54 protein-coding genes (2 of these 54 cut by a window edge) are annotated in these 56,260 nt (G+C 63.9%); 25 read left to right on the top strand and 29 right to left on the bottom strand.

The features are described 5' to 3' along the window. The 10 genes from EYV96_RS00860 to EYV96_RS00815 form a co-directional block, all read right to left on the bottom strand. A protein-coding gene (locus tag EYV96_RS00860; protein WP_131149645.1) for an adenylosuccinate synthase crosses the window boundary here: on the bottom strand, positions 1-608 show its 5' end (the start). The gene continues 685 nt to the left of window position 1, outside the view; the window shows 608 of its 1,293 coding nt (coding positions 1-608); the start codon lies at positions 606-608; its stop codon lies beyond the left edge, outside the window. A gap of 73 nt (positions 609-681) precedes the next feature. Further along, entirely contained in the window at positions 682-867 is a 186-nt protein-coding gene (locus EYV96_RS00855; RefSeq protein ID WP_131149644.1) for a DUF2065 domain-containing protein, read from the bottom strand. A 19-nt stretch (positions 868-886) separates the two neighbouring features. Continuing rightward, the gene (hflC, locus tag EYV96_RS00850; RefSeq protein WP_131149643.1) at positions 887-1,753 is read right to left on the bottom strand and encodes a protease modulator HflC; all 867 of its coding nucleotides are present in this window, start codon (positions 1,751-1,753) and stop codon (positions 887-889) included. Beyond that, positions 1,750-2,913 (bottom strand): FtsH protease activity modulator HflK, encoded by a 1,164-nt coding sequence (hflK, locus tag EYV96_RS00845; RefSeq protein WP_131149642.1) that lies wholly within the window; start codon positions 2,911-2,913, stop codon positions 1,750-1,752. Before hflK ends, hflC begins: the two co-directional genes overlap by 4 nt. Before the next feature lie 249 nt (positions 2,914-3,162). Beyond that, entirely contained in the window at positions 3,163-4,479 is a 1,317-nt protein-coding gene (gene hflX, locus EYV96_RS00840; protein ID WP_131149641.1) for a ribosome rescue GTPase HflX, read from the bottom strand. A gap of 169 nt (positions 4,480-4,648) precedes the next feature. Further along, positions 4,649-4,915, bottom strand: a complete 267-nt coding sequence (gene hfq / locus EYV96_RS00835; RefSeq protein WP_131149640.1) for an RNA chaperone Hfq — start codon at positions 4,913-4,915, stop codon at positions 4,649-4,651. Positions 4,916-5,080: 165 nt separating this feature from the next. Continuing rightward, positions 5,081-6,034, bottom strand: coding sequence for a tRNA (adenosine(37)-N6)-dimethylallyltransferase MiaA (miaA, locus tag EYV96_RS00830; RefSeq protein WP_131149639.1), 954 nt, complete (start codon positions 6,032-6,034; stop codon positions 5,081-5,083). Between the two features lie 50 nt (positions 6,035-6,084). Continuing rightward, positions 6,085-6,852, bottom strand: coding sequence for a carbonic anhydrase family protein (locus EYV96_RS00825; RefSeq protein ID WP_131149638.1), 768 nt, complete (start codon positions 6,850-6,852; stop codon positions 6,085-6,087). Between the two features lie 135 nt (positions 6,853-6,987). Beyond that, positions 6,988-9,150 carry a S46 family peptidase gene (locus EYV96_RS00820; protein WP_131149637.1) on the bottom strand — a complete coding sequence of 721 codons (2,163 nt, stop codon included), beginning with the start codon at positions 9,148-9,150 and terminating at the stop codon, positions 6,988-6,990. A 90-nt stretch (positions 9,151-9,240) separates the two neighbouring features. Beyond that, positions 9,241-11,397 carry a S46 family peptidase gene (locus tag EYV96_RS00815; RefSeq protein WP_131149636.1) on the bottom strand — a complete coding sequence of 719 codons (2,157 nt, stop codon included), beginning with the start codon at positions 11,395-11,397 and terminating at the stop codon, positions 9,241-9,243. A gap of 365 nt (positions 11,398-11,762) precedes the next feature. On the opposite strand from EYV96_RS00815, the gene tdh reads away from it, so the two are divergent. The 3 genes from tdh to kbl all read left to right on the top strand — a co-directional run bounded on the left by tdh (position 11,763) and on the right by kbl (position 17,953). Then, on the top strand, positions 11,763-12,797 hold the full coding sequence (tdh, locus tag EYV96_RS00810; protein WP_205746059.1) for an L-threonine 3-dehydrogenase: 1,035 nt from the start codon (positions 11,763-11,765) through the stop codon (positions 12,795-12,797). A gap of 131 nt (positions 12,798-12,928) precedes the next feature. Next, positions 12,929-16,642: a DUF748 domain-containing protein gene (locus EYV96_RS00805; RefSeq protein WP_240732301.1), complete on the top strand. Its 3,714-nt coding sequence runs from the start codon at positions 12,929-12,931 to the stop codon at positions 16,640-16,642. A gap of 114 nt (positions 16,643-16,756) precedes the next feature. Beyond that, positions 16,757-17,953, top strand: a complete 1,197-nt coding sequence (gene kbl, locus EYV96_RS00800; RefSeq protein WP_131149635.1) for a glycine C-acetyltransferase — start codon at positions 16,757-16,759, stop codon at positions 17,951-17,953. A gap of 27 nt (positions 17,954-17,980) precedes the next feature. On the opposite strand, the gene EYV96_RS18685 is transcribed toward kbl, so the two are convergent. Then, positions 17,981-18,715, bottom strand: a complete 735-nt coding sequence (locus tag EYV96_RS18685; RefSeq protein WP_165488547.1) for a hypothetical protein — start codon at positions 18,713-18,715, stop codon at positions 17,981-17,983. A gap of 114 nt (positions 18,716-18,829) precedes the next feature. Here EYV96_RS18685 and EYV96_RS18680 point away from each other — a divergent pair, with 114 nt between their 5' ends. The 3 genes from EYV96_RS18680 to EYV96_RS00785 all read left to right on the top strand — a co-directional run bounded on the left by EYV96_RS18680 (position 18,830) and on the right by EYV96_RS00785 (position 21,255). Continuing rightward, entirely contained in the window at positions 18,830-19,705 is an 876-nt protein-coding gene (locus tag EYV96_RS18680) for a LysR family transcriptional regulator (RefSeq protein ID WP_165488546.1), read from the top strand. A 77-nt stretch (positions 19,706-19,782) separates the two neighbouring features. After that, complete coding sequence (locus EYV96_RS00790) at positions 19,783-20,295, top strand: Slp family lipoprotein (RefSeq protein ID WP_131149633.1); 513 nt, start codon at positions 19,783-19,785, stop codon at positions 20,293-20,295. 51 nt (positions 20,296-20,346) lie between these two features. After that, positions 20,347-21,255 carry a cation diffusion facilitator family transporter gene (locus EYV96_RS00785; RefSeq protein WP_131149632.1) on the top strand — a complete coding sequence of 303 codons (909 nt, stop codon included), beginning with the start codon at positions 20,347-20,349 and terminating at the stop codon, positions 21,253-21,255. 6 nt (positions 21,256-21,261) lie between these two features. Here the strand turns inward: EYV96_RS00785 and EYV96_RS00780 are convergent, their stop codons facing one another. Together EYV96_RS00780 and EYV96_RS00775 are read right to left on the bottom strand one after the other, a co-directional pair. Continuing rightward, positions 21,262-21,651, bottom strand: coding sequence for a VOC family protein (locus EYV96_RS00780; RefSeq protein WP_131149631.1), 390 nt, complete (start codon positions 21,649-21,651; stop codon positions 21,262-21,264). Positions 21,652-21,662: 11 nt separating this feature from the next. After that, entirely contained in the window at positions 21,663-22,049 is a 387-nt protein-coding gene (locus EYV96_RS00775) for an MmcQ/YjbR family DNA-binding protein (RefSeq protein WP_131149630.1), read from the bottom strand. Between the two features lie 206 nt (positions 22,050-22,255). On the opposite strand from EYV96_RS00775, the gene EYV96_RS00770 reads away from it, so the two are divergent. Together EYV96_RS00770 and mfd are read left to right on the top strand one after the other, a co-directional pair. Further along, positions 22,256-22,861, top strand: a complete 606-nt coding sequence (locus tag EYV96_RS00770; protein ID WP_205746058.1) for a GNAT family N-acetyltransferase — start codon at positions 22,256-22,258, stop codon at positions 22,859-22,861. A gap of 149 nt (positions 22,862-23,010) precedes the next feature. Then, positions 23,011-26,460 carry a transcription-repair coupling factor gene (gene mfd / locus EYV96_RS00765; RefSeq protein ID WP_131149628.1) on the top strand — a complete coding sequence of 1,150 codons (3,450 nt, stop codon included), beginning with the start codon at positions 23,011-23,013 and terminating at the stop codon, positions 26,458-26,460. A 24-nt stretch (positions 26,461-26,484) separates the two neighbouring features. Here mfd and egtD read toward each other — a convergent pair whose 3' ends face one another. Together egtD and egtB are read right to left on the bottom strand one after the other, a co-directional pair. Continuing rightward, a complete protein-coding gene (egtD, locus tag EYV96_RS00760; protein WP_131149627.1) occupies positions 26,485-27,456 on the bottom strand; it encodes an L-histidine N(alpha)-methyltransferase in 972 nt (323 codons plus the stop codon). Positions 27,457-27,465: 9 nt separating this feature from the next. Further along, on the bottom strand, positions 27,466-28,710 hold the full coding sequence (gene egtB / locus EYV96_RS00755) for an ergothioneine biosynthesis protein EgtB (RefSeq protein WP_131149626.1): 1,245 nt from the start codon (positions 28,708-28,710) through the stop codon (positions 27,466-27,468). A 233-nt stretch (positions 28,711-28,943) separates the two neighbouring features. Here egtB and EYV96_RS00750 point away from each other — a divergent pair, with 233 nt between their 5' ends. Then, positions 28,944-29,384 (top strand): DUF6491 family protein, encoded by a 441-nt coding sequence (locus EYV96_RS00750; protein ID WP_131149625.1) that lies wholly within the window; start codon positions 28,944-28,946, stop codon positions 29,382-29,384. 51 nt (positions 29,385-29,435) lie between these two features. On the opposite strand, the gene EYV96_RS00745 is transcribed toward EYV96_RS00750, so the two are convergent. The 3 genes from EYV96_RS00745 to EYV96_RS00735 form a co-directional block, all read right to left on the bottom strand. Beyond that, the gene (locus EYV96_RS00745; protein WP_205746057.1) at positions 29,436-29,777 is read right to left on the bottom strand and encodes a hypothetical protein; all 342 of its coding nucleotides are present in this window, start codon (positions 29,775-29,777) and stop codon (positions 29,436-29,438) included. Positions 29,778-30,129: 352 nt separating this feature from the next. Continuing rightward, positions 30,130-32,322, bottom strand: a complete 2,193-nt coding sequence (rlmKL, locus tag EYV96_RS00740; protein ID WP_131149624.1) for a bifunctional 23S rRNA (guanine(2069)-N(7))-methyltransferase RlmK/23S rRNA (guanine(2445)-N(2))-methyltransferase RlmL — start codon at positions 32,320-32,322, stop codon at positions 30,130-30,132. Next, positions 32,319-32,846 (bottom strand): alpha/beta hydrolase, encoded by a 528-nt coding sequence (locus EYV96_RS00735; protein ID WP_131149623.1) that lies wholly within the window; start codon positions 32,844-32,846, stop codon positions 32,319-32,321. Before EYV96_RS00735 ends, rlmKL begins: the two co-directional genes overlap by 4 nt. Positions 32,847-32,909: 63 nt before the next feature. Between EYV96_RS00735 and EYV96_RS00730 the strand changes: the two genes are divergently transcribed. The 4 genes from EYV96_RS00730 to EYV96_RS00715 all read left to right on the top strand — a co-directional run bounded on the left by EYV96_RS00730 (position 32,910) and on the right by EYV96_RS00715 (position 35,772). Continuing rightward, a complete protein-coding gene (locus EYV96_RS00730) occupies positions 32,910-33,467 on the top strand; it encodes an N-acetylmuramoyl-L-alanine amidase (RefSeq protein ID WP_131149622.1) in 558 nt (185 codons plus the stop codon). 72 nt (positions 33,468-33,539) lie between these two features. Next, positions 33,540-34,403 (top strand): acyl-CoA thioesterase II, encoded by an 864-nt coding sequence (gene tesB / locus EYV96_RS00725; protein WP_131149621.1) that lies wholly within the window; start codon positions 33,540-33,542, stop codon positions 34,401-34,403. Positions 34,404-34,461: 58 nt separating this feature from the next. Further along, on the top strand, positions 34,462-34,854 hold the full coding sequence (locus tag EYV96_RS00720) for a hypothetical protein (RefSeq protein ID WP_131149620.1): 393 nt from the start codon (positions 34,462-34,464) through the stop codon (positions 34,852-34,854). A gap of 201 nt (positions 34,855-35,055) precedes the next feature. After that, on the top strand, positions 35,056-35,772 hold the full coding sequence (locus EYV96_RS00715; RefSeq protein ID WP_131149619.1) for an arginyltransferase: 717 nt from the start codon (positions 35,056-35,058) through the stop codon (positions 35,770-35,772). 4 nt (positions 35,773-35,776) lie between these two features. Here EYV96_RS00715 and EYV96_RS00710 read toward each other — a convergent pair whose 3' ends face one another. After that, entirely contained in the window at positions 35,777-37,294 is a 1,518-nt protein-coding gene (locus tag EYV96_RS00710) for an FMN-binding glutamate synthase family protein (RefSeq protein ID WP_131149618.1), read from the bottom strand. Positions 37,295-37,385: 91 nt separating this feature from the next. Continuing rightward, complete coding sequence (purT, locus tag EYV96_RS00705) at positions 37,386-38,567, bottom strand: formate-dependent phosphoribosylglycinamide formyltransferase (protein WP_131149617.1); 1,182 nt, start codon at positions 38,565-38,567, stop codon at positions 37,386-37,388. A gap of 160 nt (positions 38,568-38,727) precedes the next feature. Here purT and EYV96_RS00700 point away from each other — a divergent pair, with 160 nt between their 5' ends. The 5 genes from EYV96_RS00700 to EYV96_RS00680 all read left to right on the top strand — a co-directional run bounded on the left by EYV96_RS00700 (position 38,728) and on the right by EYV96_RS00680 (position 42,638). Continuing rightward, positions 38,728-40,263: a transglutaminase-like domain-containing protein gene (locus EYV96_RS00700; RefSeq protein WP_165488545.1), complete on the top strand. Its 1,536-nt coding sequence runs from the start codon at positions 38,728-38,730 to the stop codon at positions 40,261-40,263. 62 nt (positions 40,264-40,325) lie between these two features. Then, complete coding sequence (locus EYV96_RS00695; RefSeq protein WP_131149615.1) at positions 40,326-41,198, top strand: SPFH domain-containing protein; 873 nt, start codon at positions 40,326-40,328, stop codon at positions 41,196-41,198. 73 nt (positions 41,199-41,271) lie between these two features. Then, entirely contained in the window at positions 41,272-41,463 is a 192-nt protein-coding gene (locus EYV96_RS00690) for a type II toxin-antitoxin system antitoxin (RefSeq protein ID WP_131149614.1), read from the top strand. 28 nt (positions 41,464-41,491) lie between these two features. Further along, the gene (locus EYV96_RS00685; RefSeq protein WP_131149613.1) at positions 41,492-41,866 is read left to right on the top strand and encodes a DUF3887 domain-containing protein; all 375 of its coding nucleotides are present in this window, start codon (positions 41,492-41,494) and stop codon (positions 41,864-41,866) included. 7 nt (positions 41,867-41,873) lie between these two features. Continuing rightward, positions 41,874-42,638 carry a CPBP family glutamic-type intramembrane protease gene (locus EYV96_RS00680; protein WP_240732300.1) on the top strand — a complete coding sequence of 255 codons (765 nt, stop codon included), beginning with the start codon at positions 41,874-41,876 and terminating at the stop codon, positions 42,636-42,638. Between the two features lies 1 nt (position 42,639). Here the strand turns inward: EYV96_RS00680 and EYV96_RS00675 are convergent, their stop codons facing one another. Next, positions 42,640-43,023, bottom strand: a complete 384-nt coding sequence (locus EYV96_RS00675; protein WP_131149612.1) for a DUF423 domain-containing protein — start codon at positions 43,021-43,023, stop codon at positions 42,640-42,642. Between the two features lie 52 nt (positions 43,024-43,075). Here EYV96_RS00675 and EYV96_RS00670 point away from each other — a divergent pair, with 52 nt between their 5' ends. Together EYV96_RS00670 and EYV96_RS00665 are read left to right on the top strand one after the other, a co-directional pair. Beyond that, a complete protein-coding gene (locus EYV96_RS00670; protein WP_205746056.1) occupies positions 43,076-43,705 on the top strand; it encodes an SCO family protein in 630 nt (209 codons plus the stop codon). 4 nt (positions 43,706-43,709) lie between these two features. Further along, the gene (locus EYV96_RS00665; RefSeq protein ID WP_131149611.1) at positions 43,710-44,192 is read left to right on the top strand and encodes a copper chaperone PCu(A)C; all 483 of its coding nucleotides are present in this window, start codon (positions 43,710-43,712) and stop codon (positions 44,190-44,192) included. A gap of 22 nt (positions 44,193-44,214) precedes the next feature. On the opposite strand, the gene EYV96_RS00660 is transcribed toward EYV96_RS00665, so the two are convergent. The 7 genes from EYV96_RS00660 to EYV96_RS00630 form a co-directional block, all read right to left on the bottom strand. Further along, positions 44,215-45,090, bottom strand: a complete 876-nt coding sequence (locus tag EYV96_RS00660; protein ID WP_131149610.1) for a cytochrome c oxidase assembly protein — start codon at positions 45,088-45,090, stop codon at positions 44,215-44,217. A 97-nt stretch (positions 45,091-45,187) separates the two neighbouring features. Beyond that, complete coding sequence (locus tag EYV96_RS00655) at positions 45,188-47,083, bottom strand: GldG family protein (RefSeq protein WP_131149609.1); 1,896 nt, start codon at positions 47,081-47,083, stop codon at positions 45,188-45,190. Between the two features lie 3 nt (positions 47,084-47,086). Then, complete coding sequence (locus tag EYV96_RS00650) at positions 47,087-47,821, bottom strand: ABC transporter permease subunit (protein ID WP_131149608.1); 735 nt, start codon at positions 47,819-47,821, stop codon at positions 47,087-47,089. Continuing rightward, the gene (locus EYV96_RS00645; RefSeq protein WP_131149607.1) at positions 47,818-48,750 is read right to left on the bottom strand and encodes an ABC transporter ATP-binding protein; all 933 of its coding nucleotides are present in this window, start codon (positions 48,748-48,750) and stop codon (positions 47,818-47,820) included. The genes EYV96_RS00650 and EYV96_RS00645 overlap by 4 nt, the downstream gene beginning before the upstream one ends. Positions 48,751-48,960: 210 nt before the next feature. Further along, complete coding sequence (locus EYV96_RS00640) at positions 48,961-50,307, bottom strand: SRPBCC family protein (protein ID WP_131149606.1); 1,347 nt, start codon at positions 50,305-50,307, stop codon at positions 48,961-48,963. A gap of 573 nt (positions 50,308-50,880) precedes the next feature. Then, positions 50,881-51,522, bottom strand: coding sequence for a response regulator (locus EYV96_RS00635; protein WP_019464490.1), 642 nt, complete (start codon positions 51,520-51,522; stop codon positions 50,881-50,883). Between the two features lie 115 nt (positions 51,523-51,637). Then, on the bottom strand, positions 51,638-52,867 hold the full coding sequence (locus EYV96_RS00630) for a sensor histidine kinase (protein WP_131149605.1): 1,230 nt from the start codon (positions 52,865-52,867) through the stop codon (positions 51,638-51,640). Positions 52,868-53,076: 209 nt separating this feature from the next. Between EYV96_RS00630 and EYV96_RS00625 the strand changes: the two genes are divergently transcribed. The 5 genes from EYV96_RS00625 (at position 53,077) to EYV96_RS00605 (ending at position 56,218) form a co-directional block, all read left to right on the top strand. Next, on the top strand, positions 53,077-53,697 hold the full coding sequence (locus EYV96_RS00625; RefSeq protein WP_131149604.1) for a GNAT family N-acetyltransferase: 621 nt from the start codon (positions 53,077-53,079) through the stop codon (positions 53,695-53,697). A gap of 8 nt (positions 53,698-53,705) precedes the next feature. Beyond that, a complete protein-coding gene (minC, locus tag EYV96_RS00620) occupies positions 53,706-54,473 on the top strand; it encodes a septum site-determining protein MinC (RefSeq protein WP_425478687.1) in 768 nt (255 codons plus the stop codon). A 54-nt stretch (positions 54,474-54,527) separates the two neighbouring features. Next, positions 54,528-55,343 (top strand): septum site-determining protein MinD, encoded by an 816-nt coding sequence (gene minD, locus EYV96_RS00615; RefSeq protein WP_131149602.1) that lies wholly within the window; start codon positions 54,528-54,530, stop codon positions 55,341-55,343. Between the two features lie 5 nt (positions 55,344-55,348). Continuing rightward, positions 55,349-55,630, top strand: coding sequence for a cell division topological specificity factor MinE (gene minE / locus EYV96_RS00610; protein WP_131149601.1), 282 nt, complete (start codon positions 55,349-55,351; stop codon positions 55,628-55,630). 78 nt (positions 55,631-55,708) lie between these two features. After that, the gene (locus EYV96_RS00605; RefSeq protein ID WP_165488544.1) at positions 55,709-56,218 is read left to right on the top strand and encodes a hypothetical protein; all 510 of its coding nucleotides are present in this window, start codon (positions 55,709-55,711) and stop codon (positions 56,216-56,218) included. 9 nt (positions 56,219-56,227) lie between these two features. Here EYV96_RS00605 and EYV96_RS00600 read toward each other — a convergent pair whose 3' ends face one another. Beyond that, on the bottom strand, positions 56,228-56,260 hold the 3' portion of the coding sequence (locus tag EYV96_RS00600) for a multidrug effflux MFS transporter (RefSeq protein ID WP_131149600.1). The gene runs 1,236 nt beyond the window's last position; the window shows 33 of its 1,269 coding nt (coding positions 1,237-1,269); the start codon falls outside the window, past its right edge — the gene reads right to left on this strand; it ends in the stop codon at positions 56,228-56,230.

Genomic DNA, 56,260 nt, shown 5'->3' with positions numbered 1-56,260 from the left:
TCGACCATCGGGCGGATGAATTCGCCATAGGCCAGCGCATCGTCGAGCACCTGCTGGAAGTCGACCGGTTCGGCCTTCAACCACTGCGTGAGGATGAAGTTGTGGTACTCGACGGCGGCCTTGACCTTCTCCGGCAGCTCGTGCGGATACATCAGGTCAGCGACGCGCACGCTGCGACGTGCCACCTTGTCTTCATAAGCCGGACCGATGCCGCGACCGGTGGTGCCGATGGCCGACTTGCCGGCGGCGGCTTCGCGCGCCTTATCCACGGCAATGTGGTACGGCATGATCAGCGGCGTAGCCGGGCTGATCTTCAGGCGCGAGCGCACTTCCACGCCCTGCGCTTCGAGTTCTTCGATTTCCTGCTTGAGCGCGGCCGGCGACAGCACGACGCCGTTGCCGATCAGGCACAGCGCATCGTCACGCAGGATGCCCGACGGAATCAGGTGGAGGACCGTCTTTTTGCCCTTGATCACCAGCGTGTGGCCGGCATTGTGGCCACCCTGGAAACGGGCCACGGCTTTGACCTGTTCGGTCAGCAGATCGACGATCTTGCCTTTGCCTTCGTCGCCCCATTGCGCGCCAAGGATTACGACTGACTTACCCATGATCTTTACTCGCTCGATATGGCTGGCCCGAGGGGCCGGAGGATGTGAAACGAATCGCGTTGCTCAGTCGTGACTAGTGCACGAACTGCAGGAAAAGCAGGCCCGCCGCCATGGCCACCGCGCCGATCAGTCGCAGCTTGCCCGGGGCGAGCTTCTGCGCCTCGCGCATGGCCGATTGCCACCCACGGGGCGCCGCAAACAAAACCAGTCCTTCGATGACGACCACCAGGCATAAGGCGGCCGCCAGATCACGCGGCATCACTTAAGGACATCCTTCCTCAGCGCTTGCTGTTGCCGTCGTTGAAATAGCGCAGGAACTCGGAATCCGGCTTGAGCACCAGCACGCCCTTGCCGTCCTCGAACGACTTACGGTACGCGCCCAGGCTTCGATAAAACGCGAAGAACTCCGGATCCTGACCATAGGCCAGGGCATAGATACCGGCGGCCTTCGCGTCGCCCTCACCCCGCACCGAGGCCGCGTCACGCTCGGCGTCGGCAATCAGGATCTGGCGCTGGCGGTCGGCATCGGCCTGGATGGCCTCGGCAGCCTGCTGACCGGTCGAGCGGAGCTCGTTGGCCAGCTGCAGGCGCTCGGCGCGCATGCGCTTGTAAACGGACTCGCTCACTTCGTCCGGCAGGTCGATGCGCTTGATGCGCACGTCCACCACGGTGATGCCCAGGTTCTTGCGAGCAGCGGCGTCGGTTTGCTTGCGCACGCGCTCGGTAATGTCCTTGCGGCCACCCGAGATCAGTTCCTGCAAGGTGCGCGCGTTGAATTCGAAGCGCAGCGCGTCCTTCACGATCGGCGCCAGGCTGCTGACAGCCTGCAGTTCCTGGCCGGCCGTGGCGCGGTAGTAGGCTGCGCTGTCGGCAATGCGCCACTTCACGTAGAAATCGACGTTGACGCTCTTCTTCTCGGAAGTGAAATAGCGCTCCGGCTTGGCTTCGAGCGGCAGGATGCGGTTATCGAACAACAGCACCTGCTGGATCAACGGCACCTTGAAGTGCAGGCCTGGGGCGTCGCCGGCGCGCACGATGCGGCCGAACTGGGTCACGAGGGCGGCCTGCCCTTCGTGCACGACGAACATGCTGTTGTAGCCGAGGAGGACGGCCAGGACGACGAGAATGCCGGCAAAGAACTTCATGGCTGCTTCTCCTTGCCCGTGGCATCCGCCGCGCCGGACTGCATCACCGTGCCGACGGGCGGCAGGTCCTTGACGTTGCCGGCGGCGCGATCAAGCGGCAGATAGATCATGTTGCGACCGTTGGCGCCATCGAGCACCTTCGGGTTGTTCGACATCACGTCCTCGACGGTTTCCAGCCACAGGCGACGGCGGGTGACCTCCGGCGCGGCGCGGTATTCCTTGAGGATGAGATTGAAGCGAGCGGCATCGCCCGTGGCGCGAGCCTCGCGCTCGGCGGCATAACCCTGGGCCTGGGCAGCGATGCGCGCGGCTTCACCGCGGGCCACCGGCACCACCTTGCTGGCATAGGCGCGGGCGTTGTTCTCGGTGCCCTGCTTGTCTTCGCGCGCCGCGTTGACGTCGTCGAAAGCGTCCTTCACTTCCTGCGGCGGCGCCACGTTCTGGAAGCTGACGTCGGTAATGCGCAGGCCCGAGTCGTAGCTGTCCAGCGTCGCCTGAAGGATTTCGCGGGTCTGCTGCTGCAAAGTGTCACGCGTCTGGGCCGGCGCGGCCGCTGCCACGGGGGCGGTGGTCACGGGGGCTGCCGCCGTCGTGGCGGTCGCCGGGGCGGCGATGACCTGCTCTGCGCCGGGGCTGGTGAGGATGTTGTCCATCACGTTGGCGCCGACCACCGAGCGCACCGCGGCTTCGGATGCCTGACGCAGCGTGTCTTCCGGCTTGCCGCTCAGCGCAAAGAGGAATTTGCGCGCGTCCGACACCTGGTACTGGACGTTGAAGTCGACCGAGATGATGTTTTCGTCGGCCGTCAGCATGCGGACGGTGTCCGTCACCGAGCGAATCTCGGTGGTGCTGACCTTGGTGACCGACTCCAACGGGCGGGGAAGCTTGAAGTGGAAGCCGGGGCCGAGGGTGCGCGAGTACTGGCCAAAGCGAAGCACCACGCCAGCCTGGCGGGCATCGACGATGGTGTAGCTGCTGAGCAGGAGCGAGGCCAGGACCAGGGCCACGATAATGGTTAGCACGCCGCCCGGGCCACCGCCCAGCTTGCCGAAACGTGCCTTCAACTGCTTGAGCATGTCGTCCAGCCCCGATTTGCCGCCGGGCTGGCGATTCTTGCCCCAGGGGTCACGCTGCCCGTTGCCGGGTTCGTTCCAGGCCATTGTCAGTCTCCTTGAGGCCGCTGGGAGGCCGGCAACATCGGCCGGAAAACACCTTGATCGGTATGCAACATGGTGACGGGTCGTGTCGAGGCAAGGGTGCCGTCCGGCACGGAGTCGCACAAACAGTCGGGATTCTACCAGAGGTAGACGGCAGACTGGGTGCCAGGAACGCGTCCGACGCGACCGGGCCGGGAACCATACAGGCTGCTTCAGGTAAGGGAGCAAGGCGGGCGACTACCCGCCTGCCTGTCACTCGTCGACCGACAGTTCCGGGACGTCGAGCAGCCCGCGCATCAGCGCCGCCTCGGCCTCCGTCCCACCACCCAGGGGTGCCAGCACGCTGCGGGGCGCATCGATCTGCAGCATCCATCCATCGGCATCGACGTCTTCGCTGGCGATGGCTCCCGCCGCCCGGAGACGCGCATGCAGGCGCCCTTCGGTCAGTGGCAGGCGCAACGCCGAACGGACGCGATCACCGCCCAGCAGTTCGCCCAGCGCCTGGCGCAGCAGGTCCAGCCCCTGCCCCGACGCCGCCGACAACCAGACCGCCGTGGGCCGCCCTTCGCTATCGCGATCGATCCGGGGCTCGGTGCCCGCCAGGTCGATCTTGTTCATCACGCGTAGTTGCGGGACGTCGCCGGCATCGATTTCCTCCAGCACCTGGTCGACGACGCGGTGCAGGTACTCGCGCTCGTCGTCCGCCGCATCGCTGACATGCAGCAACAGGTCGGCATCGCGGGCTTCGGCCAGGGTGGCGCGGAAGGCGGCCACCAGGTCGTGGGGCAAATCACGGATGAAGCCGACCGTATCGGCAATCACTGCGGGGCCGCAGCTGAGGTCGTCGAGTTTGCGCACCGTAGGATCCAGCGTGGCGAAGAGCAGGTTCGCCGCGAACACTTCGCCGGAGGTCAGCGCGTTGAACAGCGTGGACTTGCCCGCATTCGTGTAACCGACGAGCGCCACGCGCGGCACGGTATTGCGCAGGCGCGCACGGCGCTGCTGACCGCGCTGTACCTGCACCTTTTCCAGACGCTTGGTGAGCATTTTCACCCGCTCGGCGAGCAGGCGACGGTCGGTTTCCAGCTGGGTTTCGCCGGGGCCGCGGTTGCCGATCGCACCGCCGCGCTGGGCATCAAGGTGGGTCCAGCCCCGCACCAGCCGGGTGGCGATGTGCTTGAGCTGGGCCAGCTCCACTTCCAGCTTGCCTTCGTGGGAACGGGCGCGCTGGGCGAAGATATCCAGGATGAGTCCGGCGCGATCGACCACGCGCACCTTGAGATGCTTCTCAAGGTTTCGCTCCTGCACGGGCGAAAGGGTGTGATCGACCAGCACCAGGTCGGCCTCGAGTGCCGCGGCCATCTCGGCCACTTCTTCGGCCTTGCCCGAGCCAATATAGAAGCGAGGATTGGGGATATCGACGCGTGCGGGAATGCTTCCCAGCACCTCGGCGCCGGCCGATTTGACCAACTCGGCAAATTCTTCGGCACGCCTGGCGCTGTCGCCTTCACCGCGCGAATGCGGCAGGACGAGCACGGCGCGCTCACCTTTTTTCTGTCTGTCGAACACTTATCTGGGATGACCTGTGCGAGTAGCCACACCGGCGCAAGGCCGGAACATGGCAAGTGTATGGGATATACACCGGATCGCCCTGGCGCCCCTCGGGGCCACGTCAGGCGAACAAGGCCGCGGGCTGGTGCCCACAGCCTTGTTCACATGGGTCTTCCCGAGCGGCCGATCAAGCCTCGGAATCGGCACCCGTCGCGGATTCGACGTGGCCGTCGTGACCATTGCCCACGCGGACATTGCGGCTTGGGACGACGGTGGAGATGGCGTGTTTATAGACCATCTGGCTCACCTGGTTGCGCAGGAGCACCACAAACTGATCGAACGACTCGATCGTGCCCTGCAACTTGATTCCATTGACCAGATAAATGGCGACCGGAACGCGCTCACGGCGCAAAGCATTCAAAAACGGATCTTGCAACGACTGCCCTTTGGACATTTTATGTTCTCCCCTCGCAACCCACGGGCCGGATAAAAGACGCAGGTCGCGCCCCGGCCCAAGACAATTGAATATTAACCACTTTTAAATCGTTGATGAAAGGGCATTTGCAGGGCAAATGAGCCCTGTGCGTGTTGCCTGTAAAAAGTTTGCAAAATCGGCGCCTCAAATCTCCGACGCCGGGCGCAAAAACCATGTGAGGGCATCGGCGGCCCGGGACTCCAGCCCCGGTTGATCCGGGTCCAGGACCCGGGCATCGAGCTCGCTTCGCAGCCAGGTGATCTGGCGCTTGGCCAGCTGGCGCGTGGCGAAGACGCCGCGATCGCGAAATTCGGACTCCGATATCTGGCCGTCCAGGAACTCCCAGGCCTGCCGGTAACCCACTGCCCTGATGGCGGGAAGATCGGGATGCAGGTCACCGCGAGCCCGGAGCCCCCGGACCTCGTCAAGGAAACCCTCGGCCAGCATCGCATCGAAGCGGGTCGCGATGCGCGCATGCAGTGGCGCGCGATCCTCCGGCAAAAGGGCAAGTTTGAGCACCCGCCAGGGAAGTCGATAGCCCGAAGCGCCCTGCTGCTCCGACATCGGGCGCCCGGTCAGCTGAAGTACCTCCAGCGCGCGCTGGATGCGCTGGGCGTCATTGGGCCCGATGCGCGCCGCCGCCACCGGATCGAGATCCCGCAAACGTGCATGCATGGCCGGCCAGCCCACGCTTGCCGCCTCGGCGCTCAAACGCTCGCGAACCTCGGGGTCGGCTTCGGGCAGGTTCGAAAGCCCGCGCTGCAAGGCCCGGAAATACAGCCCCGTCCCACCCACGAGCAAGGGAACATGACCCCGCCCTGTGATCCGCTGCATGGCGGCCAACGCGTCGACACGGAAGTCCGCTGCTGAGTAGGGCTCGGCCGGGTCGCGAATATCGATCAGCTCATGCGGATACCGCTGCAAGGTCGTCGCACCAGGCTTGGCCGAGCCGATGTCGAGCCCGCGATACACGAGGGCCGAGTCGACGCTGATCAGCTCGCACGGAAAGCGATCGCTGAGCGCACACGCCAGCGCGGTCTTGCCGGAAGCCGTGGGCCCCATGAGGAAGATGGCGGGAGGTCGGTGATCGATGGGCATCCCGATTAGTGTAGCCGCTGGGCGCACGGAACCCGACGCGACAGATCAGCTCAGGCGTAGAACTCCACGAGTCCTCCTACCAGGTGGTACATGCCGCCCACGATCTTGATTTTGCCTTCGCGCTCCAGCCCCGCCAGCACGTCGCTGCGCTTGCGGATAGCGTCGATGGTGAGCTCGACGTTGGTCCTCGCCACGGCATCGACGAAAGCGTCGTTCTTGCTGGTTCGCTCACCGTCGTATTTCGTGGCTTGCACCGCAGGCTTGATCTTCTCGAGCAAGCCGGTGAGGTTGCCTAACTGCGCATGATCAATGGCGCCCGTGATTGCACCACATGCGGTGTGCCCCATCACGAACACGACCTTGGCCCCGGCGAGCGCGCAGGCAAACTCCAGGCTGCCCAGCAGATCGTCATTGGCCACGTTGCCGGCAATCCGGGCATTAAACATGGCGCCTATGCCAACGTTGAAGATGATCTCCGCCGGCGCTCGCGAATCGATGCAGCTCAGCACGACACCCGCCGGATACTGACCACCGGCGCTTGCACGCTTCTGCGCCACGTAGTCGTGCATTTCTGTCTTTCCCGACCGGAACCGCTCGTTGCCCTCTTTCATCAGGGCAATGATCTGATCGGGCGTGAGCTTGTCGCGCATCTCCCTGGAGAGGGCCGTCTTGGTCAGCGCCTCCGCCTCGGCCAGCAGGGGGGCAAGCAGGCTGAACCCGCCGATCGCACCTAGTGCCGTGGCACCCAGGGTCGCCTTGAGGAGGGTGCGACGATGGCCGTCAACGCAGCCACAGCCTTGATCGTGGGACGGGTGCATGACGCGCCTCGTGGTGCGGGTGGCGGAGGCGGCGAGTGCACTGCGGCGCGCGTCAATCCGCCGTGAATAACCGCGACCCGGGTGACTGAAACGAAAAACGGGCCGCCTGGCCCGTTTTTCGTAACACCTGCCGACTTACTTCGCCGGCACGCCCATCTCCTTGAGCAGGTTGTCGGCGTGGTCGAGGTGGTGCATCACCCACAGCATGTAGCGCACGTCGACCTGGATCGCGCGGTTGAGCTGCGGGTTGAACAGCCAGTCGCCGCTCACCGACTCCCAGTTGCCGTCGAAGGCGAGACCGACCAGGCGGCCCTCAGCATCCATCGCGGGCGAGCCGGAGTTGCCGCCCGTGATGTCGAGGTCTGCCAGGAAGTCCACCGGCAACGTACCGAGCTTCTTGGAGGCATAGCCGTCGAAGGCCTTGGCCTTGATCGCATCGAGCTCCGCCTGCGGCGCGTTGAACGGGACCTTGCCCGTCGCCTTTTCGACGATGCCCTGCGCCGTGGTGAAGGCCGAGTAGCTCACGCCATCACGCGGCGCCACGCCCTGCACGTTGCCGAAGGTGACGCGGAGCGAGGAATTGGCGTCCGGGTAGACCGGCAGATTCTGCGAGTCCTTCCACGCGATCATCGCCTGCATGAAGCGCGGGCGCAGCTTGGTCATCTCGCCGGCACGCGCATCGGCCTCGTCTTCGATCTTCTGCAGTTCCGGCTGCATCGCGCGCGCCAGCTTGAGCACGCTGTCGTTGCTGGCATCGATCGCTTTGCTGTCGGCCTTGAACCACTTCAGGCGCTCGTCGGTATCACCCAACCTGGAGCCGGCGTACAACGCGACCACCTTCTGCTCGATCTGTGTGTCGGTCCTGGCATCGCCCAGCCACGCGTCGAGTGCGGGCAGGCGCTGGTCCTTCGGCAAGGTGATGTAGCGCTTGAGGCCATAGGCCAGGAACTGCTGGTCGACCTTGGGATCGTAGCGACGCTCGAGCTGCTTGAGGCCACCTTCGATGCGCACCCAGTCGCGTTCCTGATACCCGGCATCGCGATCGAGATCGGCCTTCGGACGCTCCTTGGCAAGGTGCACGAGACGCACGCCGGTGCCCAGCAGCGAGGCGCGATTGACCAGACTCAGTGCCAGCGCACGATCACGCTGCGCCTTCTCATCGGCAATGGCCTGGCGCAACTTGGCGATGTCGGCCACCAGCGCCTGATTCTCGGCACCGCCCTGCTTCTTCAGCCAGCCTTCGAGCTGGGCTTCCTGATCACGCTTCACCTGCACGGCGTCGGCACGACGCAGGCCCTCGAGCTGGCCACCGAAGTTCTTCAGGTAGTTGTTGAGGCCCGCCACCATGCTGGCGTATTTCACCGCCACCTTCGGGTCGGCCTTGCCTGCGGTGTTGATGATGTCGAGCGTGTCTTCGTAGACCTTGATCTGGGTCGGGTACACCCAGTCGATCGAGTTCTGGACTTCGTCCGACAGGCGATAGCGATTGGTGCGGCCCGGGTAGCCGACGACCATCACGTAGTCGCCCTGCTCCACACCCTGCGGGTTCACCTTGAGCACGTGCTTGGGCTTGTACGGCACGTTGTCCTTCGAATACGTGGCCGACTTGCCGTCCTTCGACACATAGGCGCGCAGGTAGCTGAAGTCGCCGGTGTGACGCGGCCACATCCAGTTGTCGATGTCGCCACCGAACTTGCCGATGGATTCCGGCGGCGCGTACACCAGGCGCACGTCCTTGATCTCCAGCTGCTTGATCAACTGGTAGCTGTAGCCGCCGTGGAACGTGTAGACGTCGCAGCGATAGCCATCGGATTCGCAGGCCTTCACCTGCGCCTTGATCGCCTGCTCGATCGCCTTGTAGCGCTCGGCGCCGCTCATGCTGTCGGTAAGCTTGCCGGTGATTTCCTTGGTGACGTCACGGATTTCCTCGGTGACGAACACACGCATGTTCGGATCGCCCGGCAGCTCTTCGCTGAAGTTCTTCGCGAGGAAACCGTCGACGATGAGGTTCTTCTGCGGCGTCGAGTTGTACTGCAGCGCGCCGTAGCCGCAATGGTGGTTGGTGACGACCAGGCCGTCCGGCGACACGAAGGACGCCGTGCAGCCGCCGAGGCTGACGATGGCACCCATCGGATACGCGGTGAGATCGGTCAGCGACTTCGGATCGAGCTTGAGGCCATGCTGCTTGAGCATGCCGGCGATCGTCGGCAACTGGGCCGGCTGCCACATGCCTTCGACGGCCTGGGCGGACGAAATGAGACCGACGGACACGGCCGCGGCGAGTACGAGACGACGCATGGAAACTCTCCTGTTTCAGCAACCCGCGCAAACGCGGGCAATTTTTCGACCTGCAAGGCGGCGACACCCTTCGGCGCCGCCGCCTTCTTCTTACTTGGCCGGAACGCCCAGCTCCTTGAGCAGGTGTGGTGCCGGGTAGACCTTGTCCATCAACCAGCGCATGTAGCGCATGTCAACGTGGATCGCGCGCTTGTAGCGAGGATCGAACATCCAGCTGGCACTCACGGCTTCCCAGTTGCTGTCGAAATTGAGGCCAACGAGCTCGCCCTTGGCGTTCATCACCGGTGAACCGGAGTTGCCGCCCGTGGTATCGAGATTGCTGAGGAAGTTGACCGGCATGACGCCCGATTTCGCGTCGCGATAGCCGTCGTAGTCACCCTTGGCGATCGCATCGAGCAGCGGCTTGGGGGCATCGAAGGGCTCTTCGCCGGTGTTCTTCTCGACGATGCCTTCGGTGCTGGTCAGCGGCGCATACGACACGGCGTCGCGCGCCTTCAGCGGCGTGACCTTGCCGTAGCTCACGCGCAGCGTGGAGTTGGCATCGGGGTAAACCGCACGACCTTGCTGCTCGCGATAGGCGATCAGGGCTTCCATATACGCCGGGCGAAGGCGCAGCAGATCGCCTTCGCGGCCCTTGCGCTGCTCGTCCAGGCGCGTCAGTGCCGGCTGCAGTTTGGCGGCGAGTGCAAGCAAGGCGTCATCTGACTGCGCCAACTCGGCCTGGCTGGCCTTCAGCCAGTGCAAGCGCTGTGCTTCATCGCCGAGTTTGGTTGCGCCGTAAACCCCATCCAGCGTCTTGGCCAGTTCGGCCGGCGTACGGCCGAAAGCGGCGTCGAACTCGGGCACGCGCTGGGCGTCGGGCAATTGCTGGTAACGGGTCAGCAAGGCCGTAAGCAAACGCTTCTCAACCGCCGGATCGAAACGGCGCTGCACTTGCTTGAGCATGCCGGCGATAAGGTCTTCGTCACGCTGCTGGAATCCGGTTTCGCGCACAGCGTCCGGCTTGGCGCGTTCGGCACCCAGTCGCTGCAGCGTGATCGCCGAACGCATCAGCTGCGTCTGCGACTGCATCAGTGCGAACAGCAGATCGCGATCGCGCGTGGCGTTGGCGTCAGCGAGGAGCTTCGAAGCCGAGGCGATCTGCGGCTTGAGCGTCTTGGCGCTTGGCTGCTTGTCGAGCCACGCCATCATCGCCGTTTCATCCTTGCGACGGATGCTGACGGCGTCGCTGCGCTTAAGGCCTTCCAGCTCGCCGCTGAAGCGCTTGATGCCGTTCTTGAGCGACTGAAGCTGCGAGGCATAGCGGATGGCCGCCTGCTTGTCAGCCTTGCCGGAGTCCTCGATCACGCCCTGCAACTGCTTCATCACTTCGACCGACTTGGGCAGTCGCCACTGGATCTGGTCGGCGAATTCAGCCGCCATGCGATGACGATACGTAATGCCCGGATAGCCGGCCAGCATCACGTAATCGCCTTCGCTCACGCCTTCGCTGGCAATCTGGAGATGCGCCGGCGGCGTATAAGGCTTGTTGTCCTTTGAGTAATCGGCGGGCTTTCCATCCGGACCAACGTAGGCGCGCAGGATGGTGAAGTCGCCGCTGTGGCGCGGCCACACGAAGTTGTCCACTTCATCGCCGTAATTGCCGATGGCGCGCGGCGGCGCGAACACCAGGCGCACGTCGCGCAGCTCGAGCTGCTTCACCAGGTAGAAGTCGCGGCCGTAGAACATGTTGACCACGCTGCAACGGTAGCCCACGTCCCGCTCGCACTCGCTGACCAGCGCCTTGCTGGCCGCATCGACGGCGTCGAAATACGCGCGACCGGTCTTGCCCTTGGCACCGGCGAGCACCTTGTCGGTGACCTTGTCGAAACCCGTGGTCACGCGCAGACGGAAATCGGGATTGGCGGGGAGTTCCTGCGAGCGGTCGGCGGCGACATAACCGTTCTGGATCAGATCGCGCTCGGGCTTGCTGTTGTACTGGATGACGCCGAAAGCCACGTGGTGATTGGTCAGCACCAACCCTTCGTTGCTGACGAAAGCACCCGTGGCGCCGCCCACCTTTACCACCGCGCTGAGCGGCGGCTTGGTCAGGTCGGCCAGGTCGGCCGGATTGCCCTGGTAGCCGGCGGCCTTTAGCTGCGCGGCAATGCTCGGCAGCTGGGAGGGCATCCACATGCCTTCGTCCGCCTGGGCGACGGGTGCAAGAGTCAGGGCCACGGCAGTGGCCAGTCCCAATTTCAAACGCATGTGAGATTCCCCTGTGGGTCGTCGCAGAAACTTGCGACCATAGTGGTTATCAGGGTACCCGGGCAACGCTGCGGTGCAGCGAAAGCTCCCGCCAATATGTCCGCGACCATCGTGCCGTGAGAAGCCACGCGGTACGGCCCCCCTATGCTGGACATGTCTTACCTTCTCGTTCTACGTCAATCGCGGGATGACTCCGGAACGTGCGTGGGCGTATCCCAGCACTACCCCGAATTTTCGTTTGCACGCGGCCCGAAAGCGTGGAAGTCCATGCGATTTCCCGGCCCGCCACCCCCATATCCCGTCCCGCTTCTCAACTATAATCAGCCCTTTCCCCGCCCGCTTTGCGGGCCAGCCGATGGTGAACCATGTCGCAGACGATGAAAGCCCTGGTCAAGCGCAAGCCCGAACAGGGCATCTGGATGGAAGAAGTTCCGATGCCGGAGGTCGGCCCCAACGAAGTGCTGATCAAGATGGAGAAGACGGCCATCTGCGGTACCGACCTGCACATCTACAAATGGGACGAGTGGAGCCAGCGCACGATCAAGCCGGGCCTCACCATCGGCCATGAATTCGTCGGCCGCATCGTCGAGATCGGCCCGGGCGTCACGGGCTACAAGGTGGGCGATCGCGTCTCCGCCGAAGGCCACATCGTATGCGGCCACTGCCGCAACTGCCGCGCCGGCCGTCAGCACCTCTGCCCGAACACCATTGGCATTGGCGTGAACCGCAACGGTGCGTTCGCCGAATACATGACCATGCCGGCCTCGAACCTGTGGCCTATCCCGGACCAGATCCCCTCCGAGCTGGCGGCATTCTTCGACCCGTACGGCAATGCCGCGCATTGCGCGCTGGAATTCGACCTGATCGGCGAAGACGTGCTGATCACCGGCGCCGGCCCCATCGGCATCATTGCCGCCGGTATCGCCAAGCACGTGGGCGCACGTAACGTCGTCGTCACCGATGTGAACGACTACCGCCTCAAGCTGGCCGCCGACATGGGCGCCACGCGCGTGGTCAACGTCGCCAACCAGTCGCTCAAGGACGTGATGAAGGACCTTCACATGGAAGGCTTCGACGTGGGCCTGGAAATGAGCGGCAACCCGCGCGCTTTCAATGACATGCTCGATTGCATGTACCACGGCGGCAAGATCGCTTTGCTGGGCATCCTGCCCAAGGGTGCCGGCATCGACTGGGACCGCGTCATCTTCAAGGGCCTCACCCTGCAGGGCATCTATGGCCGTCGCATGTATGAGACCTGGTACAAGATGACTCAGATGGTTCTTACCGGGTTCCCGCTCCAGAAGGTTCTCACCCATCAGATCCATATCGACGACTTCCAGAAGGGTTTCGACCTGATGGACGCGGGCAAGTGCGGCAAGGTCGTCTGTTCCTGGAACTGACATGGAATTGACCGCCAGCTGAAGCGGTAGGCGAACTCCCCGTGATGCTGCGCGGGGAGTCGCATCAAATCCACGAAGTGCCCGAGTAAACTCCCCGACGCGGCCGAACAAGCATTCGGACATCGGGGAGGATGCCTAAGAACTTTCGCATCCCGTCGGCCGTGACCACGACGGAGCAGCAGCGCATGGCAGACCCCACCTCCCCCGGCCGCCTTCGGCTTGAAGCCGCGCGACAGCGCGCGCTCGCCACGTATCACTCCCACCGGGTTCGCAAGACACTCCTGATCCTGGCGATCGTGTTGGTCCTTTTCGGCCTGCTCGGCTTCTTCGCAGGCCCCTCGATCATCAAGTCCCAGATCGAGAAGCGCGCCACGGTGGCGCTGGGCCGCCCGGTAACCCTGGACAAGGTCCACCTCAATCCCTACACGCTGCGTTTACAGCTAGATCAGCTGCACATCGGCGATCGCGATGGAAAGGCCGCCTTTGTCGATATCGACCAGGTCGTGGTGAACACCTCCTGGAGTTCAGTGTACCGGCTGGCTCCCGTGCTCGATGAACTGACCTTGCAACGCCCGCGCGTGCGCATCGTGCGCGAGGCCGACCAGCGCTTCAATTTCACCGACCTCATCGACAAGTTTGCCTCCGGCCCGACGGATCCGAACGCGAAACCCGCGCGTTTCGCTCTCTCGAACATCAGCATCCACGACGGCGACATCGACTTCGACGATCAGGCGGGCAAGGCCACGCACAAGGTCGAGCAGATCGAACTTGGCATCCCCTTCCTGGCCAACCTGCCATCCAGTACGGACATCTATGTCCAACCACTGCTGGCCATGCGCGTCGACGGCAGCCCAGTGAGCATCAAGGGACAGACGAAACCCTTCGCCGAAAGCCGCGACTCCACCATGGATTTCCAGCTCGACAAGCTGGACCTTGCGCGCTACATGGGCTACGTCCCGACGCCACTGCCGATCGCGATCCCTAAAGGCTTGTTGAGCGGCACGCTCGTTCTGCACTTTCTCGAAGCCAAGCCGACGCCGACGCTGCAGCTCACAGGCAACCTTCACCTGGACGACTTCGCGCTCAACAGCAGCAAGGGCCAGGCGATTGCGTCGATCAACCAGGGTGATGCCCAGCTGAGCGACGTGCAGCCTCTGGCCTCGCGCTATGTGCTCGGCACGCTGAAGCTGGATGGCGCGCAAGTGCATTACACGCAGGGCCCGGGCGGCAGCAGCAATTTCGACACCATGCTGCAAAAGTCGGCTGCCCCTGCTGACGCGAAACCTGAAACACCTACTGACGTGCGCATCGCCGCGGTCGAGCTGGCCAACGGCGCCATCCACTACACGGATGCCAATGCGCAGAAACTCGATATCACTCAGCTGCGCGGCAGCATCCAGGCCTTGAGCCTCCTCAAAGCCGCGCCGGCCAAAATCCATTTGGACGGCCAGATGTTCGGCGGCCAGATCGGTGCGCAGGGCACGATCGATCTGTCGAACACCAAGCTCGCCAGCACCCTCACACTCAAACAGGTCGACCTCCCGCCGTTGCAGGCCGTCGCCGCCCCGCCGTTCGCGGCACGCGTGCATGAAGGCAAGCTCGACGCGAGCGGTCCCATGCAGCTGAACTGGGGCAAGGACTTCAACGTCATCCTGGGGCCTGCAACGGCGGCCGTGACAGGCTTTGCCCTGGAACCGCAGTTCAAGGGCCATGGCGCGCCGGTCGCCTGGAGCAAGATGGAGGCGCAGATCACCAAGGTGGACCTGGCCAGCCGCGAAGCTCGTCTGGGTATCGTCACCGCCACGGACATGAAGCTAGACGTCCAGCGCAATAGCAACAAATACATCAGCATCGTCGACCTGTTCGCCGCGAAGACCGACGTCAAACAGGCGCGCAAGGAGGCCGCGAAGAAGACCGGCGAGGTAAGCCCCGCCTGGCACTGGAGCATCGACAAGCTCGCGCTGGCGAACGGCTCGGTGCTCTTTTCCGACTTGGCCGCCGGTACCGAACCGGCGAAGATCCAGCTCGACTCACTTGACGGCGGCATCGAACGCCTCAGCGACAACTTCGCCCAGCCGCGCGACGTGAAGCTCGAAGGCAAGGCCGGGCGCGGCACCTTCAGCATGAACGGCAAGGTGCAGCCCCTGCCCTCGGTCGCCGATCTGCAGGTCACCTTCAGGCAGTTCGATATCGCCAACTACGCACCCTACATCAGCGTGCCGCTCAACGTGGTGATTTCGCAGGCACGCATCAGCGGTAGCGGCAAACTGCACTATGACGGCCGCCGCGCCGACCCCGTGTTTACGTACAACGGCAATGCATCGCTGGACCGCGTGCGCGTGCAGGACAAGGTCACCGGCGACGATTTCCTGCGCTGGAACACACTCAATGCCTCGCGTCTGGACGTGAGCTATGGCGTTGGCGCGCCACGCATGCATGTGGGCATGCTGACGCTCAGTTCGTTCTATGCGCGCATGATCGTCAACGCGGATGGCCGCCTGAATCTCTCCGACGTGGTGCAGAAAGAACAAAACGCTCCCGTATCCGTCACGCGCGCAGAACCCACGACGCCGCAGCCGAAAGCGCCAGTGGTCACCCCGAAGCAGCCGCAGCAAGCCACGGTCGAAGCCACGGGCCCGGCAGCCGACATCCAGATCGGAGGCGTCACGCTGCTCAACGGCCAGCTCAATTACACCGACAATTTCATCAAGCCCAATTACACCGCCAACCTGACGCAGGTGACCGGCAAGATCGGCGCCTTCGGCACGCAAGAGGGCGGGCCGCCGGCCGATCTCGCGGTGCAGGCCGCGCTCGACGAGGACTCGCCGGTCGACATCAACGGCACCATCAATCCGCTGGCGCCGGTCGCAGCTCTCGACATCAAGGGCAAGGCTGACGAAGTCGAGCTCACCCATCTGAGCGCCTACTCCAGCAAGTACACGGGCTATCCCATCACCCAGGGCAAGCTGACGGTCGATGTGCACTACGTGCTCGACCACAGCAAGCTCAACGCCGACAACCACATTTTCATTACCCAGCTCACCTTCGGCGATCGCATCGAGGGCACCGGTGTGTCGCACTTGCCGGTCAAGCTGGCCGTGGCATTGCTCAAGGACACGCAGGGCAATATCGATGTCGATGTACCAGTCTCGGGCTCGCTGGACGATCCGCAGTTCAGCATGGGCGGTTTGATCTGGCGCGCCATCGGCAATCTCATCGCCAAAGCGGCCACGGCACCCTTCCGCCTTCTGGGTGCGGCCTTCGGCGGCAAGGATCACGAAGAGCTCGGTTACGTGGAGTTCGATCCCGGTTCCGCGGTGCTCGACGATCAGGCCACGCAGCGCATGGAAAAGATCGTCAATGTACTGAAGCAAAAGCCGTCGCTGACGCTCGACATCATCGGCCGCGTGGATCCGGACAAGGACCAGAAAGGCCTTCGCAAAGTCACCGTCGACAACCTGGTCCGCAAGGAAAAGCAGCTCGACGACAAGGGCAAGGACGCCGACACGTCCGACGTCGCGCTAGCCAAGGTCGAGATCACGCCCGACCAGTACGAGCGCTTCCTCAAGCGCGCCTACAAGCACTCCGAGATCGATAAGCCCAAGAACGCCATCGGCCTCAACAAGTCGCTTGAACCGGACGAGATGCGCAGCCTGATGGAAACCAACGTGAGCGTGGACGACAAGGCCATGCGCGACCTCGCCACGCGTCGTGCCCAGGCGGTACGCGAATGGTTCAAGGGCAAGATCGACGACAACCGAGTGGGCGTAAAGGACGTCAAGCTCACCCCGGAAGGCATCGACGACAAAGGCAAGACGACGCGCGTGGATTTCGGCTTGCATTGAGATCCAGCGGGCCCGGCGCTTTCGAACCCGTCGCAAGCGAAAGCGCCCTCCCGGTTCCATCGCGGCCGCGCAGGCCCCACAATTCCACCTTTCCCACCCAACGGTAGTTCCGCCATGTCCTACAACGCCAAGGCCCGTTACGCCGCCGAACTCGACGCCATCCGCGAGCAGGGTCTGTTCAAGGCCGAGCGCATCATCACCTCGCCGCAGTCGGCCGAGATTGAGCTCGAAGGCGGCCGCAAGGTGCTCAACTTCTGCGCCAACAACTACCTGGGACTGGCCGATCACCCGGAGGTTATCCAAGCCGCGAAAGATGCACTGGACACCCACGGCTTCGGCATGGCGTCGGTGCGCTTCATCTGCGGCACGCAGGATCTGCACAAGCAGCTTGAGAAGAAAATCGCCGAATTCTTCGGCACCGAAGACACGATCCTCTATGCCGCCTGCTTCGATGCCAATGGTGGTCTCTATGAGCCCCTGCTTGGCGAAGAAGACGCGATCATTTCCGATGCGCTGAACCATGCCTCGATCATCGACGGCATCCGTCTGTGCAAGGCCAAGCGTTTCCGGTACGCCAACTGTGACATGGCCGATCTGGAAGCTCAGCTTCAGGCCGCTGATGCCGCAGGCGCGCGCACCAAGCTGATCACCACCGATGGCGCGTTCTCCATGGATGGCTTCATCGCCCCGCTCGACAAGATCACGGCACTGGCGCAGAAGTACAACGCCATGGTGCACATCGATGAATGCCACTGCACGGGTTTCCTCGGCGAATCCGGTCGCGGCTCGGCCGAAGTCAACGGTGTGATGGACAAGATCGACATCTTCACCGGCACGCTGGGCAAGGCACTCGGAGGCGCCCTGGGTGGTTTCACCACCGGTCGCGCTGAAGTCATCGAAATGCTTCGCCAGCGCTCGCGTCCGTATCTGTTCTCCAACTCGCTGCCTCCGCATGTGGTGGCCGCCGCGATCAAGGTGTTCGACATGCTGGCCAGCGCGGCAGACTTGCGCCAGCGCGTGCAGGAAAACACGCACTACTTCCGCGAACAGATGACCCGGGCCGGCTTTGATATCAAGCCGGGTGTGCATCCGATCGTGCCGGTGATGGTGTATGACGCCAAGAAGGCCCAGGCGATGGCGACGGCGTTGCTCGAGGAAGGCATCTACGTCACTGGCTTCTTCTATCCGGTGGTGCCGCAAGGCCAGGCGCGCATCCGCACCCAGATGAGCGCGGCGCATACGCGTGAGCATCTCGACCACGCCATCGCCGCTTTCACCAAGGTTGGCCGTTCGCTGGGCGTTATTCGCTGAGTCGCCGGGACCGTCAGCGCGTCGCGCTCACGGTCCCGTTTTTGTGAGGTTGCTCAGCTCGGGACGGTATCGCCACATTTCGGTGCGCATGTCTCGCACCGCTGCGGAGAAGGCGCGCAAAGCGCCTTCATCCCCGGCCAGCAGGGCGGGCACGTCCTCATGAAAGCGATCAAAACTCGCCCAATCGTCGCGTGCCACCATGAGCATGTATTGCGTGGATTCGCCGCCTGTGACCAGGCGATACCACGTGTGTGCCGGGGCTTCGCGCATCGACAGCAACGCTTTGCGCGACACCACAAGGGATTGCTCGAACTGGCGTTCGTGACCCGGCCGCACCGAGACGAAGGTGACCTGCACGCGCTTGCTGGGCTCCTTGTCTTCCAGAGGCGTGGCGGTACTCACCTTACGCAGCAGTTGGAACGTCGGCCGCCCTGTCGGCGTAACGTAAGGCGAGACGTGGACCTTGGCATCGGCCGCGTCATCGGCCAGATCCACGCGGTGATCGAAGGCCTCATACGGCTCGCCGACACTTGCGTCGACAAAGAAGCCGTCGCGCTCGCCGTCTTCGACCGTCCATCCGTACCAGGTCAGCGGGTCGCGATGCTGACGATGCCAGTCAAGGTGTCTCTGGTAGCCCGCCTCGAACTTCGCCTCATCTCCCGGGTTGATCCGGTAGAAGAAGAAATGCGCCGCGCCATGGTCGGCGGCCAGAACCGGCCAGGACAGGACGAAGATCAGGGCACTCAGCCATCGAATGGACATGTCCGGGCTTCCAGGTGGGGATCGCGTCATTCTTGGCTTGTGGACCGCAATGCCACCATGCGAATCTTTTTTCGATCCCCCCGAAGATTTTTTGGGGTACCGCCGGGTGCCGCCGTGAACATCGAATTGCGCTATCTGCATGCCTTCCGCGCCGTCTGTGATGCCGGCAGCCTGCGCGCGGGCGCTGCGCAGCTCCATCGAACCGAGCAGGCCGTGAGTTACCAGTTGCGGCGCCTGGAAGAATCACTGGGCACGCCGCTGTTCGATCGACTGTCCGGCAGACTGGTGCCAAACGCCGCCGGACAACGTCTGCTGGCCTTTTGTCGGGACATGGGGCGTGACTGGGCGCGCGTACGCGATGAACTGCAGGAGGCGCAGGCCCCGGCGGCCACGCTTCGGATCGCTGCCGTCAGCGGGTTCGGGCGGTACGACCTGCTGCCCCTGTTCCGCGACGGCCCGTTGTCCGATCTGCCCTTGCGCATGAGCTACCCGACCGCCGACGAAGTGGTACGCATGGTCGAGTCCGGCGAGGCGGATCTGGGCTTCGTGCATCGCATGCCACCACCGGGCAGGCATCAGCTGCTGGCCGTCGGCTCGGAGGAAATCGTCCTGGTGGCGGGCGCCGTCGTCGGCTTGCCGGACGACGTTGCATCGATCCTTGCCCAGGCGCCCTATATCACTTACGACGAAAGCGACTTTGTATTCGCCACCTGGTTTACGCAGATGATCGGCACCAGTCCCGGCAGTATCCAGGGCGTCGCGCATTTCGAGGAGCTGGAAGAGGTGCTGGACTGGGTGGCGGCAGGACGTGGTGTATCCGTCGTCCCCGGCGGCTGCGCCCGTGACCCGGTCGAACAGGGCACGCTACGTGTTGTCGGGGTGGCCGGGCGCTCCTGCCGCAATACGATTTATGCGGTGGTCGACCCGGCAAGCCGCCACCCTGCGACCGATCGGACGCTGCAGGCCGTACGTGAACGGCTTGGCACCTGAGCACGGGCCACCTATCCCGGCCCGGCGATGCCACGCTAAGCTTTGTCTCACCGTCATCCGAGAGCAGGAGCCCGTCCATGAACACGTTCCGACTCCCTACCATCCTGCGCGCGGCCTTGCCGGTCGCCCTGCTCGCCCTGACGGCCTGTGCGCCCGCGCCGATCTACAAGACCACGGGCACCGTGGTAGTCGTCCCCTACGGCGTTGCCGAAGCACCGGAGCGTTACGCCAACGCCGACATCGTCTGGGGTGGCCAGATCGTCAACGTGCACAACTTCCCCGACCATAGCGAAGTCGAAGTGCTGGGCTATCCGCTGGACGGCTCGCAGCGACCGCAGGCGAACATGCAGGGCACGGGCCGGTTCATTGCCATCATTCCCGGCTACGCCGAATCACTCAATTATCCGGCCGGGGCGCTCATGACGCTCACCGGCCGCATCAGCGGCAGCCGCAGCGGCAAGGTCGGCGAGGCGATGTACGTATTCCCGCTGGTCAATGTCGGACAAGCGCACGTATGGACCGCCGATGAAATGAGCAGCGGCAAGAACAACGTGCACTTCGGCGTCGGCGTGGGCGTCGGGATTCACTGATTTCACGCTACGGCGCCCGTCATACGATCTGCGGTTCAAGGGAAGAACGCGATGTCCGGTCCTGCCAATTCGCTCAAGGCGATTCTCCTCGCCCTGGGCGCCAATTTCGCCATCTTCGTCAGCAAGCTCGCCGCCGCCATCTTCACCGGCTCGGGCGCCATGCTGGCCGAGGCGATTCACTCACTGGCCGATTGCGGCAACCAGTTGCTGCTCCTGCTGGGCATGCGCCAGGCGCGCCGTGCGCCTTCCGAGGAGTACCCGCTGGGCTGGGGTCGCGCGCTGTACTTCTGGTCGTTCCTCGTCGCGATCCTGCTTTTCAGCGTGGGCGGCATGTTTTCGATCTACGAAGGCGTGCACAAACTCAACGATCCCGAACCACTGCAGCGGCCCTGGCTGGCCGTGGGCGTGCTGCTGTTCGGCATCGTGATGGAAGGCATTTCCATGCACGGCTGCATGCAGGAAGTGAACAAGGCGCGCGGCGATCGCGGGCTGATGGCGTGGTTCCACCAGACACGTTCGAGCGAGTTGCTGGTGATCTTCGGCGAGGACTTTGCCGCCCTGCTCGGCCTGATGCTGGCCTTGCTGGCCATCGGTGCCACGATGATCACCGGCAACCCGGTGTTCGATGCTCTGGGTACCGTCGGCATCGGCATCCTGCTGGTCGTGGTGGCGGTTGCGGTGGCCGTCGAAGTAAAGGCGCTGTTGATTGGCCAGGGCATTGAGCCCCGGCGCCGCGAAGAGATGCTTGCCTTCCTCAATGCGCAGCCCGAGGTGGAGGTGGTCCTCAACCTGATCACTCTGCAGATGGGGCCCGATGTGATGGTCGCCACCAAGGCACGCATGGTGCCCACGGCGGACAATCGCACGCTGATCCAAAACGTCAATCGCGTCGAGGAAGCGCTGAAGTCGCAGTTCCCCGACGTGATGTGGAGTTTCTTCGAACCAGACCTGGTGGACTGACCGGTCTTACTTGCGCTGGATGAGATCCCAGCGATTGCCGTACAGATCCTCGAACACCACCACCGTCCCGTAGGGCTCCTCGCGCGGCTCCTCGCAGAACGTCGCGCCCGCGCCTTTCATGCGCTCGTAGTCGCGCCAGAAATCGTCGGTGTGCAGGAACAGGAAGACGCGACCGCCAGCCTGGTGGCCTACGGCGGCACGCTGGGTATCGTTGGCTGCCTGCGCAAGCAGCAAGCGGGTCTCCTTCGAGCCACGCGGCGCGACGACGACCCAGCGCTTGCCCTCGCCCATATCGATGTCTTCGATCAGTTCGAAGCCGGCCACGCCGGTGTACCAGGCGATCGCGGCGGCGTAGTCGGCAACGACCAGGGCGACGCCTCCAATGAATTGCTGCATGGGGTTTCCTTTCAGTGCGGCGGCAACGGGCCCAGGGTGGACTGGTACTTCTTGGTCAGCTTCTGCCGCACCTCGGTGTAGGAGGTTCGGATGAAAGCCTCCAGCTCCTGCGTCGGATAACGCGGGACATCGGTAACAGCTACCCAATGGGCACGTGCCAGATAGGGGGACGGGATGATACCCGGGCGATCGGTCAGTTCGAGGAAGCGCTCCGCGGGTACCTTTATGGTCAGGCGCTCCATGACGGACCGGTCCGCCGACGTGATGGCGAACATCTTCCCACCTACGCTGTAGACGAGATCCGCTCCCCACTTGATGTCGCGGGTGACGCCGGGCCAGTGCCCGCACAAGGCGTCGAATTTCTCCAGGGTCAAACCCATCGCCACTGCTTTGCCCATCTCATCGACTCCACATGATGACCGCGACACTTTGCCTGGCGCATTCTGACCCAGATCAGGGTCGAAACCTCCGCCATGACGCAATGTGCATGCGCAACAGCACCCTGACCCGGCTGCGGCGAGGCGCCACAGTGCAAGGGGACAGATCTGACCGATTTGTTCATGCTGCACTGCACACAATACGGTAAAGTACGGACATGCTGACCATGCCTACCACCGACACGATCCAGCCGCCCAGCCGCCTGCCCCCTCGCGGGCCTGGCCGATTTGCGCGTCCGCAGCTGCTGGCCGTGCCCGCCCCGTCCAAGGGCGAGCGGGTGCGCACGCATGACGGCCACGAACTGACCCTGCGCAGCATCGAGCCCGGCGACGTGGCCGCCCTGCAGCGGGCCTTCGCGCGCCTGTCGCCGGAGGAAATCCGTCGCCGCTTCCTGCACGCGATGGCCGAAATGCCACCGTCGATGGCCCAGCGCCTGACCCGCATTGATCCCGAGCTGGAAACGGCACTCGTCTTGATGGACGAGACCCAGCGTCCCGCCGAAATGCGTGGCGTCGGCCGCATCTTTGTCGACGTCGCCGCCAACAGTGCGGAGTTCTCCGTCCTGGTCGAGCACGACTGGACCCGCAAGGGCCTGGGCGCCCTGCTCATGCAGCGCCTGGTCGATGACTGCCGTCGTCGTGGCCTGAGCGAGGTCTGGGGCTACGTGCTTTACGAGAACCGGCCGATGCTCGAACTGTGCCGCGAACTGGGCTTTACGCGACGCATGATGTCGGAAGAGCCCGGCACGGCGCAGTTGTCGCTGCTGCTCTGAGGCCCTGCCCGCCACGCGGGCATCCGATTCGTCTTTCGGCCGACTCATCCTTTTCGCCCTGACGCGAAGGAGGCGACCTCACGGTCGTCGAGCTACACTTGCCCGCTTTCATTGGCGCAGCTTCGCCGCGCCCCGGAACGCCGCGCCTCATGCCAAGTCCGATCCCCCATCCCTCCCTGCCCACGACGCCCAAGCAGCGCCGCTTCTGGGCCTCGCCGAACGGTTCGTCGCGCGCCCTGCTGCTGGCCGAGGCCGCGCGTTCGCACGACGGCCTGGTGGTAGCCGTCGCTCGCGACACGCAGCGTGCCAGCACCCTGGAGGATGAGCTGAAGGTATTCGGCGGCGATCTGCCGGTGCTGCATTTTCCCGATTGGGAAACGCTGCCCTACGACATCTTCAGCCCGCATCCGGAAATCGTCTCGCAGCGCATCGCCACCCTCTACAGCCTGCCGTCGACCAAGCGCGGCGTCCTGGTGGTGCCGATGGCAACGTTGATGCAGCGCATCGCACCGCAGAGCCACATCACGGGCTCTGGCCTCGTCCTGCACAAGGGACAGAAGCTCGATCTCTCGGCCCAACAGCGCAGACTGGAAGCCGCGGGCTACCACAACGTGCCGCAAGTCGCCGAACCCGGTGACTTTGCCGTGCGCGGCGCCCTGATCGACATTTTCCCGATGGGCACGGCCGAGCCCTATCGCATCGAGCTGTTCGACGATGAAGTGGAGTCGATCCGCAGTTTCGACCCGGAAACGCAGCGCTCGCAGCACACCGTGGACAAGGTGGAACTGCTTCCCGCGCGCGAATTCCCGCTGACCGACGAAGCGGCGAAGAACTTCCGCGGCAACCTGCGCGAACGCTTCCCCATCGACATCCGTCGCTGCCCGCTTTACCAGGACATGAAAGAAGGCGTGACGCCCGGCGGCATCGAGTACTACCTGCCGTTGTTCTTCCCGCAAACCGCGACGTTGTTCGACTACCTCGCCGACGATGCCGTCTTCCTCCTTGGGGAAGGCGCCATGGAGGCCGCCGACCAGTTCTGGGTGCAGACGGGCGAACGCTATGACCAGCGCGCGCATGACATCGAGCGTCCGGTCCTGCCGCCGAACGAGCTGTACCTGCCGCCGGAACAGCTGCGTGCACAGCTCAACAAGCGCCTGCGCGTGGAACTGGTGGAGGCCAGCCACGAGCATGCCATCGCTTCGGGCACGCAGCCGGCGCCTGAGCTTCCTCTCAATCGCAAGGGTGAGGAACCCGGCACATCACTTCGCCATTTCCTGTCCGGTTACAAAGGCCGCGTGCTGATCGCCGCCGACTCTGCCGGGCGACGCGAGGCGCTGATCGAAACCCTGGCCGGCGCGGGCCTCAAGCCCGCGACAATCGGGGGCTGGCGCGACTTTGCCGACAGCGACACCGCCTTCGCCATCACCATCGCGCCACTGGAACAGGGCTTCGCGCTCAACAAGCCGCAAGTCACGGTACTTACCGAGCGCGAACTCTATGGCGAACGCGTCCGCACCGAGCGCAAGCGCCGGCGCGGTGCCGCGCGCGATCCCGATGCAATCATCCGTGACCTGACCGAGCTGACCATCGGCGCGCCGATCGTCCACGTCGACCACGGCGTGGGTCGCTACCAGGGACTGGTGTCGATGGAGCTGGGCGGGATGGAGGGCGAGTTCCTCACCATCGAGTATGCCAAGGGCGACAAGCTGTACGTGCCGGTGGCGCAGCTGGGACTGGTCAGCCGCTACACGGGCACGGCGCCGGAACTGGCGCCCCTGCACTCGCTGGGTGGTGACGCCTGGGAGCGCGCGCGCCGCAAGGCCGCCGAAAAAGTACGCGACGTGGCCGCCGAGTTGCTCGCCATCTACGCGCAGCGCGAAGCGCGCGGCGGTGAATCGCTGCCGATCGATCGCCAGATGGTGGAGGAGTTCGGCTCGAGTTTTCCGTTCGAAGAGACGCCCGACCAGGAGCAGGCCATCGATGCCGTCCTGCGCGATCTTGCTGCGCCACGCGCCATGGATCGCGTGATCTGCGGCGACGTCGGGTTCGGCAAGACCGAGGTCGCCCTGCGCGCGGCCTTTGCCGCCGCCACCGCTGGCAAGCAGGTGGCCGTACTCGTTCCCACCACCCTGCTCGCGCAGCAGCATTTCCGCAACTTCGCCGATCGCTTTGCCGACTGGCCGGTACGCGTTGACGTGCTGTCGCGCTTCAAGTCCACCAAGGAAGTCAACGAAGCGCTCAAGAAGCTCGCCGATGGCCAGATCGACGTCATCGTCGGCACGCACAAGCTGCTGCAGCCGGACATCCGCTTCAAGAATCTCGGCCTCGTGATCGTCGACGAAGAACAGCGCTTTGGCGTGCGCCAGAAGGAACAGCTGAAGAAACTGCGCGCGGAAGTGGACTTGCTGACGATGACGGCGACGCCGATTCCGCGCACATTGAACATGGCGATGAGCGGGTTGCGCGATCTCTCGCTCATTGCAACGCCGCCGGCCCACCGCATGGCCGTGCGCACCTTCGTCAGCACCTGGGACCCTGCCACCATTCGCGAAGCCTTCCAGCGCGAGCTGGCGCGCGGCGGACAGGTCTACTTCCTGCACAACGAAGTGGACAGCATCGAACGCACGGCGAGGGATCTTCAGGAACTCATTCCGGAGGCGCGCATCGGCATCGCCCACGGCCAGATGGCCGAGCGCGAACTGGAACAGGTGATGGCGGACTTCCACCGGCAGCGATACAACGTGCTCGTGTGCACGACCATCATCGAAACCGGCATCGATATTCCGACCGCCAACACCATCATCATTGACCGCGCCGATCGCTTCGGCCTTGCGCAGCTGCACCAGTTGCGCGGCCGCGTGGGTCGCTCGCACCACCGCGCCTATGCCTATCTGGTCGTGCCGGACCGCAAGGCCACGACGGCTGATGCCGAGAAGCGTCTGGAAGCCCTGGCATCGCTGGAAGAGCTCGGTGCCGGCTTCACGCTGGCCACCCACGATCTGGAAATCCGTGGCGCGGGCGAACTTCTGGGCGACGAACAGTCCGGCCAGATCCAGGAGATCGGCTTCGGGCTCTATACCGAGCTGCTTGAACGCGCCGTGCGCGCGCTCAAATCCGGCAAGGTGCCCGATTTCGATCTCAGCTCCGAACACGAAACGGAAGTCGAGCTGCACCTCCCTGCACTCATTCCCGACGACTACCTGCCGGACGTCCACACGCGACTGACGCTGTACAAGCGCATCGCCAGCGCGCGCCATCACGATGCGCTGCGCGAGCTCCAGGTCGAGATGATCGATCGCTTCGGCTTGCTGCCCGATGCCACCAAGCAACTGTTCGCCGTGGCCAGCCTCAAGTTGATGGCGACGCCGCTGGGCATTCGCAAACTGGACGTGGGCCCGAATGGCGGGCGCATCACCTTCCGCGACAAGCCCGAGGTCGAGCCCATGGCCATCATCCGCCTGATCCAGAGCCAGCCGCGCGTCTACAAGCTCGATGGCCAGGACAAGTTGCGCATCATCCTGGAACTTCCCGGCGCCAGCGAACGCATTCGCGCGGCGCAGGAAGTCCTGGTGTCTCTCGGTGCGCGGCGACCGGATTGATGCCGCAGGTCAGCCGGTGAGGAACTAGCTCCTCACCAGCATTTGCACGCTGAACAGCCCGTCCCGATCCAGCCAGACCTGCGCCACGCGCAGGCCTGCGCGGGATGCGAGCTGGGCAAAGTCCTCCAGGGAGTACTTGCAGCTGTACTCCACCAGCATCGCCTCGCCCGCGCTGAAGTCAAAACGCCGCGATCCCGCGCGTACACGCTGGTCGACGGTACTGACAATGTGAGTTTCAATCCGTCCGGCCCAGGCGTTGTAGCGCGCGCGATGCCGGTACTGGTGCACCGCGAAATCACACCCCAGCTCACGATTGAGGCGCACCAGCATGTTCAGCGTGAACTCGGCGGTGACTCCCGCCTTGTCGTTGTAGGCCGCCTCGATGGTCGCCGGATTCTTTTTCAGATCGACGCCGATCAGGATCGCACCGTTCTCACCCATCTCGTCACGCATGGTGCGCAGCAGGCGTGATGCATCACGCTGGTCGAAGTTGCCGATGGTGGAGCCAGGGAAATACACCACCGTGCGCTTGGCCGTGCGCGGCGGCACCGGCAGCCGCAGCGGCTTGGTGAAATCAGCATGGAGGGGCTGGATTGGCAACTGTGGGAATATCTCGCCAAATCGCTTGACGCTTTCACGCAACGGCTCACCTGCGATTTCCACCGGCACATAAGTAACGGGTCGCTCGAGATGCTCAAGCAGAATGCGTGTCTTGATGGCACTACCGCTGCCGAACTCGACCAGGCGCACATCGGCACCCAGCACGTCGGCTATGGCCTGACCATGCTCGCGCATCAGCGCAAGCTCCGCGCGCGTCAGGTAGTACTCCGGCTGCTCGCAGATATCCTCGAACAGCTGCGAACCGCGCTCGTCGTAAAACAGCCAGGAAGGCAGTTGCTTCGACGTTCGTCCGAGCCCTTGCTGTACGACCTCCAGCAGATCGTTGGCCGGCGGACGTCGTTCGTCATCTCTCAGTTCGAAAGCTTGGGTATTCATCAACCTTGCTCAGGCGTCGCGTGCCAGCCGGGTTCCGCTGAACTGCCAGCGCGCGTGGGGCGGAAAGAAATTTCGATAAGAACATCGGATGTGGCTGACTGGCGTCGCGCACGAACCACCGCGCAGCACCCACTGGCCGCTCATGAATTTGCCGTTGTATTCGCCAAGCGCACCGGGCAGCGTCTTAAAACCCGGGTAGCTCACGTAAGGTGACGCGGTCCATTCCCAGGCGTCACCGAACATCTGCAAAAGACCCGCGCCTCGCGCCGCATGCGGCAATCGCGGCCAGCCATCGAGCAGATTGCCCTGCACGGGGACCGAGGCAGCCGCATGCTCCCATTCCTGTTCCGTGGGAAGCCGCGCACCCGCCCAGCGAGCGAACGCGTCCGCCTCGAAGTAACTCAGATGCGTTACCGGCGCCGACGGATCCAGTTCGCGCACGCCGCCCAGGGTGAAGGCACTGGCCAGATCCTCCTGCCAGTAGAACGGCCGGCTCCAGCCCTGGCCCTGCACCGTGGCCCATCCATCCGACAGCCAAAGCAGCGGATCGTGGTAGCCGCCGTCCTGGATGAACATCAGGTATTCGCTGTTGCTGACCAGGCGATTGGCCAGCATGTAAGGGCGCAGCAGGTAACCGTGCCGCGGCGATTCGTTATCGAAGGCAAAGCCCTCGCCCTCGTACCCCACCTCGACGGTTCCGCCTTCACAGGCCACGAAGCGCAGCGGCACGGGCTCACCCGGCACCGACGCGATATGGGCGTCGTAGGCCGGCAACAGTTCGTTGCATGAAAGCGCGTGCTGGATGTCGGTCAGCAGCAGCTCCTGGTGCTGTTGCTCATGGTTCATGCCCAGCTCGACGAGGGCCAGCGTTTCCGCATCGGCACCACGTTCGAGCCAGGCCGCCAGTGCTTCGTCGACATGCGATCGCCACGCCTTGACGTCATCCAGCGACGGGCGGGACAGCACGCCGCGCATCGGACGGGCATGCATGGGACCGACGGATTGGTAATAGGAGTTGAACAGCTCGTGCCATTCTGGATGGATGGCCTTAAACGTCTTGTTCCTGGAGAGCACAAACCTTTCGAAGAACCAGGTGGTGTGCGCCAGATGCCATTTGGTCGGACTGGCGTCCGGCATCGACTGCACCATCATGTCTTCGGCCGAGAGGCCGGTGCACAGCGCCGCGGTCTGTTCCCGCACGGCACGGAAACGGGAAGCGATCGACGTCGCAACGGTCAGGTCGGAAGGGCTCATCAAAAGCTCCGGTACACGGAATCCACCGCCCGGACGTTATGGAGGCCGCTGGATCGCGAGCGAAAGTGCATGCCGGAACCTTGCCGGACCGCTTGTTCACATTGCGTGATCCAACGATGGCAGAGGCTTGACAGCGGCCGCGTCCCGGGCGGTCAATGTTGCCGGCTCGATCGATCCGGGTGACCTGGAGCGGCGGGTATCAGGGAGTTCCATTCAACCTATGAGGTGATCTCATGAAAACGCGCATCGTGATGCTGGTTCTGGCCATGGCCATCAGCAGCGTCGTTCAGGCTCAGTCGGCTCCGAAATCCACACCGGAATACCACCCGCTAAGACCCGTCAGCGAATGTCTGCGACCCGATCGCCTCAACCAATGGTATGTACTGGACAACCATACGATCATCGCCAAGGCCGGGCCTGATCGCTACCTCGTCAAGCTGCAAAACGACTGCCCGCGCCTGGGCATTGGCCAAAGCCTGCGCTTTCGCGCCAATCAATCGAACAAGATGACGGGATGGGGCGCCATCTGCGGCGAGTCCGGAGAAACGGTGCGGTCGCGTGATGAGCCACCTTGTGCCATTCAGTCCGTGTCCAAGATCGACAAAGCCGAATATGACAAGCTGGAAGATCAGGCGGTGAAAGGCGGATTCATGACCGGGCCACATCACCCGTAACCGATAAAAAAAGAGCCCGGCGATTGCCGGGCTCTTTGTCTCGCGATTCGGTCAATCTTCGTAATCGCGATAGTAGTGACGCGGGCGCTCATGGTAGTAACCGCGCTCCTGGTACACACGACGCACCACGACCGGCCGCTCAACCACGTACGGCTCATCGTAGTAAACGACGCGTGGCGCAGGACGGTAGTACACCGGCGCCGGATAGTAGGCCGGACCGTAGTAGGGGCGAGCATAGCCGTTGCTATAGCCGACGCTCACGCCCGGCAGGTTGACACCGATGCCAACACTGACGTGGTCGCGCGCAAACACCGGTGCAAAGGCACTGCAGCCCAGCAACACCGCAGTTGCCAGCACGACTCGCTTGACGTTGGAAAGCTTCGACTTGTTCATGAATGGGACTCCGCATAGCGTGCCCTGACAGTGAGTTCAGATGAATCCGACAGAGTCATCCACCACTACCTGACACGGCACCTATGCTCGGTCCGAAGCGCTGAATCGACACTGAGCAAATTCGAGGTTGCCCGCGCTCGTAAATCCGGCGTTTGGCCAGCACCGCGACAACCTGAATGACGAGCGCCATCGTCGCGATCGGGCGACGACAAGGGCAAAGGAACCGGTCTCACCCATGGGGTGAAGAACAGGCTTGCGACATCGCTTTCCGGGACGACGAAACGGCCGGATCCGCCGGAGAACTCCTGAACCACCGTGCACACGCAGGGTGGTTCAGGTTTGGCGATCGCCGTCAGCGCGAGCGATGGCGAATGTGGCCGACGCTGCTTTCCCACGGCGATTCCTGCGGATGCAGGCGCAGCAACCAGCAACCGTGAATATCCGAACGTCGCGCAAAGTCGAACGGAATACTCGCGGCACTCCAGTCCTCGATCAGGAATGTATCTTCCAGTCCGGCACGATCCAGTTCGAAGCGACGGAAGTTATTCGAGAAGACAATGACGCCATCGCCCGCCAGGCGCTCCCCACAGGCCTTGAGCATGCGCACGTGGTCGCGCTGCACATCGAAGTCATCAGCGCGCTTGGAGTTGGAGAAAGTGGGCGGATCGACATAGATCACGCCGTAGCGCTCGCGATCCTCCTGCAGGAATGCCATCGCATCGGCCTGCATCAGCCGGTGTTTGGCGCCGGAGAATCCGTTGAGGGCGAGATTGCGCGATGCCCAGTCCAGATAGGTTCCCGACAGATCCACGCTGGTCGTATCACGCGCGCCGCCGGCGGCCGCGTAGACGCTCGCCGTTGCCGTGTAGGCGAACAGATTCAGGAAGCGACGATCCTTGGCGAGCTCGCGCAGCCTGGCGCGCACCAGACGGTGATCGATGAACAAGCCGGTGTCCAGGTAATCGGTCAGGTTGACCAGGAAGTTCAGGCCGCCCTCTTCCACTTCGACGAACTCACCGCGCTGATCGAACTGCCCGTACTTGGAACCGCCCTTGCCGCGTTCGCGAGTCTTGAGCGCCACTCGATCGCGTGGCACTTCCAGGACCTCGCCAGCAACGCGCACGATCTCACGCAGGCGCTGACGCGCGGTTTCCACGGGAACATCCGCCGGTGCGCGGTATTCCTGCACATGCAGCCACTGGTCGCCGCTGGCGTTGCCATAGACGTCAATGGCCGCCGCGTACTCGGGCATATCCTGATCGTAAGCGCGCCAGCAATGGATGCCTTCGCGTTCCAGGCGCTTGCGCAGATGGCGGACGTTCTTTTCCAGGCGATTGCGCAGCATCTGCGCGCCTTCGGACAGCGGCTTGGCTTCGCGCGGCGTGTCGGATCGCGCGTGCAGCTCGAACAGCAGCAGCGTGGTTTCCAGCGCGCCGTTGTAAAGCGTGTATTTCTTCTCCGCACGCAGGGGCATGGCGCGACCGAGCTCGACGTCACCAGCCAGCACGGCGGCGCGCCAGCCGGCAAAGCGCTCGCGCAAGGTCTCGCCAATGGCGCGGTACAGTCGCGGCATCTCGGCGCGATCACCAAGGCGCTCGCCGTAGGGCGGGTTGGTGATGACCAGGCCACGCGGGTAACCCGGCGGCGGCGACACATTGAGCGCATCGTGCTTGTCGAGCGTGAAGAAGCCCGAGATGCCCGCTTCCTGCGCGTTGCGCTTGGCGGTCTGGATCATGCGCGCATCGGCATCGCTGCCGAAGAAACACGAACGAAGGGCGCGCAAGCCGGTCTCGGCACGCTGGTTGGCGTCATCCAGCAAACGCTTCCACGCTGCCAGATCGTGCTTGAGCCAGCCAAGAAAACCGAAATATTCGCGGCGCAGGCCCGGCGCGACGTCGGCCGCCATCAGCGCGCCTTCGATGAGCAAGGTGCCCGAGCCACACATCGGGTCGAGCAGCGCACCACCTTCGGCATACATCTGCGGCCAGCCCGCGCGCAGCAGCATGGCGGCGGCGAGATTTTCCTTGAGCGGCGCATCGCCCTGCAGCTCGCGCCAGCCACGCCGATGCAGGGGCGCACCGGCAAGGTCGAGCGATACCGTGGCGCGATCGCGGCGAATGCGCACGTTGATGCGTACGTCAGGCTCCTCAGTATCAACGTCCGGGCGCGAACCGTCACGCTGGCGGAACTGGTCGACCACGGCATCTTTCACGCGCTGCGCGATGTACTGCGTGTGCGTCAGCTTGCTCTGGGCGGCCACCGCATCGACGGCGAGCGTGCCGTGCGCCGCCAGGTGCGTGGACCAGTCGATGGTCTGGATGCCGGCATAGAGCGCATCGTCCGTCGCGGCATCGAACTCGGCCAGCGGCAGGAGGATGCGGCTCGCCAGGCGCGACCACAGGCAAGCGCGATAAGCGGTCTCAATCGAACCGGCGAAATGCACACCTGCCAGCGCTTCACGGACGTCTTCCGCACCCAGCGCGGCCAGCTCGTCGCGCAGCAGGTATTCCAGGCCCTTGGGGCAAGTCGCAAAGAAGGCGCTCATGCGGCCACCGCCAGTTTTTCGAGGAAGAAACGGAATTCGCTGGCGATGTGATCGACGCTGTCGCTCAGGCGATGGTCGTCATCGAGCGTCAGCAACGGCAAACGTTGGCGACGGATGACCGGGTAAAGCGCATCCAGCGGGCAAATGTCATCACGCCAGCCATGGATGAATACGGTCGGCACGCCGGCACGCAGGTCGAACGCCTGGCTGACACCGGGAATGGCCGACGGCGTCGCCAGCAGGAACAGGCCGGCAACGGGCCGGTCCAGCGAAGCCAGGCCCGAAACAAAAGCCCCCATGCTGGATCCGACCAGCACCACCGGCGCCTTATGGGCATCCATGGCGGCGCGCAGGCGCTCCAGGCGCGGCTGCACCGACCCGGCATGCCCGTTCAGGTCATCCTGTCGGTAATCGGGACGTTCCGTGGACCAGCCCAGCGACTCGGCCAGGGCAGCCAGGGCGCTGACCTTGGTGGCGTCCGGGCCCGAATCCGAGCCGTGGGAAAGAAGTATGTGGCCGCGCATCGCGGTCTCCAAAGGTGCTGCAAGGCTGCACATGATAGCCGGGCCCATGCGAGACTCGCGGCCATGCCTGCCCCGACTGTTCACGATCAGCTCCTGCCCTACGTCGACTGCCTGTCCGAACGCCCCCTGGAGGCGGTCGAAATGGTGGTCATCCACTGCACCGAACTGCCTGACCTGGCCCTCGCCCGTGAGTACGGCGAGAAGGTCATGCACGATAGTGGCGCCGGCAACAGCGGGCATTACTACATCGACCGTGACGGGAGCACGTATCGCTATGTTCCCGACAACCGCGTTGCGCATCATGTACGCGGCCGCAACGCGAACTCCATCGGTATCGAACTGGTGAACCTGGGGCGTTACCCGCACTGGTGGGACTCGCGCCACCAGACCATGACCGAACCCTATGCCGACGCCCAGATCGACGCCCTCGAAGGCCTCCTGGCGGACCTGAGGGCACGCCTGCCACGGCTGAAGCAGATCGCCGGCCACGAAGACCTGGATACGGCTCGCCTGCCGGCCAGCGATGACGCGACGCGGGAGGTCCCGCGCAAGCTTGACCCGGGCCCGCTGTTCCCATGGGATCGCGTCCTGGCCCACAGCGAGCTGGAGCGCGTTCGCTAAGTCGCACCGTGGACGCGGGGTCCGAGCCGGCCCGGCTATACTCGCCGGCCACTGCCTCCCTGAGCCTTTTCCATGACGGATAGCCACGTCCTCGAACTCGTCGACCTGCTGCAACTGGAGCGCCTGGAGGACAACCTCTTCCGCGGCCAGAGTCGCGATATCGGCACCCACTTCGTGTTCGGCGGGCAAGTTCTGGGACAAGCCCTGTCGGCCGCCCAGCAGACGGTGGAACCGCGGCGCCAGGCGCATTCGCTGCACGCCTACTTCCTGCGCGCGGGCGACATCCATGCGCCGATTGTCTACAGCGTCGAACGGACCCGCGACGGCGGCAGTTTCTCCTCCCGCCGCGTCGTAGCCATCCAGCACGGCCAGCCCATCCTCAATGGCTCCATTTCCTTCCAGGAGCCGGAAGAAGGCTTCGAACACCAGTCCTCGATGCCTGAAGTCCCGGCGCCGGAAGACATCGAACCGATGCAGCCGCTGCCGCCGGAGCAGCTGGCCAAGCTGCCGGAAAAGCTGCAGCGCTGGCTGGGAGTGGATGCGCCGTTCGAATTCCGCCACGTCTGGCCGCAGGACAAGCTGCATCCGACCAAGCGCCCGCCCTACCAGCACATCTGGTTCCGGCTGGCCGGTCGCGTGGCCGACTCCGACGTCCTGCACCGGTCCTTGCTGGCGTATGCCTCCGACTTCAACCTGATTGGCACGGCGACGCTGCCGCACGGCATTTCCTACTACACGCACAACGTGCAGATGGCGAGCCTGGATCATGCCTTGTGGTTCCATCGCCCGTTCCGCACGGACGAATGGCTGCTGTATTCCTTCGACAGCCCCACCGCACAAGCCGGGCGCGGCCTGGCACGCGGCCAGATTTTCAGTCGCGACGGCAGCCTCGTGGCGTCAACGGCCCAGGAAGGCCTGATCCGCCTCAAGAAGTAAGTTATCAGGAGCCGGTCGGCCGGCATGGACCCGCATCGGAATGGACTAAACTGACGCCATGCGCCAGATCTACACCTCGCCCCGCCAGGACAACATCAATCGCGTCATGGCCATCCTTGCCGAAAACGGCATCGAAGCCACCGTGGTCAACCGCTCCAACTGGAACCGCCCCAGCTACGAACGCTTCAGCTATTCGCAGAAGCGCGAGAACCGGGACAAGTGGGAACAGGTCTGGATCAGCAAGGCCGACGACTACACGCGGGCCCGCACGGTCCTCAAGGAGATCGGCATCGAGCCGGTGGTCCGCCACGCCGAAGAACTCGCCCTGGCCCGCAACCCGACCCCAGATCTACGCCGCTCCAGCGTCGCCAACCGCATCCGCCGCATTGTCATGCTGGCGGTGGCGGGCGCGTTCGTCGTATTGATGCTCCGGTACATGGGCGTCATCTAGCCGGGGGAGCCCGCTGCGCGGGCTGTGAAGCCGGGCGCTACGCGCCCTGTGAACGGTGAACGGTATGAGCAAGACCCTCACGTTCGGCGCGGCACGCTCCTACCGTTTACCGTTTACCGTTTACCGTTCACCGGCTGCGCAGCACCCGAATTCACCCCGCCATAACGGGACACGGCGCCCTCCCACGCCTAGAATGCGGACATGCGAAGCGATCGCGTCCGCCTCTTCCAGACCCTGCCCCACGCGTGCGGCTACTTTGCCGATCGCACTGCGCAGAACCTGGTCATCGACCCGGCCGCGCCCCAGCTGGACCAGTTGTACGGCCCGGCGCTGGAGCGTGGTTTTCGTCGTGCGGGCGGGCATCTGTATTACCCGTATTGCTCCAGTTGCCGGGCCTGCACGCCTTGCCGCATCGATGTCGAGCGCTTCACGCCCGATCGCACGCAAAAGCGCTGTCTCAAGCGCAATGCCGACCTGACGGTGATCGAGTCGATGGCCGGCTACAACGCCGAGCGCCATCACCTCTACGAAAAGTACCTCCGCCACCGGCACTCGGGCGGCGGCATGGACGAAGCGGATGCCAGCGATTTCCGACGCTTCCTGACCGCGCCATGGAGTCCGACGCTGTTCCTCGAGATCCGCGAAGGCAGTCGACTCCTGGGCGTCGCCGTCACCGATGTTTGCCTCCATGGGCTGTCGGCGGTCTATACCTTTTTCGAGCCTGAAGAAACCGGACGCAGCCTCGGCACGTTCGCCATCCTCCAGCAAGTGGAGCTTGCGCGCCGACGCGGCCTGCCCTGGGTCTATCTCGGTTTCTGGATCGAAGGCCATCCGAAGATGGACTACAAACGACGCTTTCAGCCGATGCAGGTGCGCACGGCCGAAGGCTGGCGTGACTGGAACACCGAAAAGGGCTGAGCCGTCAGCTCCCGACTTCCCTCTTCGCGTCCGGATACGGAAACAGCTTGATCAGCGGCACCGACACGCCGTCGTCGCCAACGACGCGGCAATGCGTGCGATCAAGCTGACGTGGTTCGTCGACGCCGCAACTGTGCGCAATCATCCCGACTTCATGCATGACATTCATGGCGTAGTGCGCGACGCGCTCGCTCTTGTCCATGACCACGAGCCCACGCTGCAGCTTCGGGTTCTGCGTGGTGATGCCCGTCGGGCATGTGTTGCGATTGCACTGCAGCGACTGGATGCATCCCAGCGCCAGCATGAAGCCACGCGCCGAGTTGACGAAATCCGCGCCCATCGACAAGGCCCACGCCACGTCGTAAGCCGTAATGCACTTACCTGAGCAAATCACTTTGATGCGATCGCGCAGCCCCTGGCGGATCAACGTGTCGACCAGGGCCGGCAACGACTCGCGCAGCGGCAGGCCGACGCCTTCCATCAAGGTCTGGGGTGCAGCGCCGGTGCCGCCTTCCGACCCATCGACGATGATGAAATCCGGTGCACTCTCGATGCCGCGCTGATGAACGATGGCGCAGAGATCGTCAATCCAGTCCATGCCACCGAACACGGCCTTGAACCCCGTGGGCTTGCCGCTGAGGTCGCGAATATGCGCGATCGCATCCATCAGCTCGGTGACATTGCCGATGTCGAGATGGCGATTGGGACTCTGCGAATCCTCGCCGACGGGGATGCCGCGAATCTCGGCAATTTCCGGCGTCACCTTTACGCCCGGCAACAGGCCACCCATACCGGGCTTGGCGCCTTGCCCCAGCTTGATGCTGACCATCTTCACCTGTTTGTGGGCACAGATGGCCAGCAACTTGGCATCGTCCAGCTTGCCATCCGCGGTACGCACACCGTATTTGGCCGTGCCAATCTCGAACACGATGTCGCAGCCACCCTCCAGGTGATACGGCGCCAGGCCGCCTTCACCGGTATCCATCCAGATGCCCGCCTTGGCCGCACCCATGGAAAGCGCCCTGACCGCCGGCGCGGACAGCGCTCCGAAGCTCATCGCAGAAATATTGAAGAAGGCGGCATGCGCATACGGTTCGCGCGTGTAAGGCCCCAGCACCACTGGGCGGGGCTCGACATGCTTTTCGCCCAGCGATGGAAACGGCGCATTGACAAAAAATGGCACGCCCTCGGCGCGCAAGTCGCGACTTGAGCCGAAGGCGTTGGTGTTGTCCACGTTCTTGGCCGCGCGATACACCCAGGTGCGTTGCGCGCGATTGAACGGCATTTCTTCGCGGTCGCTGGAATACAGGTACTGACGGAAGAACTCGCCCAGATGCAGGAACCAGTAGCGAAAGTGTCCGATGACGGGGAAATTGCGCAAGACCGAATTGCCGGTCTGGTTGCGGTCCACAAGCCACACCACCATCACCACCATGATCGTCACCACCAGCAGCACGATGAACAGCGCTGCCAGGGTTTCCACCAGGACCACGAGCCAGTGGGCGAACGCGGATGTCTGCATGTGCGGAGCCTCTCGTCACGTTTCCAGGGACGATGCTCGCACAGGTCAGGTGCAGGGCGTGAGAGGCGGGCGACCATCGCCCGCCGTCGCCTCAGAAGGTCACGCTGATCTTGCCCGCGGCACGCATCGCCCTGGCCTTGGCCGACTCGATGCTTTCGTCGCGCGCCAGGGTGACGGCCATGCGACGGCGTCCTTTCACGGCGGGCTTGCCGAAGATGCGCAGCTGCGTATCCGGCTCAGCCAGCGCTTCGGCGACACCGTGGTAGCGCGGCGCTTCACCGTCGCCTTCGACCAGGACGGCGCATGACGCCGATGGCCCGCACTGGCGAATCGCGGGAATCGGCAAACCCAGAATGGCGCGAGCATGCAACGCAAACTCGGACAGGTCCTGCGAAATAAGCGTGACAAGGCCAGTGTCGTGCGGACGCGGGCTGACTTCCGAAAAGATCACCGCATCGCCCTTGACGAAGAACTCGACGCCAAACACGCCCCATCCACCCAGGCCCGCCGTGATGGCGTCAGCCTGTCGCTGTGCTTCGGCCAGCGCGGCGTCACTCATCGGCTGTGGCTGCCAGGATTCGCGGTAGTCACCATCTTCCTGGCGATGGCCAATGGGCGCGCAGAAGCTGGTGCCGTCTTTGTGGCGCACGGTGAGCATGGTGATTTCGTAGTCGAAATCGACAAAGCCCTCGACGATCACGCGGCCCTTGCCAGCGCGTCCGCCTGACTGGGCGTAGTCCCACGCATGCTGCAGGTCGGCGTCGCCACGGACCACGCTCTGGCCCTTGCCCGATGAACTCATGACCGGCTTGATGACGAAGGGGAATCCGATCTCGGCGGCCGCGGCGCGGTACTCCTCGTCGCTGTCGCAAAAGCGGTAGCGCGACGTCGGCAGGCCCAGCTCTTCGGCCGCCAGGCGACGGATGCCTTCGCGATCCATCGTCAGCCAGGCGGCGCGCGCCGTGGGAATGACCTTGAGGCCTTCCTCTTCCATCGTCACGAGGGTCGGCGTATGGATCGCCTCGATTTCGGGAACCACCAGGTCGGGGCGTTCCTGCTCGATCAGGGCACGCAGCGCCGCGCCGTCGAGCATGTCGATCACGTGGCTGCGATGCGCCACCTGCATGGCAGGGGCGTTGGCATAGCGGTCCACGGCGATCACTTCCACGGCCAGGCGCTGCAGTTCAATGGCAACTTCCTTGCCCAGCTCACCCGAGCCCAGCAGCAGAACGCGCAGCGCATGGCCGGAATGGGGGGTTCCAAAGGGTTTCATCGTGGGGGTCCCGGAGCAGGCAAAGCGGCATTGTAGAAGGCGGCCGGGGCCCTGTCCCGCCTGGGTTCGCAGGCTTCATGACAGCTACGTTGCAGTGCGCATTGACGTCAGGGCAAACTCGGCATCAACTGTACCTGAACCGTCCCCAACGGAATCGAACATGCGCCGTTTACTCGCCACGCTCTTGCTGGTGCTGGTGCTGTGCCCCTTGACCTGCGTTCAGGCCCAGCCGGCCACGCCCAGGACCGAAACCAACTGGATGACCGTGTTGCTGGGCGGCCGCAAGATCGGCAGCCTGCGTATCGACCGTGTCTATGCCGGCGACACCATCAGCACCACACAAACCCTTTCCATCATGCTCAATCGAAACGGGACGAGCATCCCGTTGAGTAACGTCATCAGCAGCCTGGAGTCCGACGACAGCAAGCCGCTGGGCTTCGGCACCCGCACCCGCCTCTCGGCCATGGAAAGTACGGTCGAAGGCAAGCGACAGGCCGATGGCACCTTCCAGGTGGAAACCATCGTGGGCGGCGCACGCCGCGACGCCGTCATTGCATGGCCCGCCGGTGCAGTGCTCAATGAAGGGCAACGCAAAGCCATGATGGCGGCCAGTGCCCATCCCGGCACAACCTATCCGCTGCAGATGTTCGACCCGGCGACCCAGAGCGTCATGGACGTCAGCATCGAAGTCATCGGCAACGAACAGGTGCAGTTGCCCGATGGAACGGAAACGCTCAGCCACCAGCGCCAGCGACTGCACCAGGCACGCGGTGACCAGATCCTCGACCTGTGGCTGGACCATGAAGGACGTGCGCGACGGGGCATCATCTCGATGCTCGGGCGCCAGCTGGAAATGCAGGCCTGCAGCGAAGCCTGCGCCACGGCACCGGTGCAGGACGTGGATATGTTCCGCGCCGCGATGGTCGATTCGCCGCGACCGTTGACCTCGAACCTGCGCAGGGATTTCCTGCGCTACAAAGTGCACGTCAAGGGCAACATAGCCGAGCCATTCATCCAGACCGATGAACAGCGGATCACTCCGCTGGGCAACGGGGACTACTACATCGACGTCGGGATGCCGTTCGCGGGCGGCGAAGCAGGACCGACGTCGGACGACACGCAAGCCAATGCCTGGCTGCAATCGGACGCACCGGCCATCCGATCGGTCGCCGCCGAAGCGGTGGGCAACGCCACATCGAACCGGCAACGCATGCGCCTCCTGCGCCTGTTTGTCAGCCGATATATCAACCAGCACGGCCTCGACGTGGGCTATGCATCGGCACTGGAAGTGCTCAACTCGCGCCAGGGTGATTGCACCGAATACGCCGTCCTGCTGGCGGCCTTGGCGCGTTCGCAAGGCATCCCCGCGCGTGTCGTGACCGGCATGGTTTACGCCGATCGCTACGGCGGTGCTTCCCGCGTCTTCCTCCCCCATGCCTGGGTGCAGGCCTGGGTCGATGGTCGCTGGCAAAGCTATGACGCGGCGCTGCGTCGCTTCGACATGACTCATATCGCGCTTTCGGTGGGCGACGGCGATCCGTGGCGATTCTTCTCGGCCACCGAGCTTTTCAACGCGCTCCAGATCTCGGACGTCTGGTCAGCCGGTGAGCTGATGGCGCCCACGCCACCCCAGATGCAGACAGCGGGCAGCCCCGGCGTGCGCGGCGGAAGCCTGGGCGGTCCCGGCGGCGGGTGAGCGGCACTTGCAACTGATATCACTTTGATATCTACTTCCTCCCGAACCAGGGAGGAAGTCTTATGAACGAACGTCAAGGTTTTTCAGTTGCAGGTATTCCCACCATTGTCGTCTGCCTGTTGATCGGCGCCGGCGCACTGGCATTGATTCTTTCCGCCGGCCGGCCAGAAAGCGCCCCCGGGACATTTTTCGCAGGCATCGTGCTGTTCGTGTTGCTGGGTTTCGCCTGCAAAGGCTTCTTCCAGGTCGCCCCCAACGAAGGCCAGGTCATGCAGTTGTTCGGCAAGTACGCCGGCACCGTGCGCTTCGAAGGCCTGCGCTGGACCAACCCTTTCTATAGCCGCGGCCGCGTATCTCTGCGCGTGCGCAACTTCGAAAGCGGCAAGCTGAAGGTCAACGACAGCGACGGCAATCCGATCGAGATCGCTTCGGTGGTCGTATGGCAGGTGGTCGATACCGCGGAGGCCGTTTTCCGCGTGGACGATTACGAAAACTTCGTCCAGATCCAGAGCGAATCCGCCCTGCGCCAGATGGCCCAGAACTACCCGTACGACGCGCACAACGACGGCCAGCCCGCCTTGCGCAGCCACGGGGAAGTCATCAACAACCACCTGCGCGATGAGATCCAGGCACGCCTCAACCAGGCGGGTGTCGAGGTGATCGAAGCGCGCATCAGCCACCTTGCCTACGCCCAGGAGATCGCCCAGGCGATGCTGCAGCGACAGCAGGCCAATGCGATCGTCGCGGCACGCGAGCGGATCGTCGAAGGTGCCGTCGGCATGGTTGCCATGGCGCTCGATCGCCTCAAGGAACAAGGCGTGGTCGAACTGGACGAGGAACGTCGCGCGGCGATGGTCAGCAACCTGCTGGTCGTGCTGTGTGGCGATCGCGCCACCCAGCCGGTGGTGAACACCGGCACGCTCTACGGCGGTTGAGCGACCGCATGGATCGGCGCTGCACGAACGCACACACATCAATGGACTCGCCTCGGGCCACGGGTGGGCGCGCATGAGCAACGAGAAGAAAGCCTACCCGTTGCGCATCAGTGCCACCGTGCTCGAAGCCGTGCAGCGCTGGGCCGACGACGAGTTGCGCAGCGTCAACGCACAGATCGAATACGTGCTGCGCGAGGCGCTGCGCAAAAACGGACGCATGAAATCTCGCAACAGCGCGCCCGTGGAAGACGACGAAACCGACTGATCGACGACATCAAACAGGGGATGGCTTCATGCAACGCGTCACGTGGTTCGCCTTATTGCTTTTCACTGTAACGACGTTTCCGGCGACAGCAGAAAATGCCTGTGAAAGCGCCAGCGCGCGCATGCTCGATGCGCTGGACCGCGGCGACTATCCTGCCGCCACCGTGGACTTCAATGACACGATGAAGTCCCGCCTGACCACCGACAAGCTGAGCGAAGCCTGGCAAGCCATTCCTGCCCAGTTCGGTGAGCGCGGTGCGCGCGAGCCGGCGCAATCGAATCAGGCCGGGGAAAACACGGTCGTGGTGACCGCCCTTCACTACGGCGACAGCATGATCGACGCGCAGGTGAGCTGCAGTGCCGACGGCAAGATCGCCGGCTTCTATATCAAGCCCCACCACTGAGGTCATCGTGGACACGACGCAACCCGATCGGGTGCATGGCCCGCATCTTCGACTCGCATTGATCCTTGGCGCGGCGGCATGCCTTGCGACGCTCGCCGTGTTTCCCTACGTCGCCGCGCTGATGCCACAAAAGCTCGCGGCGATCCCCGTACCCCTGTGGATCGTCGTGACGGCGCAGACGCTGCAGTCGGGCGTGCTGTGCTGGCTGATCGGCTGGCTCGGCCTCACCGCCGGCGCCCGATACGGTCTGGACGCGCCTTGGCTGCGGGCCATGGTGTATCGGCTTCCGCGCCCCCAGCGCGCGACCTCATGGTGGCTGGCAGCACTTACAGGCGTGGTGGCAGGCGTCGTCATCGTCGCGATCGACACGCGGATGCTCACGACGGGACACGCGGCCGCCACACCGCAGATCTGGCGCGGCGCACTGGCCTCGTTCTACGGCGGCAGCGCGGAAGAGATCATCTTCCGGCTCGGCGTGATGAGCGTGATGGTCTGGTTGCTGGCCGCATGGCGCGGCCATCACGTGCGGGCATGGATGTTCGTGACCGGTGCGGTGATGGCGGCCCTGCTGTTTGGCGCCGGCCACTTGCCTGCGGCCATCGCGGCAGGCTTGCCCCTGGACGCCATGGGCATCACGCGCATTCTTGCGCTGAACGGCATCGTCGGCGTGGCGTGCGGACTGCTTTACTGGCGGCGAGGGCTGGAGCACGCGATGGTCGCGCACTTCTGTGCGGACCTGGTGCTGCACGTCGCAGCACCGGCGCTGACCTGAATCACTCCTGGCCGGCGCGACGCGTCAGCGCCCGGCCAAGCGCCAGCCATCCCGCGATAAACGCGACGCCACCGACGGGTGTGATGGCACCGCACCACCGCGGCGCGCCCAGCGCCAGGGCGTAAAGGCTTCCGCTGAACAACACGACACCCCATCCGAACGCCGCCAATGCCACCGAGCGTGCGCGCCCGGCAGCCGTCAATGCCACCAGTACAAATGCCAGCGCGTGCCAGAAGTGGTAATTGACCGCGGTACGCCACAGTTCGACGCCTCGTTCATCCAGCACGCCTTGCAGGGCATGCGCGCCAAAAGCTCCAAGTGCCACGCCGCTGGCACCCAGCAGGCCCGCGAGCGCTCCCACGGCCGGACTGACAGGTTGTCGCATGGGATTCAACTCCTGGGATCGAAGGGGGCGCGGGTGTCGTATCCTCTGCGCCATGAATGCCCATGATTCTCGCACGAAGCCCTCTCGGCGCTTCCGCCTGCTCGCCCTGCTTGGTCTGATGATGGGCGCGCTCCTGCTCGGTGCCTGCCAGCGCGGCGACCAGCCCTGGCGTCTGACCAATGTCAGCGGCCACATGCCCGACCTCGACTTCAAGCTGGTCGATGACCATGGCAAGGAGGTCAGCGGTGCGGACTATCGCGGCAAGGTGGTCATCCTCTACTTCGGTTACACGCACTGCCCCGATGTCTGCCCGCTGACGCTGGCGCAGTTGCACCAGGTCCTCACCAAGGTCGGCCCCGCCGCGGACAACGTGCGCATTCTGTTCGTCAGCGTCGATCCCGCGCGCGACACCCCCGACATCATGCACGCTTACGTCAACGCCTTCGATCCTCGTGCCGTGGGCCTGTCGGGTACGCCTCGTGCCGTGGAGGCGCTCAGCAAACGCTATCGCTCGGCCTACACGCGCGAACCGGACAAGGGCGACGGGCAGTACGAAGTCAGCCACAGCTCGGCGCTTTACCTGTTTGATCGCGATGGCAAGGCTCGCCTGCTGTCTACCCCCGCCAATCCGCAGGACGACCTCGTGCACGACCTGCAACTGTTGCTCGACAAGGGAGCCTGAGCCCATGAAGCATCGTCCTTTCTTTGCAGGTTTGCTGATCGCCGGCAGCTTGTTCGCATCGCACGCATTCGCCGCCGATGCGGACCAGATCAAGGCGTCGCAGGCATGGATCCGCGTCATGCCAGGCACCCTGCCCGCCGGTGGCTACGTCACGCTGGCGAATCATTCCGATCACGCGGTGAGCCTCAAAGGCGCCAGCAGCGCGAGCTATGGCCACGTCATGCTGCACAAAAGCAGCACCGAAGGCGGCATGGGCCGCATGGAAATGGTCGACAGCCTGTCGATTCCGGCGCACGGTACCGCCACGCTTTCGCCGGGTGGCTACCACCTGATGCTGATGGATGCCGCCAAGCCGGTGAAGGTTGGCGACAAGGTGAGCCTCACCCTGAACTTCGCCGACGGCAGCACGCTGGTGACGGATTTCGATGCCAAGCCGGCCAATACGGTTGACGCTGCCGACGCACCGATGGATCACGCGCACCACTAACCGAGTGGTGCGAATTCCAGCCCTATGTGCGCGCCTGGGCCTGCCGCGCCAACTCGGCACGGCGGGCCAGTTCTCGCTTCGACTTGATGCGACCACGCTTTGACAGCGAAAGCCACTGGCGCATCGCCAGCAGTCCGCCGATCGATTCGATGATCGCCGCCGGCACCCACATGATGACGCCGCCCACGAGCTGACCGGTCAGCACATTGAACGTAAACGCTCGGCCGCAGATCTCGAAGATGGGATAGAGATCGGATTTCGAGAACGTCACAATCGCGCCCGCCAGGATCTGCGGACTCATCGTGATGGCCGGCGACAGCACGCGCACGCCAGGCGTCATGCGACCGGGCGGACGCGGGCGATGATCGAGCACCAGCCACCAGTAGGTCAGTCCGCTGATCATCATCGACCAGTTCATGAACCGGTAGATGCGCCAGTCCAGCATCGCCAGCGTCTGCATGGACGGGATCAGCCAGATGATGATGAAGCCGACGAACAGGATCGTGGCGATGGCCGGGTTCAGCAGCACGCCGCTGACGATCCGCCAGGGCCATGAACGGAAGAAAGGTCGCAGGAAGCGAATGCGCCAGCGCAGCGGCAACCCGGCGCGCACGGCCTGGCCCGGGTAGGACGCAATGATCAGCAGCGGCGCAAGATGGTGCAGCAGCACCTGCTGGATGCGATGCATGAAGAACTCATGCTCGGCGTAGTAATCGAAGTAGGTGTGCAGCGACAGATAGACGATCGCCATGCCCACCCAGAACGACAGCCGTCGCCCGTGGCTTACCTTCGCCCGCTTGCAACCACGTGCGTACAGCACGGCGAAGCTGACAAAGGTCAGCAGGAAGACCCAGGAGAACTCCCAGGGCACGATCCATTTGAGCAGGCTTGCGGTCATCAACGCGATCCGGACGGCCGACGGGCGTCAGCCGCCAAGGATAGTCCGAGGCGAGCCAGCCCTGCCCACCCGAACCTGTGGCAGATTGCCGCCGCGCTCATGCCTGTCGGCGACTGCGACGTGAGCGACGCCAGCCGTAGGCCAGGCCGAACAAGGTGATCAGGGCGGGCACCAGCACGATGTTGATGAATTTCAGGCGCATGCCCAGGGCATCGATTTCGGCGTTGAGCTGGTGCTGCACGTCGCGCAATTCCTTGTTGATGGCCAGCTGGCGCTGCAGGAACTGCTCGATCTCGCTGCGTTGTTCGGCACTGATCGCCTCCCCGCGCGCGGCCTTGGCCGGCTGCAGCTCGGACAGGCGACTTCGGGTGACGGCCAGTTCGCGCTGCAGCTCCTGCTTCTTCGCAAGAAATTTCTGGTCCGCTGCGGCTTGCAGCGCCTGCACGCGCGTAAACGGTCGCTGCGAACTGGTGCGTCCGTGAATCGACAGCAGCGCCGAGGATCCGCTGAGATTGTCGGCAAGGTTGGTGACGAAGTCGCCGTTGTTCGCCAACGCACTCAGTTGCAGCGGTCCCAGCAAGCTTTGCGAGTACGAAACCCAGAGGCGATCCGACAACAGATCGGTGTCGGCGACAAGGATGACTTCGGCGTTGCTCGCCGCATGCGTCAGATGACCCGGCTGGCCCGCCTTCTCAGGGAAGGCGGACGGAAACGCGCCGCGCAATCGGGCGGCAATGACGTAGTGCAGGCCATCAGCACGATAGTTGTCCATCAGCGCATTGGGGTCGGCCGTCGACTCACGCACGCGCTGCGCCGCCACGACTTCGGCGTCGGTCGTGCTCTGCAACAGCGGCACCAGGCGCGATTCAGTGCCTTGCGCGAGATCGAAATAACCGACGCTGGAAAGGTTGATGCGCTGGAGACTGGCGGTAATCACGTCATCGTGATTGAGCTCCTGGCCACCCAGACCCAGCATCGCCGGGTGGTTGGTTGCGCTGTTGTCCGCAAGCTCGATGCGCAAGGCACGCGAGCGATCGAGGACGACCTTCTGCGAGTCGTAAAGCACGCCCCACGTCGTGAACAGGCGCTTGAGGTCGGAATTGTGATCATCCATCACGCCGGCGCTGTCCACAAAGGGCGTGTTGTCGAGCTCGGCATCCGGATCGACGAACACGACCAGGTGACCACCGCGCAGCACGTACTGATCGATGGCGTACTGGGCCGCATCGGAGAGGCGCTTGGGGTGAATCAGCAGGAGCACCTGGATGTCGTTCGGCACCACGGTGAGTTTGCTCGCGTCGAGCGGCTTCACTTCGAACAGCTGACCGAGCTGGCGAATGATGGTCCACGGCTCTTCGCCGATCACCGGATTGCCCTGCACCGGCAGCGTGCTGATCAGGCCAATCATCGGCTTCCTGGGCTCGTTGAGCTCGTAGAGAAGCTTGGCGATGTCGTATTCGAGGAAGGTCTCGCGCGCCGGATCAAACAGCGGAATGGGGAGCGTCTTGGCTCCGGGATGCAGGTCGTTCTCGTTGTCCGCGTCCGATCCGCCCGACAGCGTCGTGCCGACAAGACCGAAAAAGACGCGCTCGCCGTTGGTGCCGCCGCTGATTGGCGAAAGCCCGTTGCCCTCTGCCGCCGCCTCGTCATCGGAGTACGGCACCGGGTCGACCACCTGCAGGCGCAGCTTGCCGTGCGAACGGGCGACCATTTCCTGCAGCATTTCGCGAACGCGCTGCTCGTAGCTGCGTAGCTGTGGCAAGTCGCGCGTGGAGTGCTCCGAGAAATACAGCGTCAGCTTGAGCGGTGCGTGCAGCTTGTCGACGATCTGAATCGTGCCGGGCGTCAGCGTGTAGAGATGATCGGACGTGAGATCGAAACGCCCCACGCGCATCCAGCGGCTGCTGGCGAGCGTGAGCATGATGAAGACGACGACCAGCAAAGCCAGCGCAGCCAGCAATTGCGTTCGACGAGTGAGCGAAAAGCGCGCCATGGCTCAAGGCGTCCTTTTCAGGTCGAGCACCAGGACACCGGCCGTCAGCCAGGCGCAAATGCTCATGATGAAATACAGCACGTCGCGCAGGTCCAGCACGCCACGCGCGATCGCTTCAAAATGGCGCAGCATGCTCAGGTGCGCAAGGCCATTGAGCCAGCGACGCGGAAGCGTGCCCTGCAGGAAGTCCATGACTTGCGGCTGCCCCGCGAGGATCAGCAGGAAACACACCACCATGGTCAGGATGAAGGCGACCACCTGGCTCTGGGTCAATGCCGACAGACAGGCACCGATGGCCAGGAAGGCACCGGCCATCAACCAGCTGCCCAGATAACCGGCAATGATCACGCCGTTGTCCGGCGCGCCGAGATAGTTGACCGTGATCCAGATGGGAAACGTAAGGAGCAGCGCGAGCCCCATGAACAACCAGGCCGCGATGAACTTGCCCATCATCGCCTGCCCCAGCGTCAACGGCAGGCTTAGCAGGAGTTCCAGCGTGCCACCCTTGGTCTCTTCGGCCCACATGCGCATGGACACCGCCGGCGCAAGCAGCAGGTATAGCCAGGGATGCATCGCGAAGAACGGCTGCAAGTCAGCCTGGCCGCGATCGTAGAAGTCACCCGCGTAGAAGGTGAGGATGCCCGCCATGACCAGGAAAATCACCAGGAACACATAGGCCAGCGGCGTAACGAAGTAGCTGCGCAGTTCCCGGCGTGTGACGGCAGCAATCGGATTCACTGGCGCGCCTCCACACCCGTGGTGATCTGCCGGAAAACCTCGTCGAGTCGTCCGCGCTCAAGCTGGATCTCCGACACTTCGAGGCCCTGCTGTTTAAGCAAGGTCTCCACCGGTTCGAGAATGCGCTCGCCCGGCCTGGGGAAGACGGTGATGCGCCCGTCGAGCGGATCGACCTCGATCGATGCCACTTGCGGGAGCCGGCCCAGCATCTCCTGCGACACGCCACTGCCCGGCGCACTAAAGGAAACGGCGCCGTGATAACGCGAGCGTGATTCGAGTTCGGCAGGTGTCGCATCAGCCAGCAGGCGTCCGTTGGCGAGGATCACCACGCGATTGCACAAGGCATGCACCTCCTCAAGGAGATGGGTCGAAATAAGAATCGTGCGCTCGCGCGCCATGGCGTCGATCAGCTGCCGCACTGTGTGCTTCTGGTTCGGGTCGAGACCATCGGTGGGCTCGTCCAGCATGAGCACCGGCGGGTCGTGCAGGATCGCCTGGGCCAGACCGACGCGACGGCGCAAACCCTTGGACAGGGTGTCAATGCAGATATCGAGCACTTCTTCGAGCTGCAGGTGCCCGACGACATCGTGGAATCGTCGCCAGCCCATGTCTTCGCGAAAGCCGCGCATGCGGATGATGAACGTCAGGAACTCGCGCACGGTCAGCTCTCCGTAGCTGGGCGCACCTTCGGGCAGGTAGCCCAATGCACGCTTCGCCTTGAGAGGTTCCTTGAGGACATCGTGACCGCAGACGCGCGCCGTGCCCGAGCTGGGGGCAAGGAAGCCGGCAATCATGCGCATCGCCGTCGACTTTCCCGCGCCATTGGGCCCGAGCAAGCCCAGCACCTGCCCCGGTTCGGCACGGAAGCTGAGGCAGTCAACCGCGGTTAGCGTGCCGTATCGGCGTGTGAGCTGTTCGGTTTCAATCATGAAGGCTTGGACGCGTTCCCGGGCAACACCGAGATTTCCCCGGAATGTAACGCATGTGAGCTGATGTCAGCGGAGAACAGGTCATCACGTCAGCCATGACTTACCTGCGCGTTGGGCTCGGACCACGGTAATCGCGGGAAGGTTCCGAAGCCGCCATAGAAAAAGGGCCCTTCATGCGAAGGGCCCTTCTTGTTTCACGAGGCTTTCCGATTACTGGGCGGCGCTGGAAGCGGCGGCCGGAGCGGCGGCGGTGCCCGACGAGGCCGGAGCCTGATCGGTGCCCGCGTCCAGCGACGGCGGCTGCAGGCCAGCTTCCTGTTCCGGGGTCTTTTCCGGCGCATCGCTCAGCGGCAGGTACACGGCGTACTGGGCGTAGCTGGTGACTTCGTCACCCTTCTTCTCTTCCGCCTTGGCCAGGATGTCGTAGAAGCGGTTGACCACTTCGTCGAACTTGTAGCCGTGGGTCTGGGCGTAAGCCTTCAACATGTCGCGGGTCTGCGGCACGCCAGCGGCGGTGCCGTTCCAGACGCCCTTGAGGGCCGGGCCACCGAAGGCAAGCAGACCACGGACGTTGGCGTCGACGATCAGGCGACCGAAGCGATCGGTGCTGCCCGGAGCGTTGGTGTCGGCGTTGGCGGCATCCGCGGTGCTGCTGCTGGCGGCCGGCGCGTTCAGATCCGGCGCCTTGGCGGCCACCAGGTCATGGCTCTGGCCATTGATCGTCAGGCTGGAAGCGCTGATCGGCAGGGCCACGTCGAAGGTGTAGTTCTGGTCGCCGTAGTTGGTCGTGTAGATGATGCGCGGACCGGTGACAGTCACGCCCAGCTTCTTCGCGGCAGCCTGGATTTCCTGCTCGGCCTTGGCCGTGGCTTCGTCCAGCGCTTCCAGACCACCCTTACGCTCGATCGACGTCGACACCAGCAGGACCGGGGTCGGCTGGGTCTGTTCGATGTACGGGATCAGCTTGCTGTAATCGATGTTCTGCACTGAGGCCAGCACGTTCTGCAGATCCGTCAGGCTGAACTGGATGAAGGAATCCGGGTCGCCGTGGATGTACAGATTGGAATAACGGTCGATCAGGTTGAAACCATAGGCGACGTCATACGACCAGGTGATCTTGGTCAACTGACCGCGCGAGCCCTGACGCTCCAGGTCAAGCGTGAAGTGCTTGTCCTGACCGCGCCAGTCGTTGTCCAGGTTCCACACGATCTGGGCCTTCTTCGCGGTCGAATCGACCTTGTCGAAGTCCGGGGTGGCGGTGGCAACGGTCAGCTTGCCCTTGCCCACCTTGTCGTCGCTGCTGTCCCAGCTGATTTCGGCGCCCGGGCCATAGCCCTTGCCCGAATGGGTAAATTTGACATTGCGATCGTACTTGCGCTGGACCGTGAAGTCCGGGAAGCGACGGAAGTTGGCGAGCACGTCGTACACCTGACGCATGTCCTTGCCGACGACCAGCGACCTTTCCACATGACCGGTGCTGGGCATGATCACGCCCACCACGACGCCGGCTATGGCGACGATGACCAGGGCAACAATGAATTCAAGAACACGCATCATTCCAGGGTTCTCCGAACAACTCTCTTGGCGGCACAAAGCTGTCGCCGGAGACCTGTCCGTCACGGCCAATTGCCTGAAGGAATCGCATCGTGACAGGGGGTCGGCCAGCGCCGAAGCCACCGATGGTAACGGTTCATGGAGCGGAACGCTACGGGCCCGGAACGCTTAATTGGCCTCATTCTTATGGACGTCCACACCGCTCGACCGGTGTTGCACAGCACCATGGGCCGAGAGCGGCAGGCCGGCCGCTGGCGCGGCCTGTGAAGCCGGGCGCTGCGCGCCCTGTAAAGGGTTAACGGTAAAGGCAAAAAGCCCACCACCGGGAACAACTGAGGACCTGGAGAGGTACAGAGGGCTGCTGGATTGGGTACTTACAGTCAATTGGCGATTGGTATAGCGCGAACTCCATCAAGGCCGCCCTGCTCTTCCCCATTCACCCTGAATCATCCACAGGCCGCAAAGCGGCCAACCTCCAAGAAAAAAGCCGGCCCTCACGGAACCGGCTTTCCCCGTTCACTGTTCACAGGGCGCGCAGCGCCCGCCCTCACACGCCGCGCCAGCGGCCGGCTCCCCTCAGACGATGCCCAGCTCCAGCGCTTTAAGCACCGCACGGGTGCGATCGCGGACACCCAGCTTCGAAAGGATGTTGGACACATGGTTTTTCACCGTGCCCTCGGCCACCTTCAGCGAGTTGGCGATTTCCTTGTTGCTGTAACCGCCGGACAGGAGCCGCAGGATCTCGGTTTCGCGCTCGGTCAGCGGATCGGGCTGTTCAAGGCTGGTGAACTGATTCTGCATGCGACCCACGCCAGCCAGCAGTCGCTGGGTGACCATCGGGGCAACCAGCGAACCGCCGGCAGCCACGGTGCGCACGGCTTCCACCAACTGTTCGAGCGACACGTCCTTGAGCAGATAGCCGCGGGCACCGGCCTTGAGGCCCTGCAGCACGAGCTGATCGTCGTCGAACGTGGTCAGGATGATGGTGGGCGGCAATTCATTGCGGGCGGACAAGGCCTGCAGGACTTCCAGGCCACTCATATTGGGCATGCGCAGGTCGAGCAGGACCACGTCCGGCTTGACGCGCGGAATGTCCTGAACGGCCTGGGCGCCATCGGCGCACTCAGCTACGACGCGGATGTCCTCAGCCAGATCCAGCAGGGAGCGAACGCCCTGGCGTACTAGATTCTGGTCGTCGACAAGGCAAACGGAAATCATCGCGGATCCTCGAAGCGATAGAGACCTCCACTGCCCCCGGCAGCGGAGTTAACGGCACGGCTATCCAAGCCGGTGCATTCTGGCATGCCCGAACGGGGCGGCGTGAGGCCGGCCTTCACGAGACGGTCAGCGCCGGCGGCTCGAAGCGGGACGTCGCGTGGGCCAGCGCGGGCTCCTCGCCCAGCGGCAGGCTTACATTGAGCGCGAATCCATGGCCCGATGCCGTGTCCACGGCCACGGTTCCACCAAATTCTGCCAGGCGCTCACGCATGCCCGACAAGCCGTTGCCGGGCTTGAACTGGTCCGCGCCGCGACCATCGTCCCGGGCGTGCAGCTCCAGCTTGCCTGCCTCGTCATAGGCAAAGGACAGCCAGAGGTTGCGCGCACCGGCATGTCGGGCGGTGTTGGTGATGATCTCCTGGGCGCAACGCAGCAGCACCTGGGCGCGCCGCGGGTCCTCGACGCTGAATCGAGGCGGCGTCTCCACATGCACATTCAGACCCGGCACGCCCTCAATCAGGCTGCGCAGCGCCTGGGTCAGGTCAATGGCATCGTCCTGGCGCAGCTCGCTGACCGCCTCGCGCACGTCACTAAGGAGGTGCTTGGCGGTCGCCTGGGCCTTGCGCACATGATCAGCGGCTTCCGGGTTGCTCAGGTGGCTGGCCACTTCCAGGTTCAGGCTCAGGGCCGTGAGGTGATGGCCAATCAGGTCATGCAGGTCGCGAGCGATGCGCATGCGTTCGGCAATGCGGGTTGATTCGGCCAGGAGCGCGCGGGTGGCTCGCAGCTCCGAGTTGAGCCGGCGCTGCATTTCCCGCTCCTCGGCCTGCTGGCTGGCAATCATCGAGGTGAAGAAGGTCAGCGCCGAGATGCCCAGGTAAATGCTCACCTGCAGGATGGCCTGCACCACCGTCCAACCCTTGTAGCCGGCGATGACGGGAATCAGCAGCAGGTTCTGCGCGAGCATCCAGCCCAGGCCCGCCGCCAGCGGCAGCTGCCAGGGCAATACCACGGCGATCACCAGCATCAGCATGGCCGACAGGCCGCTCTGGCTGAACCATCCGATGGAAATGGCCGAGGCGGTGAGGACCACCATGCCCAGCAGGCGCAGGGGCTGGAGCCGCTCGCTCTGGCGCACCATGCTCAGCCGGCTCGTCAGCAAGAGGTAAGTCACGCCAAAGAGCAGGTAGGAGACGATCCAGCCTGAGATCTTGGGTGTGCTCCACCAGGCGCTGACCGGCGCCAGGGTCCAGCTCCCCTGCAGCAGCGGCAGCGCCATGCACAGGTATGAGAACAGGCCCGCGTAACGCAGCAGGCGCATATGATTGAAGTTGGTCCATCGCATGACCCGCATCATAGGCCCACCGGACCGTGGTGCAATGCGTGAGAAGTCATTCCCCTGCCCCTGCCAAAAGCCATGCCGGCTGGCGCTTTACAAAGGTTTTACATGGTGCGCCGTGTTATGTGCAGGCACGCCCCCCATGCCATAATGCGACCCGATTTCGCGGGCCGTCTGTCGGTCTTTCCTTACGAACATCTACTGCGGAGCAACGAATGGCCCTTGCCATCCGTGACGTGCGCGAGCACGACCTGGATGCCGTGCTGGCGCTCAACAACGCCGCCGGGCGCACCATCCTCGCCCTGGACGCTGCGCAGCTGCGCTTCTTCTACGATCGCGCCGACTATTTCAGGGTCGCCGAGATCGACGGACATATCGCAGGCTTCCTGATCGCCATGCGAGAAGGCAGCGACTACGACAGCCCCAATTACCGCTGGTTTTCCGAACACTACCCCCAGTTCGTCTACATCGACCGCATCGTGATCGCCAATGCCTACCGGCGTCACGGGCTGGGTCGCATTTTCTATTGCGACGTCAACAGCTACGCGGAGGTTCGCGTGCCCCTGCTCACCTGCGAGGTGTTCCTGGAGCCGCGCGACGACGTGGTCGTTCTGTTCCACGGCACCTACGGCTTCCAGGAAGTCGGCCAGCAGCGCATGGGCAGCAGCGGCCCGCAGGTCAGCCTGCTGGCCAAGGAGCTGCCCAGCTACGCCTACGTGCGCGAGACCTACCTGGACAAGGCTGGCCTGCCCGATGTCCCGTGGCTGGCTGAACGCCTGCACTCCTCCCACGACAATAACCCCCAGCGCCGCCTCGCCGGAGCGCGGCGCCCGTGAATGCCCGAATGGATACATCCGATGCTTGCGACCTGCGCTTTGGCCAGGTCGGTATTGCCAGCGTGCGCGTGCGCCGTCCCGACGCCGCCGCCCTGGCCGAAGAACTCGAGCGCCGCGTCCGCACGGCGCCACAGCTGTTTTCCCGCGCCGCCGTCATCCTGGACCTCAGCCACCTGCTGAATCTGCCTGACGACGGCATCGTCGATGCCCTGCTCGAAGCGGTGCGCAGCGCCGGCATGCTGCCCGTCGGCCTCGCCTACGGCACCAGCGACACCGAAGCCCTGTCGCGTCGCATGGGGATCCCGCTGCTGGCCAAGTTCCGCGCGGCCTACGAACCGGCCGACGGCGGCAGCATCGCGCCGCCCGCGCCTTCCGCCCCGTCGCCGGCCCCGGCCCCGGAACCAGTCGCTCGCCAGCAGCCCGTCCATCAGGAAGAGTCCGCTCCGGGTCTTGGCGCGCAGACGCAGGACGGCACGGTGCGCTCAGGCCAGCAGATCTATGCGCGCGATCGCGATCTCGTCGTGCGTGGCACGGTGGCCAATGCCGCCGAAGTTATCGCTGACGGCAGCATCCATATTTATGGCAGCCTGCGCGGCAAGGCCATGGCCGGCGCGCAGGGCGACACCAACGCGCGTATCTACGTGACTGATTTCCGTGCCGAGCTCGTTGCGATCGCCGGCCACTATCGTGTGTTTGAACAGATTCCAAAGGACCTTGAAGGCCAGTCCGTGCAATGCTGGCTCGAAGGTGAGAAATTGCTTATCGCAAAGCTGTAATTCTTCTAATCTGTCTTACCACTACTACAAGAACAATTTTTGGGAGATGAGCCCTTGACTGCTGAGATTATCGTTGTCACCTCGGGCAAAGGTGGCGTAGGCAAGACCACGACCAGCGCGTCGCTTGCCACCGGCCTGGCCATGGCCGGGAAGAAGGTGGCGGTGATCGACTTCGACGTGGGCCTGCGCAACCTTGACCTGATCATGGGCTGCGAGCGCCGCGTGGTGTATGACTTCGTGAATGTCGTGCACGGCGAGGCCACGCTCAAGCAGGCCCTTATCAAGGACAAGCGCCACGAGAACCTGTTCGTCCTGGCCGCCAGCCAGACGCGCGACAAGGATGCCCTCACCCAGGAAGGCGTTGAGAAGGTACTGAAGGATCTCTCCGACGAAGGCTTCGACTACGTCGTCTGCGACTCGCCCGCCGGCATCGAAAAGGGTGCCCACCTGGCCATGTACTTCGCCGACCACGCCGTCGTGGTGGTCAACCCCGAGGTCTCCTCGGTGCGCGACTCCGACCGCATCCTGGGCCTGCTCGCCAGCAAGACCCGCCGCGCCGAGACCGGCGAAGGCGCGATCAAGCAGCACCTGCTGCTGACGCGCTACAACCCGGCCCGCGTCGCCATCGGCGAAATGCTGAGCGTGAAGGACGTCGAGGACATCCTGGGCATCAACGTCGTCGGCGTGATTCCGGAATCGGAAAACGTGCTGGCAGCGTCCAACTCGGGCGTCCCGGTCATCCTTGACGAAAATTCCCTTGCCGGCCAGGCGTACAGCGATACCGTGGCCCGCATCCTTGGTGAAGAACGCGCCCTGCGCTTCCTCGAAGTGCAGAAAAAGGGCTTCTTCCAGCGCGTATTCGGAGGTTGATCGCGATGGGTATTCTTGATTTCCTCAAGCGCAAGCCTGAGCCCAGCGCTACCGTGGCCAAGGAACGACTGCGCATCATCGTCGCGCAGGAGCGGTCCACGCGCGGCGCCCCGGACTACCTCCCGCTGCTCCGCAACGAGCTGCTCGAAGTGATCAAGAAGTATGTCCATGTCGACCTCGACGCGATCAGCATCAACGTCGAGCGCGACAGCGGACACGAGGTCCTCGAGCTGTCGGTCGCCCTGCCCGAGCACCAAAAGCCGGGCGCGGCCGCACCGGCCACCTGATGAACGAGGCGGGTTTTCCCGCCTCGTTCGTTTCCGCTCCCGTACGTGCCGCGCACGTCGCCGCACGAGATACGCGCCGTGTCCCCTCCTCAAGATTCCGGTGAACCCCAGGTCACGCGACTGGCCGATATCGACCTGTCCTCCGTGCACACCCTGCTCGCCCGCTTTGGGCTGAGCTTCAGTGCAGTTGAAGCCGGCACAGCCATACCCGGCAGCTTTTGGGGTGACGACGAGGCCGGCATCATTGGCACCACGGTGTATGCCCGTCCGGACACGCCCGTGCATTCCCTGCTGCACGAGGCCGGTCACCTTATCGTCCTGCCTCCGGAGCGCCGCGCGGCCATCCATACCGATGCCACCGATTCGGTCGATGAGGAAGACGCCACCTGCTATTTGCAGATCGTCCTGTCCGACCAGTTGCCTGGCGTGGGTCGGCTCCAGCTCATGCGCGACATGGATGCCTGGGGGTATACCTATCGCCTGGGTTCGACGCAGGCATGGTTCGAACAGGATGCGGAAAATGCGCGCGCGTGGCTGATCGCCCGGGGCTTGCTGGATGCGCAAGGCGCGCCGGTTTTCGAGCATTGAGCCGGCCGATCAGCGCGGCTCGGCAATTTCCGTCTCGAACTC

It is taken from the genome of Dyella terrae (assembly GCF_004322705.1).
Lineage (GTDB): Bacteria > Pseudomonadota > Gammaproteobacteria > Xanthomonadales > Rhodanobacteraceae > Dyella_D > Dyella_D terrae.
Note: the sequence above shows the minus strand (reverse complement) of the source record. Positions and strands in the feature narration are given on the sequence as shown.

Excerpts from the sequence above, each read along its gene's own strand:
- hflC (WP_131149643.1), bottom strand. The coding sequence starts at position 1,753 with ATGAAGTTCTTTGCCGGCATTCTCGTCGTCCTGGCCGTCCTCCTCGGC.
- miaA (WP_131149639.1), bottom strand. The coding sequence starts at position 6,034 with ATGCCCATCGATCACCGACCTCCCGCCATCTTCCTCATGGGGCCCACG.
- minC (WP_425478687.1), top strand. The coding sequence starts at position 53,706 with ATGGATACATCCGATGCTTGCGACCTGCGCTTTGGCCAGGTCGGTATT.
- rlmKL (WP_131149624.1), bottom strand. The coding sequence starts at position 32,322 with ATGAGCGCCTTCTTTGCGACTTGCCCCAAGGGCCTGGAATACCTGCTG.
- EYV96_RS00640 (WP_131149606.1), bottom strand. The coding sequence starts at position 50,307 with ATGATGCGTGTTCTTGAATTCATTGTTGCCCTGGTCATCGTCGCCATA.
- tdh (WP_205746059.1), top strand. The coding sequence starts at position 11,763 with ATGTCGCAGACGATGAAAGCCCTGGTCAAGCGCAAGCCCGAACAGGGC.
- EYV96_RS00855 (WP_131149644.1), bottom strand. The coding sequence starts at position 867 with ATGCCGCGTGATCTGGCGGCCGCCTTATGCCTGGTGGTCGTCATCGAA.
- EYV96_RS00635 (WP_019464490.1), bottom strand. The coding sequence starts at position 51,522 with ATGATTTCCGTTTGCCTTGTCGACGACCAGAATCTAGTACGCCAGGGC.
- EYV96_RS00770 (WP_205746058.1), top strand. The coding sequence starts at position 22,256 with ATGCCTACCACCGACACGATCCAGCCGCCCAGCCGCCTGCCCCCTCGC.
- hflK (WP_131149642.1), bottom strand. The coding sequence starts at position 2,913 with ATGGCCTGGAACGAACCCGGCAACGGGCAGCGTGACCCCTGGGGCAAG.
- EYV96_RS00820 (WP_131149637.1), bottom strand. The coding sequence starts at position 9,150 with ATGCGTCGTCTCGTACTCGCCGCGGCCGTGTCCGTCGGTCTCATTTCG.
- EYV96_RS00735 (WP_131149623.1), bottom strand. The coding sequence starts at position 32,846 with ATGCGCGGCCACATACTTCTTTCCCACGGCTCGGATTCGGGCCCGGAC.
- mfd (WP_131149628.1), top strand. The coding sequence starts at position 23,011 with ATGCCAAGTCCGATCCCCCATCCCTCCCTGCCCACGACGCCCAAGCAG.
- EYV96_RS00655 (WP_131149609.1), bottom strand. The coding sequence starts at position 47,083 with ATGGCGCGCTTTTCGCTCACTCGTCGAACGCAATTGCTGGCTGCGCTG.
- hfq (WP_131149640.1), bottom strand. The coding sequence starts at position 4,915 with ATGTCCAAAGGGCAGTCGTTGCAAGATCCGTTTTTGAATGCTTTGCGC.
- EYV96_RS00630 (WP_131149605.1), bottom strand. The coding sequence starts at position 52,867 with ATGCGATGGACCAACTTCAATCATATGCGCCTGCTGCGTTACGCGGGC.
- EYV96_RS00660 (WP_131149610.1), bottom strand. The coding sequence starts at position 45,090 with ATGACCGCAAGCCTGCTCAAATGGATCGTGCCCTGGGAGTTCTCCTGG.
- purT (WP_131149617.1), bottom strand. The coding sequence starts at position 38,567 with ATGAAACCCTTTGGAACCCCCCATTCCGGCCATGCGCTGCGCGTTCTG.
- EYV96_RS00710 (WP_131149618.1), bottom strand. The coding sequence starts at position 37,294 with ATGCAGACATCCGCGTTCGCCCACTGGCTCGTGGTCCTGGTGGAAACC.
- EYV96_RS00625 (WP_131149604.1), top strand. The coding sequence starts at position 53,077 with ATGGCCCTTGCCATCCGTGACGTGCGCGAGCACGACCTGGATGCCGTG.
- EYV96_RS00720 (WP_131149620.1), top strand. The coding sequence starts at position 34,462 with ATGCGCCAGATCTACACCTCGCCCCGCCAGGACAACATCAATCGCGTC.
- EYV96_RS00695 (WP_131149615.1), top strand. The coding sequence starts at position 40,326 with ATGAACGAACGTCAAGGTTTTTCAGTTGCAGGTATTCCCACCATTGTC.
- EYV96_RS00790 (WP_131149633.1), top strand. The coding sequence starts at position 19,783 with ATGAACACGTTCCGACTCCCTACCATCCTGCGCGCGGCCTTGCCGGTC.
- EYV96_RS00675 (WP_131149612.1), bottom strand. The coding sequence starts at position 43,023 with ATGCGACAACCTGTCAGTCCGGCCGTGGGAGCGCTCGCGGGCCTGCTG.
- EYV96_RS00690 (WP_131149614.1), top strand. The coding sequence starts at position 41,272 with ATGAGCAACGAGAAGAAAGCCTACCCGTTGCGCATCAGTGCCACCGTG.
- egtB (WP_131149626.1), bottom strand. The coding sequence starts at position 28,710 with ATGAGCCCTTCCGACCTGACCGTTGCGACGTCGATCGCTTCCCGTTTC.
- minE (WP_131149601.1), top strand. The coding sequence starts at position 55,349 with ATGGGTATTCTTGATTTCCTCAAGCGCAAGCCTGAGCCCAGCGCTACC.
- EYV96_RS00750 (WP_131149625.1), top strand. The coding sequence starts at position 28,944 with ATGAAAACGCGCATCGTGATGCTGGTTCTGGCCATGGCCATCAGCAGC.
- EYV96_RS00730 (WP_131149622.1), top strand. The coding sequence starts at position 32,910 with ATGCCTGCCCCGACTGTTCACGATCAGCTCCTGCCCTACGTCGACTGC.
- EYV96_RS00780 (WP_131149631.1), bottom strand. The coding sequence starts at position 21,651 with ATGCAGCAATTCATTGGAGGCGTCGCCCTGGTCGTTGCCGACTACGCC.
- EYV96_RS00685 (WP_131149613.1), top strand. The coding sequence starts at position 41,492 with ATGCAACGCGTCACGTGGTTCGCCTTATTGCTTTTCACTGTAACGACG.
- EYV96_RS00775 (WP_131149630.1), bottom strand. The coding sequence starts at position 22,049 with ATGGGCAAAGCAGTGGCGATGGGTTTGACCCTGGAGAAATTCGACGCC.
- EYV96_RS00645 (WP_131149607.1), bottom strand. The coding sequence starts at position 48,750 with ATGATTGAAACCGAACAGCTCACACGCCGATACGGCACGCTAACCGCG.
- EYV96_RS00825 (WP_131149638.1), bottom strand. The coding sequence starts at position 6,852 with ATGCACCCGTCCCACGATCAAGGCTGTGGCTGCGTTGACGGCCATCGT.
- kbl (WP_131149635.1), top strand. The coding sequence starts at position 16,757 with ATGTCCTACAACGCCAAGGCCCGTTACGCCGCCGAACTCGACGCCATC.
- EYV96_RS18685 (WP_165488547.1), bottom strand. The coding sequence starts at position 18,715 with ATGTCCATTCGATGGCTGAGTGCCCTGATCTTCGTCCTGTCCTGGCCG.
- EYV96_RS00815 (WP_131149636.1), bottom strand. The coding sequence starts at position 11,397 with ATGCGTTTGAAATTGGGACTGGCCACTGCCGTGGCCCTGACTCTTGCA.
- EYV96_RS00670 (WP_205746056.1), top strand. The coding sequence starts at position 43,076 with ATGAATGCCCATGATTCTCGCACGAAGCCCTCTCGGCGCTTCCGCCTG.
- EYV96_RS00715 (WP_131149619.1), top strand. The coding sequence starts at position 35,056 with ATGCGAAGCGATCGCGTCCGCCTCTTCCAGACCCTGCCCCACGCGTGC.
- EYV96_RS00665 (WP_131149611.1), top strand. The coding sequence starts at position 43,710 with ATGAAGCATCGTCCTTTCTTTGCAGGTTTGCTGATCGCCGGCAGCTTG.
- EYV96_RS00785 (WP_131149632.1), top strand. The coding sequence starts at position 20,347 with ATGTCCGGTCCTGCCAATTCGCTCAAGGCGATTCTCCTCGCCCTGGGC.
- tesB (WP_131149621.1), top strand. The coding sequence starts at position 33,540 with ATGACGGATAGCCACGTCCTCGAACTCGTCGACCTGCTGCAACTGGAG.
- EYV96_RS00700 (WP_165488545.1), top strand. The coding sequence starts at position 38,728 with ATGCGCCGTTTACTCGCCACGCTCTTGCTGGTGCTGGTGCTGTGCCCC.
- egtD (WP_131149627.1), bottom strand. The coding sequence starts at position 27,456 with ATGAATACCCAAGCTTTCGAACTGAGAGATGACGAACGACGTCCGCCG.
- EYV96_RS00805 (WP_240732301.1), top strand. The coding sequence starts at position 12,929 with ATGCCTAAGAACTTTCGCATCCCGTCGGCCGTGACCACGACGGAGCAG.
- EYV96_RS00745 (WP_205746057.1), bottom strand. The coding sequence starts at position 29,777 with ATGAACAAGTCGAAGCTTTCCAACGTCAAGCGAGTCGTGCTGGCAACT.